Origin of the sequence: Streptomyces sp. NPDC050856 (assembly GCF_040653855.1) — a bacterium.
GTDB lineage: Bacteria > Actinomycetota > Actinomycetes > Streptomycetales > Streptomycetaceae > Streptomyces.
Map to the genome: position 1 here is coordinate 1 of NZ_JBFAGV010000040.1, position 47,572 is coordinate 47,572.

Below are 47,572 nucleotides of genomic sequence, written 5' to 3' on the forward strand. Positions count from 1 at the left end.
CCCCCCCCCCCCCCGGGGGCCCCCCCCCCCGGGGCCCGCCCGGCCCCCGGGCCGCGTCCCGTCCCTCCCCGCCGCGCGCCGGAGCCCCGTGCGGCACACGGCGCACAGCAGCCGGTGGCGAACCCGGGAATCTTTTTTGATTGGCAGGTATGAGGGTGTGGAAGCTGGGTAGGCGCGGCCCATCGGCTTGTCGGGGGACAAAGACGAAGGTCGACGGGTATGGGAGGGAAGAAGCATGACGGTGATGACGACGGCCCAGCAGGCGGCGACCACTGAGAGCCGGACCACGGCCCTGCCCGAGGTGGCCGATCCTCGGCAGGTCGCCCCGAAGGACGCCCGTGCTCTGTCGAAGGTGTTCTTCGACCAGCTGGCCGTGCTCGAGGAGGGCACCGCCGAATACCAGGGCGTCCGCAACACGCTGATCGAGATGAACATGTCCCTCGTCCGCTACGCGGCCGGCCGGTTCCGGAGCCGGGGCGCGGACGAGATGGAGGACATCGTCCAGGTCGGCATGATCGGGCTGATCAAGGCGATCGACCGCTTCGAGCTGACGCGCGAGGTGGAGTTCACCACCTTCGCCGTGCCGTACATCGTCGGGGAGATCAAGCGGTTCTTCCGCGACACCTCCTGGGCCGTGCACGTCCCGCGACGCCTCCAGGAGGCACGCGTCGAGCTGGCCCGCGCCACCGAGGAGCTCCGCACCCGCCTGGGCCGCACCCCCACGGTCAAGGAGCTGGCCACGCTGATGAACCTCACCGAGGAAGAGGTCATCGAGGCCCGCCTCGCCTCCAACGGCTACAACTCCAGCTCGCTGGACGCCACCATCAACAGCGACAGCGACGACGGCGAGGCCGCCCTCGCCAACTTCATCGGCGCCGAGGACCCGGCCATGGAACTGGTCGAGGACTTCCACGCGCTGGCCCCGCTGATCGCCGAGCTGGACGAGCGCGACCGGCAGATCATCCACCTGCGGTTCGTCGAGGAGCTCACCCAGTCGCAGATCGGTGAGCGCCTCGGCTGCTCGCAGATGCACGTCTCGCGGCTCCTGTCCCGCACCCTGAAGCGCCTGCGGGAAGGCATGCTCACCACCCGCTGAGCCGCCCGGCACCGACGAGGCCCTGGAGACCACTCTCCGGGGCCTCCTGCCATGTCCCGGGCGCACCGGGCACGGCGGCGGCCGGGTGCCGGGTGTCGGGTATGGACATCGGCGTGCGCCGCGTTGCCACCGGTGTGGCCGACCACCCCGGCGGGGGAGGTGCCCGCCCGGCGCGCCCGCGGGGCCGGCCCCGGGCCCGGGAAGAAAACCCCACACCATATGGTTGCTGAATACATATACAAGAGGCTCGTGTCCCGTCCCGGGTGCGAGCGATCAGCCCCGTCCGAGGAGTCCCGGTGCCGTCCACCGCCGAAAAGCCCGCCGAAGTCGTCGCCCGGCTGCGCGCCACCTTCCGTTCCGGCCGCACCAGGCCGACCGCCTGGCGCACCGGGCAACTGCGCCGGCTGCGCGCCATGCTCACCGAGCACGGCCAGGAGCTCGCCGCCGCGCTCCGTGCCGACCTCGGCAAGAGCGAGCGGGAGGCCTTCCGCACCGAGATCGACTTCACCGTGCGCGAGATCGACCACACCCTGGAGCGGCTGGCGGACTGGCTGCGGCCCGAGCCCGTCGACGTCCCGGCGCACCTCACCGGGGCGTCCGCGTGGACGGTGCAGGACCCACTGGGAGTGGTCCTGGTGATCGCGCCCTGGAACTACCCGGCGCAGCTTCTCCTCGCCCCGGTGGTGGGCGCGCTCGCCGCGGGCAACTGCGTCGTCGCCAAGCCCAGCGAGCTGGCCCCGGCCACCTCCCGGGCCATCGCGGACCTGCTGCCCCGGTACCTCGACAGTGACGCGGTGGCCGTGGTGGAAGGTGCCGTACCGGAGACCACCGCCCTGCTGGAGCAGCGCTTCGACCACATCTTCTACACGGGAAACGGCACCGTCGGCCGGATCGTGATGCGCGCCGCCGCCGAACACCTCACACCGGTGACGCTGGAGCTGGGCGGCAAGTCGCCGGCGTTCGTCGACCGGGGCACCGACCTGCGCACCGTGGCCGCCCGGCTGGTGTCCGCCAAGTTCCTCAACGCGGGCCAGACCTGCGTCGCCCCCGACTACGTCCTCACCGACCCGCAGACCGCGCGCGAGCTGGCGGAAGCCCTGGAGAAGGCGGTGCGGGAGGCCTACGGCGACGACGCCGCGGCCTCCCCCGAGTACGGCAGGATCGTCAACGAGCGGCACTTCGACCGGCTCACCGGCCTCCTCGGCTCCGGCCGCGCGGTCGTCGGCGGCGACCACGACCGCGCGGACCGCTACCTGGCTCCCACCGTGCTCACCGGCGTGTCCCCGGACTCCCCGGTCATGGCCGAGGAGATCTTCGGCCCCATCCTGCCCGTCGTCGAGGTGGACGACCTGGACGCGGCCATCGCGTTCATCAACGACCGGGACAAGCCGCTGGCGCTGTACGCGTTCACGGAGTCCGCCACGACCCGCGACCGGCTGCTGGCGGAAACCTCCTCCGGTGGCGTCGGCATCGGGCTGCCGGTTGCCCACCTCACCGTCTCCGACCTGCCCTTCGGCGGTGTGGGCGAAAGCGGCATGGGCAGCTACCACGGCCGCTACTCGCTGGAGACGTTCAGTCACCGCAAGGCCGTGCTGGACAAGCCGCTGTCCGACTGACCGCCCCGCCCCGCCGTCCGGACGGGCGGCGGGGCTACGACGGTACGGCGGCCACCTCGGTCCGCGCGGAGGCCATCACCTCCGGCAGCGGCAGGGCGAGAGCGGCCGCGAGCTCAACGAGTTCCTGCTCGGTCGGCCGGACCGGCCCCGTGGCACCGTCCTCGGCGAAGGCCCGGATGCGCGGGGTGCGGATACCGGTCCGGTCGGCGAGTGCCTGGGGCGTCAGACGGCGGCGGCGCATGGACTGCTGCATCAACTGCGAGAGATCGGCCATGTGATGCTGGTGCCCCCGCCCCGCGCCCTCACGCCGGTCGACACCCCGACGTGACACGGCCACCGGGCCGTGCGCCGGCCCGTGGGGACCCCGGACCCCGCCGGCCCGTGGGGACCCCGGACCCCGCCGGCCCGTGGGGACCCCGGACCCCGCCGGCCGTGGGAGGCCGTCCGGGCGGTTCCGGGGTTCCGGGTGGTCGGCCCGGGATGCGGCGGGACGGGGACGCTGTTTCGCTGGTGGCCCTGTCCACGTCACCCGAGGGGCGAAGCCATGAGCGTTGCCGACGAACCAGGCGGCCGGATCCGGCAGCTGCGCGAGAAGGCGCTGGAGCTGGACCGGGCGGCCGAGCACTCCGCCGAGCCCGAGGAGCGCCAGCGGTTGCGGGACCGGGCGCGCAGGCTCAGGGAGCAGAGCGAACGGGAGAGCAGCAGGGCCAGCGGGGACATCGACCCCATGGTGTAGCGGCATTGTGCAGGGGCCGCGACGGTCCGGGTGACGCGGCCTCAGGCCCGGGGCCGGGGACGGCCTCGGGCCCGGGGACGGACCAGGCCTCCGGCCCGGGGACGGACGCCGCGCCGCAGCCCCTCGTCCGCGGTGTTCCACCGTGCGCGGGGCCTGTGGGGGGCGAACCCGGGCGAACTCGCCTTTTGCGGGCCGGGCGAGAGCGCGTTTCACTGGTAGGTGGAACTGCACATTTCTCCTCGAAGGGGATGTTGGTATGTCAACTACCGAGCCTGTTCTCCGCGACCGCACGCGGTTGGGCAACGATGTCGAGGAAGCCCTCAACCCCGGTGAGCCGCTGGGCTTCTACCGGGACACCCGCGAGTGCGGCATCCTCGCGCTGGAAGCGGGCGCCGGCAAGCTGCTGCTGTCGCCGCCGACGCCGAGGCCGAAGAAGAGCTGACGCCGGCCGTCCATCCCGGCCCGCCGGGCGAACGGGGGTGAGGACGCGCCCCGGCGGGCACCGGCTCCCGCTCCGGAAAGCGGGAGCCACCGGCGGCGGCCACCGCGGCGGTACCCCCCTCCGTGCCACCTCCCGCACCCCGGCCCGGGGTGCGAACCGAGCTCCTGCCGGCGGCACCTCCGGTCGCTCCGGCGCCGCTCCGGCCGGTTCACGCCGTGTGCCGCTCGCCACCCCGGCCGGCGCCGGGCGTCCAGGGCCATGGGCGCCGACTCAGGCGCCGGGCCGCCGCGCCGGCCCGCACAACGCGGTGTCCACCAGGGCGAGCACGTGCCGGGCGGCCACCGCGCCCCGGCGCAGGGCCGTGGGCAGAGCCGTCACGGTGACGGTCACCGCGCGCCCGTCGTCGGTGGCACCGCTGCGGGTCTCGTAACCCGGGATGTCCCCGCCGTGACCCCACATCAGACCACCGCACGAGAGCGGCGTACTGATCAGCCCGGGACCGTAGCGGGCGCCGCGCCACAGGGCGGGGGCGGGGACGGTCCCGCGCAACTCCCGCCTCTGCTCGGGCGCCAGCAGGTGCCCGGCGAGTACGGCGACGAGGAAACGGTTGACGTCGTCGGGGGTGGCGATCATCGCGCCGGCCGCCCAGCCCCAGGACGGGTCCATCACGGTGATGTCGCGCAACGGCCCGCCGGGTGCGTTCGCGTGGTAGCCCCGGGCGTGCGGCCGGCGGATCCCCAGTTCGCCCGTGCCCGGGAAGTAGGTGTGCCGCAGGCCCAGCGGCCGGAGGATCCGGTGTGCCACCTCCCGCGCCAGCGGCCGGCCGGTGACCCTCTGCACCAGCAGGCCCAGGAGGATGTAGTTGGTGTTGCTGTAGCCCCACCCCGCCCCGGGTGCGAAGTCGGGCCCGTGCGCGAGGGCCACGTCGAGCAGCCGCTCCGGCCGGTGGTGGACGCGGCGCCGGCGGAAGACGTCCGCGTCCAGCAGCGGCTCGTAGTCGGGCAGACCGCTGGTGTGCCGCAACAGTTGACGCACCGTCACCCGACGTCCGTCGGTGCCCCGGCCGCGCGCGGCGCCCGGCAGATAGGTCCCGATCGGGGTGTCCAGGTCCACCCTGCCCTCGCCGGCCAGTTGCAGCACCACCACGGCCACGTATGTCTTCGTACCGCTGCCGATCCGGACGAAGCCGTCGGCCGGCACCGGGCCCCGTTCCACGAGGTCGGCCGTCCCGGCCGTGTACGTACGCACCGCGCCACCGGCGTCCCGCACAGCGGCCACGGCCGCCGGGAAACCGTCCTCCCGCACCAGCCGCCCCACGCCGCGACGCACGGCGTCGTCCGGGGGCACGGGCTGCGCGGCGCACCCCGGCGCCAGGGCGGCCAGGCAGGCCCAGGCCGCCGCGGCCGGCCTCGTACGCGGCACCGGTACCCGCCGGCCACGGCGGCGCGGCCGGCGGAGGCGGCGGAACAGCTCGGAACCCGGCACGGCCACGCCTCCGCGGGATCTTCGGACAGGTGCGCGCCCCAGCATGCCCGGCGCGTCCGCGCGCACGGCCGCCCACGCCCCGACAGCGCGAACGCGGCACCCGAACGGAAGCACGGGCGGAGCCGTACCCCGGCGCGGCACCGGCCGCCGCGTCCGTTGCCGGCATCACGCGCCGGGGAGCGCGGGGAGGCGCCGAGGGGAGAGGCGCCGGCCCGGCGGCGCACCCGTCGCATCGGTGCGGTCGGCCCACCCGATGTCACGCGCGCGACGGCACCGCCGCAGTGCGGACGGTGCCCCGGGAGCGCCGGGCACAATCGACCGCATGGCACGACGACCCGCTGACCAGCCCACCTTGGTGGACGACCCCCGGACCGGCTACCGCCACCGCTACTGCCGGCGCTGCGGCCGGGAACTGACCGACCCCGCGTCCCGGCTCAACGGCTACGGCCCCGGCTGCGACCCCGCCCGCCGGCCGCCCGCCGCGGCGGAACACCAGGTCGAACAGGACCCGCTGCCCGGAACGTGACCGGAAGCCCACCGGGACCCGATGGGGGCCTCTTCGAAGCCATGACACACTCTTCCCCTGCCCGTGCGCACCGACGGAGGAATGGCCGGCTGCGGCGAGGCACGTGGAGTGAGCGGCGGCCGAAGGACACGGCCGCGGAGGGGGTGGGCTGATGGAACCGGCGGTACGGCTGGATGAACAGGGACCGGTGACCTCGTCCGGCCCTCGGTCGCGGGCGGGCGCCGCGTACGAGGGCGGATCGGACAGCATCGCCGCCGCACGGCACTTCGCGGCCGACTTCCTGACCCGGGTGCACGGCCTGCCGCCCACGTCCCGGGCGGTCGAGTCGGTGCGGCTGGTGGTGAGCGAGCTGATCACCAACGCCTGCAAGTACGCCTTCGGGCCCTGCGCCCTGGAGCTGGAGGTGTTCGGGCGCACCCTGGAGATCACCGTCTGGGACAGCGCGCCGGTGCTGCCGGTCGCTCAGGGGGCCGACCCGGGCCGGGTCGGCCAGCACGGCATGGAAATCGTCCTCGCCCTGTGCGAGGACGTCGACGTGCGGCTCGAACCGGTCGGCAAACGGGTCATCGCGCGTATCGCCCTTCCGGAGCCCGAGGCGCGCCCGCGGGTCTGATCACCAGCGGAGGAAGACGTGCACGGTCTTCCCTCCGTTCTCCGGAACGGTGATCGTCTCCTCGGCCAGGGTGTTGATCAGGTGCCAGCCGATTCCGCCACGGCCCGCCAGGTCGACCGGTCGCGGTCGTGGCACCGAGGGGTTGGTGTCCCCCACGGCGACGTGCACCGTGTCGGCCACCGCCCGGAGGCGGAGGCTGAAGGGCCCGGGCGCGAAGGCGAAGGCGTTGGAGGCGAGCTCGGTCACCACGAGCAGTACGTCGTCGTGCGCGTCCGGCGCGGTCGGCGGCTGGGTGCGCGCCAAACCGTCCAGGAAGGCGGCGGCGCCCTCACGGGCCTCGGTGACGTTGCTCAGGGCACCGTCGAAATACCAGGTCTGTTCCACACTCAAGGTCTGCATCGGGCCGGTATGGCCCTGTGCGTGCAGGTGGTCGCGTTCGGCGGCCATGTCACTCTCCCTTCGTTCCTGCGGAACCGGAGGTCCGTATCGGCTTCCCGATCCCGGAGGGGACATGTCCGTCCTCACGTAATTCCCTGGCCGGCGGCCGCGACCGGGGCCCCGGCGGGGCAGTGCCTCAGGACCTCAGCAGGGCGAGTGCGGCACCGACGGTGGGCGCGACGGTGAGCGCCTGATCGGCGCCCGTGATGTCCAGCAGCCGGTTGACGCCCGCCGCCGGGTTCGCCAGCACGACACCTTCGGCGGGGCCGCTGCCGTTGTGCATCTGCAGGAAGCAGTTCAGCCCGCTGGAGTCGCAGAACAGCAGGCCGGCGCAGTCCAGCACGACGCGCTGCCTGCCGTGCCGGCGGGTCGCCGTGCTCACCGCGTCCACCAGGAGCGGCACCGTGGTCAGGTCCAGGTCCCCGCGCAGCTCCAGGACGGGGACGCCCTCCTCGGCGGCCGGTACGACGGTGAGGCGCGGTCTTGTGACGTGCGGGACGTGTTCCGCCCCGCCGTCTGTCTGGTTCTCCATCCCGCGAACAGTACAGACGCGGACCGTACGGCACCACGCCCCCCGGAGGCTTCCACGGGACCAGCAGGTGACCGGGAGGCAGCGCCGTGCCATCGCGGCGGGACCGCTCCCGCCCGCGGGGCGCTCGAACGGGCACCGGTGCGCGTGCGCGTGATCCGGCACACGGTACGGCCGACCGGGGGAGGCCCGGTACCGGCGGCGCCGGTACCGGATCCGGTCACCTGCCGGCGGTCGCGGTTGCGGCGGCGGACCGGGGTACCCGGCGGTACATGATGAAACGCGTGCTGTGGCAGGGACTGCTCGCCGGTGCGGCCGGCACGGCGGTGATGACCCTCGCGGAGAAGGCCGAGCAGCGGCTCACCGGACGGCCGGACTCCTTCGTGCCCGCCCAGGTGCTCCGGCGGCTGACGGGGGCGGGGGAGTGGCGGGGCGACCGCCCCGACCCCCTGAACCTGGTCATGCACTTCGGGCAGGGCACCGCCCTGGGCGTACTGCGGGCGGTGATGGCGCGGACAGGGCTCCGCGGACCGTGGTCCTCCGTGATGTTCGGAGCCGTACGGCTGACCAACGACCAGATCCTGGAGAACGGCACAGGCGTGGGCGCCCCGCCGCCCACGTGGCCGAGGCGGGAACTGGCCGTCGACCTTCTGCACAAGGCCGTGTACGCCCTCGCCACCGGCGCCGTCGCGGACGCCCTCGCCGCCCGTGACGGTCTCGGCCCGGGACAGCGGCACGCACGGATCCGCCCCGGCCGCCACTCCGACGTCGGCCCCCTGCCGCGTCACCGGCCCGCGGCGCACCGAGCCACCACGCCGGGAGGCAACGGATGATCGACAGCAAGCGCGTCCTCGCCGCGACCGCGATGACCGGGGCCACCGTGGCGCTCTGGCGCACGGTGCGCGACCGGGCCCGGAGCCAGGACGAGGCGGCCGGCCGGTGGCTGGTGGTCACCGTGAATCGCCCGCCCGAGGAACTCGGCACCGGGCAGGAACTGCCGGAGCCGCTCCGGCGCCACGCCGACACCATCGAGGTGCGCACCCGCCCCGCCCCCGGCGGCCGGGGCACGGAACTGGCGGCACGCCTCCGGCAGCCGCCGTCCCGCTCGTCGACCTCACCGGTGGCCCGCCTGAAGGGCGACGACCCGCGCCAGGACGTCCGGCGGGCGCTGCGCGACGCCAAGGCCCTCCTGGAGGCGGGCGAGGTGATGGCGCCGGACCACCCGCCCACGGCGCGCAAAACACCGGCCGGGCAGGTCATCGGGCTGATCACCCGCAGGTCGGGTGGGGAGGGAGTGCTGTGAAGGCGCTGTGCTGGGAAGGCGTGAACAAGCTGTCGGTGCAGGAGGTGCCCGATCCGGAGCTCCGCAACGACCAGGACATGATCGTGCGGCTCGTCGCCGGCACCACCTGCGGCTCCGACCTGCACCTGATCGGCGGATACATTCCCGCCATGCGGGCCGGTGACGTCATCGGCCACGAGTTCATCGGCGAGGTGGTGGAGACGGGTCCCGGGGTCCGCCGCCACAAGGCCGGCGACCGGGTCGTCGTCTGCTCGTTCGTGGGCTGCGGCAGGTGCTGGTACTGCGCCAACGACCTGTGGTCGCTCTGCGACAACACCAACACCAACCCCGGGATCGGCCAGGCCCTGTTCGGCTACGAGTCGGCCGGCATCTTCGGCTACTCGCACGCCATGGGCGGTTTGCGCGGCAGTCACGCCGAGTACGTGCGCGTGCCCTTCGCCGACTACGGGGCCTTCCCCGTGCCCGAGGCGGTGGACGACATCAGCGCCCTGTTCGCGTCGGACTCCGTGCCCACCGGCTGGATGGGTGCCGATCTGGCGGGCGTCAAACCGGGCGACACGGTGGCCGTCTGGGGATGCGGCGCCGTGGGTCAGATGGCGGCCAGGGCCGCGATCCTGCTCGGCGCCGAACGCGTCATCTCCATCGACCGGATCCCCGAGCGGCTGGCCATGACGGAGCGGTACGTCGGCTCGGAGACCATCGACTACACCACCACCGACGTCGCCGCCGAACTGCGGGAGCGCACCGGCGGCCGGGGCCCGGACGTCTGCATCGAAGCGGTGGGCATGGAGGCCCACGGCACCGGCCCCCTGCACCTCTACGACCAGGCCAAGCAGCAACTGCGCCTCCAGACGGACCGGCCCACCGCCGTGCGCGAGGCCATCCACGCGTGCCGCAAGGCGGGCACGGTGTTCATCCTGGGCGTCTTCGCCGGCGCGGTCGACAAGTTCCCCCTGGGCGCCGTGATCAACAAGGGGCTGACCGTACGCGGCGCCCAGCAGCACGGCCAGCGGTACATCCCGATGCTCCTGGAGCGCATGGCCGCCGGCGAGCTGTCCACCGCGCACCTGGCGACGCACACCATGCCCCTGACGGACGCCGTCAGGGGATACGACCTGTTCAAGCACAAGAAGGACGGCTGCGTGCGGGCGGTCTTCACCAACGGCGCCCCGTCCGCCCGGTGACCTTCCTCACCTGGCGGCGGGAGAACGGAAAAAGGTGGAATGACCCCGGTGGGCGCGGGCATACGTACGTCACTTCGGACCGTTGTTGGAGGGGCTGTAGCCGTGTTGAAGCCGGACCCGCAGTATGTGAGGACTCTGCTCGCCCGTTACGCGAGCGCGCGTATCGCTCTCGCGAACAACAGTGACGCGGAGCCGATGTGGGAGCGGGAGCTGGAGGACGTCACCTACACGCTGTGTGTGACGACCGGGACCCGCTCGATCGGCGACGCGCTCGCCGCCGCCGACGAGATCCTGGCCGCGCCCGCGCAGGGCGAAGTCGCCTCTCGGACGTCTGACGCGACGGACACGACGCTCGCGGCCTGAGTCCGCCACCCCGCCGCCGGTGCCCCCGTCACAGGGGGCGCCGGCGGCGGTCGCGCGTCGGGACCGCACCGGACGGTGCGGACCGGCCGGATCGGTGCGGGGACGGCCGGCGCGGTGGGCCGCGGTACGGACCGGTGCGGGGGCGGCCGGTCACCCGGTGGGGGAACTGCGCGGCGATCAGCCGGCGCACCAGGGACGCATCGGTGTGGGACTCGTCGGCGTGCGTCCCGCCGGCCAGCGCGCCGGGAAGCCGACCGTCGACGCCGATCTCACGCCGCGACGCGAGCGACGCCGCCGGGCCGGACGGGCCGGTTCAGGGGCCCGTGCGGCCCGTCCGGACGCGGCGGGGGACGGGCCACTCGGGCCGGCCGCCCCAGCGCACCGGGATGCACCCGGGTCCGCCCGGGCGCACGCTGTCCCCATGGCCATCCTGCCGCCCGTCGTCGTCCACGCCCCCTCACCCACGGGCGGCCGACTGGTGCACATCGACAGCAAGATCATGGGGCGCGCGTACTCGCTCCGCGACCTGGCGGAGTTCCTCCGTACGGCCGGGCTGGATCCGGACGTGCTGGACTTCGCGTCCACGGAGCTGATCGACTGGCGGGGAGGCGGCCCCGACGTGTGGGGCGCACCGCCTCCCTAGCTCACCAGCCGTGGCCCTCCGTCCCCGGCTCACCGCTCGCGGCCCTCCGCCGGGCACTGCCGCCGACGGGCGGGCGGCCGCCGGTCCGGTTACGTTGCGAACGTCGCGTCGCGTCGCGCGCGGGCCGGTCGGGCGCCGTCCCGGGCGCGCCCCCCCGCCGGTGTTGGAGGAGCTGTGAACCGTCAGCCGGACCTCGCCCCCCTGCCGCCGGCCGGACGCACCTTCGTGGCCGGCTTCGAGAGCACCTACCTGCCGATGTGGCGCGTCGACGAACTCGACACCACCGGCCATGCCGCCCACCCGCAGCGGGACATCGACGAGGTCCTGGCCGCCGGGGTGCGCCACCTGAGGTATCCGCTGCGCTGGCAGCTCATCAACCCCGCCCCCGGCGGGTTCGACTGGGCGGAGACGGACCGGGCGCTGGGACACCTGCGCGAGCGCGGAGCGGTGCCGGTGGTGGACCTGGTCCACCACACCACGTACCCCGACTGGCTGACCGACGGCTTCCGGGACCGCCGCTTCGCCGGGGCCTACACGGCCTACGCCGAGGCCGTCGCGCAGCGCTACCCGTGGCTGCCCGCGTACACGCTGTTCAACGAGCCGTTCGCCACCCTGTTCCTGGCCGGCCACGAGGCGCTGTGGCCGCCGTACGACCGGGGCGTGGCGGGCTTCACCAGGCTGCTGCGCTCGGTGCTGCCGGCCGTCACCGAGGCGGCCCGGTGCTGGGAGGAACTGCTGCCCGGCGCCCGGCACGTGTGGGTGGACACCGGGGAGCACCACAGCGGTACGGGCCCGGGGGAGGCACACGCCCGGATGGCCAACGACCGGCGCCATGTGGTCCTGGACCTGGTGCTCGGCCACGACCTGGACCCATGCCGGCCCTTCCTGTCCCAGTTGATCGCCGCGGGCGGCGAGCCGCTGCTGGACCTGCCGCCGGTACGGGTGGACGTACTCGGTCTGGACTACTACTGCCACTCGGAGTGGTTCTACGACGAGACCGGCGCCCGGGCCCCCTCCCCGCGGCCGGTGGGCCTGGCCGCGATCCTCCAGCAGTACGGCGACCGCTACGGCCTTCCCATGCTGCTGACCGAGACCAACATCCGGGGCCTGCCCTCGGACCGGGCGTCGTGGTTGCGCTACACATTGGAGCAGTGCGAGTTGGCACTGGCACGGGGTGTGCCCTTGCATGGGTACTGCTGGTTCCCGCAGGTCGACTCGTGCGACTGGGACTCGCTGCTGGCCCGCCCGGCCGGGCGGGTCGACCCGGTGGGCGTCGCCGGTCACGGCCGTGGCGGATCCCGCCGGGAGTCGACCTTCACCCGGGTGTGGCGGGCGGCAGCGGCGGGAGCACCGGTGCGGGACCTGCCCGCCTACCGGTTCCAGGACCCCTGCCGGGACCAGTTGGCCGGTTTCGCACCCGCCATGGCGCACTGGCCGTGGCAGGAACCGCCACCGGAGGACCGCGTGCCGTCGGTGCACGTGGCGCTGGAGACGAAGGAGCCTGTGGTGATCGATGTGCCCGCGGACCCGGATCTGGTCGTGCTGTCGCACCTGCGCTGGGTGTGGGTGTGGCAGCGCCCGCAGCAACTGGTGTCCCGCCTGGCGCGGGCCCGCGCCGAGCGGGGGGCGAGGACCTGGTTCGTGGAGGAGCCCGTCTCGGGCGATGTGCCGGCCCCGCGGCTGCGCCGCGAGGACCACGGAGACGTCGTACGGGTGTGGCTGGTGGTACCACGGGCCGAGGGCCGGCCGGAGTTCCTGTGCTTCGACGACCCTGCCGCCGACGACTACGGCCGCCTGCTCGCCGACATGCTCGCCGGTGAGGGGCGCCCGGCGGCACCGGACGTGTGGCTGTACACCCCCATGGCCGTCGAGGCGGCGCGGGCTCTGCGCCCCGGCCGGGTGATCTACGACGTGATGGACGACCTGTCCTCCTTCGTGGGGGCCTCGGCCGGGATGCGGCGGCGCCAGGGCGAGCTGCTGCGGACCGCCGACATCGTCTTCACCGGCGGACGCTCCCTGCACCAGTCGGTGGCCGGCCGGCGCACCCACGAGGTCCACTGCTTTCCCAGCGGGGTGGACACCGCCCATTTCACCCGGGCCCGGGGCGCGCGCCGGCGGCACGAGCGCCCGGTGGCCGGGTACGTCGGGGTCATCGACGAACGGCTCGACCTGGAGCTGCTGCGCGGGCTCAGCCGTGAGCTGCCGGACTGGACGATCAGGATGGTCGGGCCCGTCACCAAGATCGACCCGGACAGCGTGCCGCGCGCGGCCAACCTGGACTACGCGGGTCTGACCCGCTACGACGACCTGCCCGGCGAACTGGCGGGCTTCGACGTGGCCCTGATGCCCTTCGCCCTCAACGAGGCCACCCGTTCGATCAGCCCCACCAAGACCCTGGAATACCTGGTGGCCGGGCTGCCGGTGGTGTCCACCCGGGTTCCGGACGTGGTGGCGGACTACGGCGACGTCGTGCACTTCGCCGACACTCCGGCCGAGTTCGCCGAGGCCTGCCGCCAGGTGGTGCTGCACAGCCAGGCCGACCGCGACCGGAACCTGCGCCCCATCCGGCACCGCCAGGAGTGGGACGTGATCGCCGGCTCGATGGCCGCCCTCATCGACAAGATCGAACCGGTGCCGCAGTCCGCCCCCGCCGGGGAAAGCACCGGATGAGCCGGACGGACCACCCGCTCCCGGCCTGCCTCGCGGACGACTTCGAGCACGCGCACCGACAGAGCGTCCTGGCCGCCGCCGCGGGCCTGCGGGACGCCGCCCTCGGCCCGGTCCGGCTCACCGGGACCGCCGTGCCCGTGCTGGCCGAGGCCGCCGTGTGCTCGGCCACCCCCTTCCTGCGCGCCCCACTGCTCGGCCGGATCTCCGCCGCGCTGCTCCTGCACGCCCCCGGTCCGGACGGACAGTGCGTCCAGTGCGCCGTTCCGGCTCCCTGCCCGACCACCCGCACCCTGCGCACCTGACCCGCGTGGACGGACGACGGAAGGCCGCTCATGTCCCTCGACTCCCTCGACTCCTTCGACTCCTTCGACTCCTTCGACCTGGTCGTGGTCGGATCGGGCTTCTTCGGCCTCACCGTCGCCGAGCAGGCCGCCTCCCGGCTCGGCGCGCGGGTACTGGTGCTGGAGCGGCGCGCCCACCTGGGCGGCAACGCCTACTCCGAGCCCGACCCGGCCACCGGCATCGAAGTCCATGCCTACGGCTCCCACCTGTTCCACACCTCCAACGCCCGGGTGTGGGAGTACGCCAACCGGTTCACCACCTTCACCGGCTACCAGCACCGCGTGCACACGGTCGTCGGTGGCCGGGTGTTCCCCATGCCCATCAACCTGGGCACCATCTGCGCCTACTTCGGGCGGCACATGGGGCCCGACGAGGCCCGCGCGCTCGTCGCCGAACAGGCCCGGGAGGCGACCCGTGGCCGGGCCGCCAACCTGGAGCAGAAGGCGATCTCCCTCATCGGACGCCCGCTGTACGAGGCGTTCGTCCGGGGGTACACCCACAAGCAGTGGCAGACCGACCCCACCGAACTGGCCGCCGAGATCATCACCCGGCTGCCCGTCCGCTACACCTTCGACAACCGCTACTTCAACGACACCTACGAGGGGCTGCCCACCGACGGGTACACCGCCTGGCTGCGGCGCATGGCCGACCACCCGCGCGTCGCCCTGTGCCTGAACACCGATTACTTCCGGGTCCGGCACGCCCTCCCGAAGGACACGCCCGTCGTCTACACCGGACCGCTCGACCGCTACTTCGAGTACTCCGAGGGCGAACTGGGCTGGCGCACCCTCGACTTCGAGCGGGAGGTCCTGCCCACCGGTGACTTCCAGGGCGCGGCGGTGATCAACTACGCGGACGCCGACGTGCCCTGGACCCGCATCCACGAGTTCCGCCACTTCCACCCCGAACGGGACTACCCCGCTGATCGTACGGTCATCACGCGCGAGTACTCCCGCCGCGCCGGGCGCCACGACGAGCCCTACTACCCGGTGAACACTCCCGGGGACAGGAGCGTCCTGGACCGGTACCGCAAGCGCGCGGCGCAGGAACGGGGAGTGTTCTTCGGCGGACGCCTGGGCACGTACCAGTACCTCGACATGCACATGGCCATCGCCTCGGCCCTGACCCTGGTCGACAACCGGCTGGAACACCACCTGCGCCACCGGCGCGCCGTCGGCGCGGGCGGCCGGGGGTGACCACCCGCGGACGGCGACCGGCCTCGCCGTGCGGACGCCGGCGGGGCGTCGGCGGCGTTTGACGGGACCGGCGCCGGGTACCCGGCTGGCCGCCCGGCCCGCGGCCCCGTCCGTCCCGCCCCGCCGGCCCGCCGGACACGACGGGCCGGAGCCGTGGCCGGCCGCCGGGCGGCCGTGCCGCCGGCCACCGCGCGACACGACAAGGAACGGTGAACGCATGACCCAACTGCCCGGCAGCTACGAGTCCTACTGGATGGAGTCGGCGGCAGGCACCGCCCATCCCGCCCTGGCCGGCGACATCGAAGTGGACGTGGCCGTGGTCGGCGGCGGCATCGCCGGCATCTGCGCCGCCTGGGAGCTGGCCCGCGCCGGACGCAGCGTCACCGTCCTGGAAGCCGACCGCGTCGCCGCCGGGGTGACGGGCTACACCACCGCGAAGCTCTCCTCGCAGCACGGGCTGATCTACGCGAAGCTGCGGAAGTCGTTCGGCGCGGACGGCGCGCGGCTGTACGCGCGTTCGCAGCAGGACGCGGTGGAGTACGTCGCCGAGGTGGCGGCCGAGCTGGGGATCGACTGCGAGCTGGAGCGCCTCCCGTCGTACGCGTACGTGGAGTCCTCCGAGCAGGTCGCCCAGGTCGAGGCCGAGGCCGAGGCCGCGCTGGAGGCCGGCCTGCCGGCCTCGTTCGTCACCGCGACCGGCCTGCCGTTCCCCGTCGCGGGCGCGGTCCGCTTCGAGGACCAGGCGCAGTTCCACCCCCGCAAGTACCTGCTGGCGCTCGCCGCGGACCTGATCGGCCGCGGCGGACGGATCCATGAGCGCACCCGGGTGGTCTCACTCCACGAGGGCGAGCCGTGCCGGCTCACCACCGAGGCCGGGGCGACGGTCACCGCCCGCGACGTCGTCGTCGCCACCCACTATCCGGTGTTCGACCGGGCGATGCTGTTCACCCGGCTGGAACCGAGCCGTGAACTCGTGGTCGCCGCGACGATCCCCGCCGGCAGTGACCCGCGGGGCACCTACCTCACGCAGGAGCAGAACACCCGGTCCGTGCGGACCGCGCCGTACGACGCCGACCGGCGGCTGCTCATCGTCACCGGGGAGAAGTTCAAGCCGGGCACCGGCGAGGTGACCGAGCGGTACGAGCGGCTCGCCGCGTGGACGACGGAGCGCTTCCCCGACGCCACGATCACCCACCGGTGGGCGGCCCAGGACAACACGACCACCGACGGGGTGCCCTACGTCGGTCGGTTCCACCCCGGTACCGAACACGTGTACGTCGCGACCGGGTTCGGCGCGTGGGGAATGAGCAACGGCGTCATGTCCGGCCGGCTCATCGCCGCTCACATCGCCGGCGAGGAACTGCCGTGGAGCGGGCTGTACGACCCGCGGCGCCTGCATCCGCTGCGGGACGCCCCCTCGATGCTCAAGTTGCAGGGCTCGGTCGTCAAGCACTTCGTCGGCGACCGGCTCCCCACTTCCCACGCCGACAGCGTCGACGACATCGCTCCCGGCACCGGCGCCGTCGTACGCGTCGACGGCCGGCGCTGCGCGGTGTACCGCGCCGAGGACGGCTCGGTTCAGGCGGTGTCCGCCCGGTGCACCCACCTCGGTTGCCTGGTGCACTTCAACGACGCCGAGCGGGCCTGGGAGTGCCCCTGCCACGGCTCCCGGTTCGCCACCGACGGCAGCGTGGTCCAGGGCCCCGCCGTCCGGCCCCTGGAGCCCCGCCCCCTGGCCGGGGACGGTGGCGAGGGCGGCGCCCACCCCGCGTGACACCCCGCATGACGACGCACCCCGGCCGGTACCGGAAGCAGCGGTACCGGCCGGGGCCGTGCCCGGCTCGACGGCGGCGGAGCGCCCCGCGCGCGGCCGTGTCCGCGGGTTCCCGCGGCCGGCCGGCGGTCCGGAGCGCGCGCGGCGGGCTCCGGACCGCGTGCCGCGTACGGCGGCCCGGTCAGCCCGTCGAGCGGGGCTGGGCCGGATTCTCCGGTGTGCCGTGCGACGGCGGGTTCATCGCGGGACCGGTCGTCTCGGGCGACACGGATGAGCCACCCCGGGCAGGGGGCGCTTGCTCGGGGGCGTACGCGCCCGGCGAGCCGCCGGACGGCTCGGCTCCGTCCTTCAGCTCCCGCAGCCGGGCCCGCATCGCCTCCACGACGGGAAGCCGGTTGCCGTGCGCTTCCTCGTACGCCAGCACGGTGGACAGCTCGCCCTGGGTCAGGGTGCGGATGCGGTGCTGGAGGCTCCCCAGCGGAAGGTGGTCGTAGTCCGGGAGCGGCAGCTCGTCGTGGCTCACCGCGGGCGCGTTCGCGCCGTGCTCGTCAGGCATGGGTGTTCCCTCCGGATGTTCGGTCGTCGGTGTCCGGGGAGAGCGGCGCGGTCTCCCCGGCGCTGTGGTACGTCGTGCCGTCAACGGGCGGGCTCCCCGGCGCGGTCAGGGCGGCGTCCGGGGCGCGCCGGCCCCTCAGGCCCTCCAGCAGGGACCGCCGGTCGGCGGGGAACACCGTACGGTCCAGGCGCCGGGCCGGTTCGAGCCGCGGGGCGTCGGCGCCGGTACGTTCCGGAACCCTGGCCCGCTCCTGTCCCGGGGAGGGCACCGGCCCACCGCGAACCGCCCGGATGCCGGCGCCGGCCGGGGGCCCGGGGCCGTGGGCTCTCTCCGCGCGGGCGGGCCGCTCCGGCCGGGGACCCGACCGGAGGGCCCTCGTGGTCTCCGCGTCCCCGTGAGGACCGACCGGCTCGGTACCTGGCTCCACCGCACACACCTCCTGACCGGCCGCTCTCACCCCGTTGTCCGGAACGCTGCTCCTCGACGGCTACCCATACGTGGCGAAGCGACACAGAAGGGACGGGTGCGAGGTGTCCGGCGGCTCCACGGGACCGTAGCGCGGCGGGTGCGGCGGGTGCGGCGGGTGCGGCGGGCGCGGAGGCCGCCGGGGCGCGGCCGGGCCTGTGTGCGGGCGCGCTCCGGACGGTCCCACCGGCACCGCCCGGTACCGGGGGCGCCATCGGGCACGCGCCGCGCGCCACTGGCTCCGGGGAGCACCACCGGGTCGGCCGGAGCGCGCCACCGGCCCGGCGCACCCGGCCCCCGGGCCGCACCACCGGCCCCGTGAGGGCGCGGAACCACACCCTCACGGGGCCGTCAGGTGCCCTCATTGCCGCGCAACTCCTCCACGGCCTCGCGAGCCGCCGCCCCGATGACGGCGTCGGCGCGTGGCAGCGTCTTGTCCGCGCGAGCGGCCTGGGTGAACACCACGGCGGTGTAGGCGCTGCCGTCGGCGAGCTCGACGACCCCCGCCTCGTGCCGCATCGCACCGAAGGTGCCGGTCTTGCCGTACACGGCGACATCGTCGTACGGAAATCCGGACGCGAGCCTGTGGGTCCACGGCTGCTTGCCCATGACGTCCCGCATGAAGGAGCAGTACTCGGAGGAGGCGGCCCGGCCGGTCCAGATGGCCCGCAGGAGCCGAGCCATGTCGGCGGGGGTGGTGGACGCCTGTGACACGGGGTCGTAGACACCCGGGGGCACGATGTCGTCGTTGTCCGAGATGCGTGCCATGGCGGCGCTCAGTGACGGGGTGCCCGTCTCGGCGACCAGCCGGGCGAAGGTACTGACGACCCCGCCGTGGATGCGGGTGTCGGGCATGCCCAGGTCGTCGCAGACGGCGTCGACCGCGTCGGTGCCGACCACGCGCAGGACCGCGTGGGCCGCCGTGTTGTCGGAGATGCTCATCATGAGCACCACCAGGTCGCGCAGCGACATGGTGACGGGGTCCCGCAGGAGGGAGAGGCCGGTGGGCCCGGCCACCCGGTCCGAGGGTTCCAGCGTCAGAGGCATGCGGGGGTCGACGAGGCCGGCGTCCGCCAGCCGGCAGAAGGCGACCATGAGCGGCACCTTGTAGACCGAGCCCATCGGTACGGGTTCCCCGGGGTCGACGGCGACGTGGGCGGAGGGCCGGTGCAGTTCCGCCACGTGGAGCCAGCCGCGGACGCCCGCGTCGTCGAACATCTCGCGGATGGCGCGCTCCACACGGCTGCGGCGCCGCGTCGCGCTCATCCCGCCCCGCCCGTGCGGGAAAGGGTCTCCGCGAGCAGCCGGGCCGTCTCGGCGGTCTCCACCGCGCCCCGCCGCCGCGGGTCCCATGCCACCCGCAGCCGCAGGGGCAGCGGCGGATCGGTCGTCTCCCGGCGCTCGACTCCGGTGGCGATCAGGGTGTGGTCCGCGGTCACCAGCACCGCCTGTCCCGCCGCCACCAGAGCGAGCCCGGCCCGCTCGTCGGAGACCACCACGGTCCTCACCCGCCGCCCCCGGCTGGCCAGGGTGTCGACGAAGAGGTCATGGGCGGCCGGGGCTTCGTCACGCGGACGCACCGCGACGGGGAGCTCCGGCGGAACCCCGGCGCCGGTGCGCTCCCGGTGACCGGCGGGGGAGAGGAGCCAGGTCGGCAGGCGTACCACCTGCCCCGCCGCCAGGCCGTGCAGCACGGCCGGATGCCGGATGACCGCGAGGTCGAGGCGGCCGGCCGCGATGTCGGAGAGAAGCGTCGCGGTCGATGCCGTCGCCACACCGATCCTGACCGGCGCCCCCGCCCGGACCGGCGCCGCCGCCACGTCGGCGGCGAGCCACGCGGGGACCTCGGGCGTCAGCCCCAGCCTGAGCCGGCGCCCGTCGGCGTGCTCGCGGGCACCGGTCTCCCGCAGCTCCGCCAGCGCGGCGAGCGCCCTGCGGGCGTGCGGCAGCAGGGACGCGCCCTCCTCGGTGAGGGAGACCCCTCGCTCACGCTCGAACAGGCGCACCCCGAGCAGCCCTTCCAGCCTGCGCAGTCCCTGCGACAGGGGCGGCTGCGTGATGCCCACGCGCTGCGCGGCGGCCCCGAAGTGCTCCTCCTCCGCCAGCGCGACGAAGATTTCCAGGTGCCGTTCCGTCAGCACTCCGCCCCCTGGCGTGCGGTGATACGCCCTCTGAATGAGGACGATGCCGAGATCGTATTCGACATGCGGGGAACCGCGGGTTTGACTCCTCCCCGTGGACGCCGGTCCGGGCACGCCCGGTCCGTGACCGCCGGTCCGGTACGGACGTTCCGCCCCCAACCGGTGCCCGGACGGGCCGTCGGCCGGGGACGGCCGGCGACCAGCGGACCGGACCGCGCCCGTGGCCCCGGCGGACCGGGACCGACGGGCGCTCCGGCGGCACGGACACGGGGCCGGCGGTGGACCGGCCCCCCGACACCCGACACCCACACCCGACAGCGGACAGCAGGAGGACTGCCATGACGCGCTTACCCCGCCACGACGGAGGTGCCGGCCACCCGTCCCGGCGCCGCTTCGGCCGGCTCGCCGCCCTCGGCCTGGCCGTCGGAGCCGGCTCGCTCGCTCAGGCTCCACCGGTGACGGCCGCCGGAGCGGACGCGCGAACGCACTACGACCGTGCCCGGAGGCTGGCCGGAAACGACCCGGTGCTCCTCGCCCTCGTCAGGGCGCTGACCCCGGGAGCCACCGTTCCCCACCCGCCCGCGCCGGAGCCGGTGCGGATCTTCGACGACCTCGCCGTGCTCAGCACCGGTTGGGTCTCCGCCCTGGCGCTGCTGACCGAGGACGGGATCGTCCTGATCGACGCGCTCACCTCCCCGCAGGAGGCCGAGAACGTGCTGGTCGCAGGGCTGCGCCGACTGGGAGCCGATCCGGGGAGGATCCGGTACGTCGTCGTCACCCATGGCCACCAGGACCATTTCGGCGGCGCACGGTACCTCGTCGAGCGCTTCGGGGCACGCGTGCTCATGGCACCGGCCGACTGGGACCTCGTCGCCCGCACCCGCCCTGAGCACGCCCCCGGGCGGGACCTGGACATCAGGGACGGGCAACTGCTCACCCTCGGCGGCACGACCGTCCAGCTGCACCACACCCCGGGCCACACCCCGGGGACCGTCTCCGCCGTCTTCCCGGTGCGGGCCGGACGCGAGCGGCACACGGCCATGCTCTGGGGCGGCATGAACCCGCCCGCCACGACCACCGAACTGCGCACCCATCTGGCGTCCATCGCCTCGTTCCGGGCCGCGATGAGGCGGATGGAGGTGGAGGTGGAACTGTCCAACCACCCCAATGACCACGGTCTCGAACGCATCCAGCAGCTCAGGGACCGGCCCCGCGGTGCGAACCCGTTCGTGCTGGGCCGGCCACGGGCACAGCGGTTCATGGCGGTGATGGACGCGATGATCCGCGGAAGGCTCGCCGACACCCGGGGCGGCGGCGTACCGGGCGGGAGCGGTCTCGCGGCGACGCCCCCGTGCTGTTGACCGCCGCCCCGCCGCCCCGCCGCCCCGCCGCCCCGCCGGCCGCGTCTCCCGGACGTGCCGGCCGGCCCGCCGGAACGCCGACCGCCCGAGCGCCGCCCCGCCGCTGCCCGACCCGCTCGGCGACGACGAACCCGCTGCCCGGCGACCCCGGCGACCCGCGCCCCGGGCGCCGACCACCTGACGACCCGGCACCCCGCCCGGCGGACGACCACCCCTCGCCCCACCACCGACATGTCGCGGTGCGCCTGCCGCACCGCGGGAAGGAAGCCCATGTCCACCACCGGAACACACCCGTCGCGCCGCACCGCGCTCTCCCTCGGAGCCGGCACGGCGCTCGCCGCCGCCCTGTCCCTGGGCGGGCCGGCCCGCGCCATGTCCCGGGCCCGGGGTGACAGCGTCACGTCACGACTGAGGACGCTCGAACAGCGGCACGCCGCCCGGCTCGGTGTGTTCGCGCGCAACACGCGCACCGGCAGGACGGTGGCGTACCGCGCCGACGAACGCTTCCCCATGGCCTCGCTGTTCAAGACGATCGCCGTCGCGGCCGTCCTGCGCGATCTCGACCACAGCGGCGAGTTCCTGAGCAAGCGCGTCCGCTACACCGCGGACTACGTCCGCCAGTCGGGCCACTCCCCGATCACCGGCAGGGCGGAGAACGTCACCGGGGGGATGACGGTCGCCGAACTGTGTGACGCCACCATCCGCTACAGCGACAACACCGCCGGCAACCTGCTGCTCCACGAACTGGGCGGACCCGCCGCCGTCACCCGCTTCTGCCGCTCGATCGGGGACGACACGACCCGGCTCGACCGCTGGGAGCCGGAACTCAACTCGGCCGAACCGTGGCGCGTCACCGACACCACCACCCCTCGGGCCATCGGCCGGACCTACGAGACCCTCACGCTCGGCGACGCGCTCCGGCCCCGGGACCGGGACCGGCTCACCGGCTGGATGCTCGCCAACACCACCAGCGTGGAGGAGTTCCGCGCCGGACTGCCCGCCGACTGGATCCTCGCCGACAAGACCGGCGGCGGCAGGTACGGCGGCAGCAACGACGTGGGCGTCACCTGGCCGCCCGACGGCACACCAGTCGTCATGGCCGTGCTGACGACCCGGGCCGAGGAGGACGCGCCCGCCGACTCCGAACTGGTGGCGGAGACGGCCAGGTTGCTGGCGTCGGTACTCGTCTAGGCCGTCTTCCCGAACCGGGTCCGGGTCTCGCCCCATGCCGTGGTGTTCCCGGTGTGGGGCGAGGGGATCCGTCGGATGGCACGACCTCGACGACTCGGACGAGGCCTTCGTCGTCGTCCGGCCCGGTGAGGACGACCCGGCCCGGTTCACCTCAGCCGTTTTCGGTCGCCGCGCGCCTCCGGCATGGCCGGAATCACGGTGGTGACAGCCTCCCGGCGCGCTGACACCCTCATGCCTGGCGTGTCCCCGACAGGGAGTGAGGGCCGACCATGGCCGAGTCCGACGCGCACACGGAGACGGCGGCGCGCCGGCGCCCCCGGGGGGGGGGAGGCCGCCCGGTACGGCGGGGGAACCCGTCGAGCCCACACCGCGTCCGCACGTCACCGGCCACCGCTCCCGCACCGGCGTCCTGGAGGAAGTGCTCGCCCGCGTCACCGGCCACCGGGACGCCGGTACGCCACGCACGAGCAGGTGGCCGGCCACGTCGGCCGGCACGGGGGCGGGCCGGCACCGGGCCCCGCGGGCCCATGAGGTGAGGGCGGCGCGGTGGTCTCCGGCCACGGCGGACCGGGCGGTGGGACCGCCCCGCGACACGGAAGGCGGACCGCCGTGCTCCGGTGGACCGCCGCGCCCCCTGCCACCGAGGCACACGTCACCAGGATCGGCAGGCATACGAGCTGTGGAGGCACTCTGGTGTGGAACCCGGTCGGTCATGACGCTGCGCCGGAAACACCGGCCACCCATCAGGCACCTACCCCCGTCGTCCCCGTGCGGCTGAGAGTCGACGGCGTCCACCGCGTCCTGTGGCTCAAGCTGGAGGAGTACAACCCGTACGGATCCCTCAAGGGGCGCACGGCTCTGGCGCTCTGGCAGGACGTGGCCACACGCATCGACCCGCGCCTGGGCCTCATCGAGTCCACGTCCGGCAACCTCGGTCTGGCCCTGGCCGCCATCGCCGCCGCCCACCGCGTCCCCTTCACCGCCGTCGTGGACCCGCGGATCAGCGCGTCGCTGCTGCGGGACGTGCGGGCCCTGGGCGCCCGGGTGGTGACCGTGGACACCCCGGACGGGGCGGGGGGCTACCTGCTCAACCGGTTGACGTACATCGAGGAGCGATTACGGCACGAACCCGGACTCGTCTGGCCGAACCAGTACACCAACGACGCCAACCCCGGCGCCCACGCGAGCTGGACGGCGCCGGAACTGCACCGGCAGACCGGGGAAGGGCCCCTGAGCGTGCTGGTGGCCGTGTCCACCGGGGGCACGCTGGCCGGCTTCCGCAGGTTCGCCGCCGAGACCCGCGCCGACTGGGAACTGGTCGGTGTGGACGTGGTGGGGTCCGCCGCGCTCGGCGGCACCGTGGGGCGGCGGGTCCTCTCCGGTATCGGGGCCAGCCGCCCCTCCTCGTTCCTGCCGCACGGGCACCGGCCGACCCTGCACATCACCCCGCAGGAAGCGGTCAGCACCTGCCTGTGGCTGCACAGAGCCGCCGGGCTGAAGGTGGGGTCCAGCTCCGGAGCGCTCGTCGCGGCGGCGCTGCGCCTGTTCCGTACCAGCCGGGAGCGGACCAGCGCGGCCTGCCTGTGCCCGGACGGAGCGGGCCGGTACGCCGACACGGTCTACTCCGCCGCGTGGCGCCGGGCCCACGGGATCGCCGACATCGGCGTGGGCCGGGGCGTCGACGTGGTCGACCCCGAGGCCCGGCCGCGACCGGGCGCCGACCCCGCCGGCCCCGATGCCGGCCCCGGCCCCGCCGTCGGTGCCGGCGGCACGGACGCGCGGCAGGTGCCGTCATGAGCCCGGACGGCACCGAACGGGACTGGTACAGCCGGTCCGGTGTGCGCACCGGGCCCAGGCGCCTGCTGCGGGACGAACTGCGGTCCGGCCAGCTCTACTTCCCACCGGCCCTGATGCCCTACGCCGGTCACCCGCTGGTGCGCGGCCTGCCGGACGAGCGCCGCCAGGCACTCTTCGCCCGCCACCTGTTCCAGTACCTGGACTTCACGGCACAGTTCGAGACCCAGGTGGTGAACCGCGCCACCGAACGCATCGCGGGCGGCCGCAGCGGTGTCGCGGTGGACGAAGGGACCCGGCTCGACGCCTACCGCATCTACTGCGACGAGGGATACCACGCGCTCTACAGCCTGGACGTCGTCCAGCAGGTGTCCCGCGCCTGCGGAGTCGCCCCGATACCCTACGAGTTCGGGTCCTTCCGGGACCGTCTGGACGCCGTCGGCGAGGAGGCCCTGCCCGGCGAACCGGCACTCGCCCAGCTCCTCCAGGTCGTCGTGTTCGAGACCCTCGTCACCGCCATCCTCGCCGATGTGCCCAAGGACCGGCGCGTACTGACGGTCGTACGGGACATCGTGCGGGACCACGCCCGGGACGAGGGCTGGCACCACGCCTTCTTCTCGGAGTTCTTCCGCCGCCTGTGGACGCAGTTCCCGGCCTCCCTGCGCACCCGGGTCGCCCGTTGCCTGCCGGAGCTGATCCGCTCCAGTCTGCTGCCCGACCTGCGTCCGGTACGCGCCGCCCTGGTGGCCGCCGGGCTCACCCGTGGCGGGGCCGAGGAGGTCGTCCGGGACTGCTACCCGCGCGACGGGGTGGAAGCCGGTATCCGTGCCGCCGCCCGGCACTCGGTGCGGTTGTTCACGGAGACGGGGGTGCTCCAGGTGCCCGGGGGACACGAGGCGTTCGACGCGGCGGCGCTGCTGCCGGCGTCCACGGACCAGGCCGGCGACGGCGGAGAGGAGTACGGCGTATGAGTGAGGAACTGCTCTTCCTGGACCGCGCGGCGGTGCTGGAGTGCGCGGCCGAGGTGGACCCGTGCGAGGTCGTCGGCGACGTGCTGCGGCAGCACGCCGAAGGGGCCGTGACGATGCCCGCCGAGGGCTATCTGCCGTGGACCAACGACACCGGCGCCTACTGCCGGTCCCTCGCCATGCTGGGTGCCGTGGAGGGACCGGGCCGCCCGCCGGTGCGCGGCGTGAAACTCATCAACGCCGCCACCAGCAACCCGGCCCTGGGCAGGGAGCGCGCGGCGGGCGTGGGGGTGCTCTTCGACCACCACACGGCACGCCCCCTGGTGATCGCCGAAGCCGGCTGGCTGAGCGCGGCCCGGACGGCGGCGTACACCATGGTGAGCCTGCGGCACCTCGGCCCGCCGGAGTGGGACGCGCTGGCCGTCGTCGGCTGCGGCACCCTGGCCCGCGTCCACCTCGAACTGCTCGTCCGGTCCTTCCCCGGGGCGAAGGCGGTCCACCTCCACGACCGGGATCCGGCCCGGGCCGCCGACCTCGCCGAGTGGACCGGACGGCACTGCCCCGGACTCCAGGCGCACATCGCGGACAGCGCACGCGCGGCGGTCCAAGCCGCCTCCGTCGTGGTCACCACCACGACCACGGACACCGGCTACCTGCCCGCCGCGTGGCTGCGGCCGGGCACCTTCGTCGCCCATGTGTCACTGGCCGACCTGCTGCCGGACGCCTTCCTCACGGCCGAGGCCCTGTACGTGGACGACCTCACCCTGGTGGCCGACAACCCGCGCCGGGTCATGGGGGCCCTCATCCGGGACGGACGGCTGGCGGCCCCCGCCCCGGCGGGAAGGGCGGGCGGCGGGGCTGGAAGCGGGGAACGGGACCGGGCACCGGCCCGGGAGATCACCGGGACGCTCGGCCAGGTGCTCACCGGCCGCGTACCGGCGGTGCGGCCCGGCACCGGCCATGTCATCAGCAACCCCTTCGGCATGGCGGTGCTGGACGTGGCCCTTCTCGACGCCGTCCACGCCGTCGCCGCGCGCCGCGGGATCGGCCGGCGCCTGCGCCTGTACTGAGGCGCGGGCCGGGCGGCCGTACCGCGTCCTACCACCGTTTCCAGCAGCGGCCGACGACGGCCGGTACCGAAGGGGATGCGATGACCGTACGGAAGGGAACGCGATGACCGCACTGCGAGGGGTTCCGGCGACCGGGGTCCACGGCCGGCCCGCACCCGTGCCGGAGCGGGGGCTGTTCTCCCTCGCGGACGTGGCGCCGGCGGACCTGACCGGCCTGGCCGAGAGGTCCGTGGAGCTGTTCCACGACCGGCGCGCCCACGACCGCCCCCTGCGCGACCGGGTGGTCGGCGTGCTCTTCACCCGAACCTCCACCCGCACCCGCACCGCCTTCCACGTCGGCACCGTACGACTCGGCGGCACCCCGATCGGCTACGGTCCGCACGACCTCCAGCTCAACACCGGGGAATCGCTGGGGGACACCGGCCGGGTCTTCGGGGCGATGCTGGATCTGCTGGTGGCCCGTACCGCGGGCCCGCTGGAGGAGCTGCGCCGGCTGTCCCGGGAAGGCGGCCTTCCGGTGATCAACGCGATGGCGACGGAGGAGCACCCGACGCAGGGGCTGTGCGATCTCGCCACGCTCACCCTCGCCCACGGCGACCTCAGCGGTGTCCAGGTGCTGTACATCGGGGAGGGCAACAACACCGCCACCGCCCTGGCGCACGGCATGGCGGCGGTGCCCGGGGCCCGGGTCACCTTCGTGACCCCGCCGGGTTACGGGCTGCCGGACGCCGCGCTGGCCACCGCCCGGGAACGGGCACGCGCCACGGGGGCCTCGCTCGCCCAGGTCCACGACCTCGCGGACGCGCCGGGCGAGGTGGACGCCGTGTACACCACCCGCTGGGAGACCACGGGCACCCGGAAACCCGACGCCGCGTGGCGGGAGGTCTTCCGGCCCTTCCACGTGGACGCCGCCCTGATGCGCCGCTGGCCGCGGGCGTCGTTCCTGCACGACCTGCCGGCCCACCGGGGCGACGAGGTCGCCGGTGAGGTGCTCGACGGGCCCCGCTCCCTGGCCTGGACCCAGGCCGCGATGAAGCTGCCCAGCGCCATGGCCGTCCTGGAGAGGACCGTCCACCGTCTCCCGCCGGACGGCCGCTGACGCTCGGCGCGTACCGCCCTCGACCAGGAAGGGAAGCAGCATGCCCGACATCTCCCGTGTCACCGACTACGTGCACCTGACCCCGGACGACCTGGTGCCACCCGGCGCACGAGAGGTCTTCTTCGAGCCGGCCGACACCGAGATCGGCGTCTGGGTGGTCGGCGACCTGTTGCCGCCGAGCGGCGGCGGCGTACTGGACCTGGGCTCGGGGAGCGGCGCGGCCGCCGCCGCCATGGCACGTGCCGGAGCGGCCCGGGTGCACGGCATCGACTCGGGGGAGGAGACCCTCGCCTGGGCCCGCGAGCACCATGCCCGCCCGGACGGGAAGCCCCGGGTCACCTTCGCCCACGGCGACTTCGCCCGGTTGTCCACCGAAGAGCTCCTCGCCACCGCCGGTGACACCATGCCGCGTCCGCTGGTGGTCACCAGCAACCCCCCGTACGTGCCGATGGCCCCGGACGCCGACGCCCTGCGGCCGTCGATCAGCGGCGGTCCCGACGGCCTGAAATGGGCAGGAGCGATCATCGGACACGGCCGGGCGCTCGGCAGCGACCTGGGCCTCACCTTCGGCAGCTACTCCAGCCCCCGCCGCGCGGTGACCCTGCTGGAGGCCGCCGGCTACCGGATCGCGGCCGTCACCCTCTCCCCGCTCCCGCTGGGCGACTTCACGCTGGCCCACCCGGAGCGGGTGTCGGCCCTGGAGAAGCGGGGCGAGGCCGTGCTGTGGAGGCCGGACCGGGACACGACGGCGTACTTCGTCGTCGGCCTCGCCTGCCGCCGTGCCGAGGAACCGGCCGGCCGCGCCGGGGGACCGGCCGGTCACCCCGCCGGAGCGGGTGGGGCGCTGATGGAACTGCTGCGCACGGCGGCGTGCTCGCGCACCACCGCGCTGGAAGCCCTCGACGGGCTCTCCGGGGCGTCCCTGCCCTGGCCGGTGCGGGTGGTCGACCTGCCGCCGGCGGCCGTGCGCCACCACTGGTGACCCCGCCGCCCGCGAGGGGGTCATCCGGCCGCGGACAGCGGGCAGTGTCGGTGTCGCGGGCCGGACACATGCCCGGGCCCCGGCGCGCCGCCGCCCCGGCGCGCCGGGGCGGCGCACGCGTCCTCAGCGGTAGGCGTCGAGTACCGAACGCAGGGGCCGGTAGGAGTCGTCCGGGTGGTGCACGCCTCGGACGCCGCGCCGGATCGCCGAGGTCAGCTCGGTGTGCGGGCCGACCCTCCGGCCTACGCGGGCCACCGTCAGCGAATCGAGCCGGTCGAGGGTGACGTCCAGGCCCGCGCGCATCGGCATCCACCGTGCCCGCCGGGTGCGGCGGATCGTCTCCCCGAGGTACCAGATGGCGCAGTGGAAGACGGGGTCCTCGAAGAGACCGGACGTGCCGTCGCCCCGGGCGGCGAACCGCGAGCGCAGCACCTCCTCCAGGACGTCCAGGGAGCCGGCGGTGAAGTCGAGCTCCGAGGGGCGTCCGGTGGCCTCGGCCCAGTGGGGGAAGACCTCCTCCTGCCCGGTGAGCCACTCGGCCAGGCTCCCACCGACCGGGCCGGGGTCCAGCGGACCGGGGGCGTCCGGCAGGGGGCGGCTTCCCGGGCTCTGCGGGGGCCGGCGGCGGGCCCGCGCGACGGCCCGGTCGACGGCCGTCTGCCAGGTCGCGTACTGGTGCAGGAACGAGGACAGATGGCCGGTGTACTCGGGGCGCGCCGCCGAGACGACGGCCTCGGAGGGGTTGCAGCGGGGGAAGTCGTCCTCGTACAGCTCCTCCTTCTCCCGGAGCTCCTCCAGCTCCCAGTCCTCCAGCACCTCCTTCGGCAGCGTGACGACGGGTTCGGTGCGCGCGTAGGCGCCCGGACCAGGCTGCGGGGCGCACCGCCAGACGGCGCCGTAGTTGCGCACGTGGACCTCACCCACGTACCAGGCGGACACGGTCAGGAAGGCGTCGTCCTGGGCCGCCTCCGCCTCGTCGTGGGAGGAGTAGCGCCGCTTGATCTCCTGTTCGAGCCGGTCCAGGGAACCCGTGCCGAAGTCCCAGCCGCCACCCGCCCGTTCGGCCCACGGGGGAAAGGCGGCCGCCCGGGCGTGCAGCCAGTGGTTCAGGCGCGGGTTGTCGGTCCACTCCGGGTCGTCGATGTCGCTCATGGGCCGTGAGCCTAGGGGCTTCGGCGGCCGTACGTAACAATCCGGTGTGCGGGGCGAGTTGTCCGCCGCCACACCTCGCATACGGGGCGACGCCGGCCCAACTGGCCCTCTACTGTGGGGCCGTTGTGCGGCGCCGGACGACCACGGGGGCCCTTGGCACCGCACACGCACACCCACCCCTTGTGGGCTCCCTGGAGAGAACCAGACGTGAAGTACCCCATACGACAGCGACCACGCATGTGGGCGCGGGCGGCGGTCGCGCTCGCCTGCGCCGGTGTCATGGCGCTGACCGGACTGCCCGGCCCGGACGGCAGGGCCGAGGCCGCGCCCAAGCCCGGCAAGCGGTGCGACGAGCTGTTCAAGGACCTGATCGACGGACTGAACGACGTCGAACCGGCGAAGCCCGGAACCCTGCCCTGGGACCGGAACGTGGACATGCGCCCCGAGAGCGACTGGGACGAGTACACGTACTGGAACCAGCGCCAGGCCATGGACGCCCTGACCCTCCCGGACGACCCGGCCGAGCGGGACGAGATCCTCAAGAAGTACGACCAGAAGCCCGAGTCCTACAAGGAGGGCACTCCGGGACACGTCTACTCCCGGTTCAAGCGGTACCTGGACGGCAAGAACGGCACCAACGAGTACGGCTCCTTCAAGGCGTGGCTGAACGACGCCTACATCGAGGTCTACGGCCGCAACCCGCGCGGGAAGATGTTCCACGCCAAGGTCGTCCGCGACCTCGGCCTGGTCGGCCCCGACTGGATCTGCGAGGAGACCATCGAGGTCACCGACCCGGAGACCAAGGAGAAGTACAACCGAAGAGTCGACGCGATCAACAAGAAGACCAAGGACATCGTCGAGGTCAAGTCCGGCGGGAACGACGACACCAAGCAGCGCAAGCCGGACCGCGCCCTGGTGACGGACCCCAAGTGGAAGGAGTACCGCTTCCGCGGAGTCTTCGGCCAGGACATCGAGAAGGAAGCCCGCTCCCACTACAACAAGCTGATCGAGTCCGCCGGCAAGGACAAGGACGGCCAGCCGCGGGTGAAGACCTATGTGCACAAGGCCTTCCACAAGGTGGACTTCACGCCCGGGCAGTACACCAGCCGCGACACCACCATGAGCCTCGGTGACGGCAGGTCCACCGGCTCCAGGGGCTCCGCGAACAACATGGCCAAGCAGTCGCCTCCGACGCCCGCCGACCTGAAGCGGCAACTGGACGCCATCCGCCGGAACGACCCCAACGGCATGCGCGTCCGCGGCCCGGGCGGGGTGGACTTCTCCACCCTCGAACTCCGCTACGTCGGCACGCCGGTCAAGGGCAGGGGCCTGGACTACTCCTTCTCCGCGAAGAAGGCCGACGAGGACTCGCTGAAGGGCTACGGCGGCGAGGCCAAGGCGGAGCTCGTCTCCGACGCCTTCTTCACCTGGCTGGCGCTCACCCCGGACAAGTTCTGGGTGAACCTCAACCCGGACACCCCGGACAAGATCATGGATGCCCGGTTCGGCAAGACCGACGCCGGGCGCGTTCTGCTCGAAGCCGACCTGGAGATGAAGCGCGACTACGCCGACGCCATGAACCCCACCAAGAGGGAGGAGGCGGACCGGTTCTGGAAGTCGATGCCCCGCGACTCCCGGGGGGTCCCGTGCTGGTTCCAGGTCAGGAACTGGATCGAGCCGACGACCGCGGTGGTCCGCGAGCAGGACGGCGGCCTGTACATCCTGGACGCACCGCTGAAGGTGAAGTCCGAATACCTCAAGATCGACAACATGCCGCCGGGCGCCTACCTGTGCGACTTCGACGAGACCCGGAAGAAGTGGGCGGAGCGCCAGGTCAACACGCTGATCATCCCCGAGGTCGAGAAGCGGATCAACAGCGACCCGAAGTACGCCGACCTGCGCCGCGTCTACAAGTCCCGCGTGGCCGCGGAGTGGATCCGCCAGCAGGACGCCAAGAAGCCCACCGACTACCGCAAGGTCATCAACAGCAACGACGTGACCCGGTGGCCGCTGCGCGGGGAGAACAAGGACTGGACCCGGGAGTCCACCTACCAGGCGTACCTGAAGTCCCTGAAGGACGGCGAGGCCGACTGGGAACACGACGCCGGCGGCGGTCCGTACACCTACAGTGTCGGCGGCGTGGACTTCTCCAAGGCACCCAAGCGCAACATGCCCGGCGTGCGCTTCAAGGCCGAGCACCAGCACCTGCCCCGTACCACGAAGGTCTCGGTCCGGGCGGACGCCGACGACGCCGAGGACAAGAGCCTGCTCGCCCTGGGCGGCAACTCGGCCGGTGAGAACACCGGCGGTGGCGGCGGCCAGAAGCCCACTCCGGTCCCGACGCCCACTCCGACGCCCACCCCGGTGCCGGGCACCCCGGCACCGAGCGCCCCCGGCCCGACGGACCAGCCGTCCACCCCGGCCCCGCAGCCGTCCGCTCCGGGCGGAGGCGGCGGAGACCGGGGCACCAGGCCGAACGACCCGGGCGGCGACCTCGCCGACACCGGCTCCGACGCACCGGTCGCGCTGATCGCGGGCACCGCGGCGGCGCTCGCCGCCGCCGGCGCGGCCCTGGTGTGGTGGATGCGCCGCCGGCGGGCGACCCCGAGCTGACGCGTGGACCGCTCTCCCCCCTCCGGGGGCGGAGCGGCGGCCCGTGACGGAGGCGGAGGCGGCGTCACCGCCTCGCGTCGGCCCCGTACCGCGCACCTCGCGGTACGGGGCCGTGCGCTGCCCCGGCGCGCCCCGGCCCGGGCCCGCCCGGCTGCGAAGCCACGCAACCGCCCGGCGCCCCCGTTGCGGCCGGCCCCGGACCACGCCTCCGGCGTGCGGTACCGGCCCGACCGTCCCGTGGGCACCCGACGGGCTGCCTTCCGGCGCCACGGTGCGGCGGAACGGCCGCCCGAGACGGCCGAGCTGGGCCGGGACCTCGATCGGGACGACCCTCAGCGCACGCGCCCGCTTTCGCCCGCTGCCCGTCACCGCCCGATCGGGTCAGGCCGTCCGACCGCCCTGGCGCCGTGTTCCGGCGGCCGCCCTCGGCGCTGCCCGACGCGGCTCCACGCGACCCCCGGCCCTCCCCCGCAGCGTGTGCCGGCAGGTGGGACGACGCCGGAAGTGAGCTTCGCAACACCGTCCTTGACGTCCTGTGCACAAGCGAGGGGTCCCGGTACTCGCCGCACCGGCCGAGGAACTGATGGTGAGTCAGATCACAGGGGCGTCGAGTACTGCCTTGTCGACCATGTAGGGATTCGACGGAACTGTCCCTCCGCTACTGCTCGGTATCTTCACAAATGCGTTGCAAGAGTGACGCGGAATGACACAAGAGACCGAGAAATCATGACAATGCATATACCCGCGCCAGACGAGCGCGGGTGGCTCTGGACCGGGAGAAGTCTCCGCTGGATAGCGGGAGGCCTGTCTCTCGCCCTGGCCGTGACCCTGGTCGAGGGGGTCGCGACGGCAGCCCCGCCGAACGGCCCTGTCCAGCAGCCGAAAGCGGCGGTCACGGCGGCCGCGAACATCGCCTCCGCACGTGTTGCGGCGCGCTTGTCCGGCAAGCGGGTGGAGGCCCTGTCGGAGCGTACGGAGACGTCGACGACGTGGGTGAACAAGGACGGTTCGCTCACCACCGAGATCGCCGCGGGACCTGTCCGGTTCACCGATGCGGCCACGGGTGCGTGGCGGGACGTCGACCTGGACCTGGTTGCCGGTCCGGACGGATCCGTCACACCGAACGCGCACCCGGAGGGGCTGCGGCTCGCCGGCAAGTCCGGTGGCGTTCCCGCGAGGTCGCTGGCCGCCACCCGGCAGGGGAAGCCCGTCGACCTGGTCACCCTCGGAGACGGGGACCAGCAGATCACGCTGCAGTGGAAGGGCGGCCTGCCGGCTCCCGAGCTGAACGGCACGCGCGCCGAGTACGTCAACGCGGTCCCCGGCGCGGACGTGGTGGTGGAAGCCACCCGTGTGGGCTTCGAGCAGTTCGTCGAGATCAAGCGGAAGCCGGCCGCCGGGGGCTACACCTACACGCTTCCGCTGAAGGCCAAGGGCCTGAAGGCGGTTCAGCAGGCGGACGGCGGTGTGCTGTTCACCGACCGGAAGAACACCAAGCGGGCCCTGATGCCGGCGCCGGTGATGTGGGACGCCACCGTGGACCCGGTGTCGGGTGAGCACACCCGCAAGGTGCCGGTGGAGATGAAGGTCGTCCAGCGGGGATCGACGATCGACCTGGTCGTCACCCCGGACGCCGGGTTCCTCGCCGACCCGGCCACCAAGTACCCGGTCACCGTGGACCCGTCGACCTCGTCGCTCAGCAACCTGTTCGACACCTATGTACAGCAGGGCGTCACCACGGACACGTCGGCCGAGACCGAGCTGGACTTCGGTAACCCCGGTACGAAGAACGCCGACGGGACGCCTCGTACCGCCCAGTCCTACATCACGTGGCGGACGGCGCCCATCGCCGACGCCATGGTCTCGAAGGCGACACTGTCGCTGTGGAACTTCCACTCGGGCAACTACACCGGCACGACATGTCCCGCGCAGCCGTGGGAAGTGTGGGCGGCGAACAACGCCTCCACCTCCTCCCGGTGGACGAACCGTCCGGCGATGACCACCAAGTACGCCACGTCCAGTGAGACGCGTGGCAACGCGAGCTGCTCGACGCAGCCGGACGGCTGGATCAACGCCGACGTCACCAACCTCGCCCAGCACTGGGCGAACAACAAGTGGTCGCAGTCCGGCATGGGCATCCGTGCCGTGGACGAGGCGGTGACGGGGCAGTGGAAGCGGGTCAACTCCGCGAACGCCGCGGCGAACCCGCCCAAGCTGGTCGTGACCTACAACTACCGGCCGCGCACCGGCACCAAGCAGGAGGCCGGCCCGCCGTACTTCTCCTACGGTGGCGCGTACGTGGTCAACACGGTCACCCCGACCCTGCGCGACACGTTCGTCGACGCCAACGGGGACAAGGTCAACGGCACCTTCCAGATCTTCGACAACGCCACCAACACCCAGGTCGGTGACGTTCTGGTGTCCCCGTGGGTCGCCTCGGGCCAAGTCGCCTCGGTGACTGTCCCGGCCGGTGTCCTGAGCAACGGCAAGACGTACAGGTTCCGCACGTCGCCGTACGACGGCGCCCACTACAACCTGGGCTGGTCGGAGTGGAAGACGTTCACCGTCGACACCACCACCCCCTCAGCCGCGGCGAGGATCGCCTCCACCGACTACCCGACGACCGCCTGGGTCAAGGGCACGGGCCAGCCGGGAACCTTCACGGTCACCCCGAACGGCACCGACCACCAATGGCTCGAGTGGTCCCTGGACGGTGCGAGCTGGAACAAGGTCGCCACCGGCGGCTCCACCGCCGCCAAGGCCATCAGCGTCACCCCGGCGAGGGACGGCACCCACACCCTCCAGGTCCGGCAGGTCGACAAGGCCGACAACAAGTCCGAGGCCGTCGACTACACCTTCCACGCCGGCCCCGGCGGCTTCATCCAGCCGACCGACGGTGAACGCACCGCCCGCCGGCTGCCCCTCGCCGCCGAGGCGGAGGCCGGCAAGTACGACGCGGTGTCCTTCTCCTGGCGCCGCGCCGAGGCCGACCCCTGGGTCAGGATCCCCGCCAGTGACGTCACGTCCGGTGGCAACCCGCTCACCGCGTGGCCCGTCCCGCTCACCAACGGCAAGAACGCCCCGCTGGTCTGGAACGCCACCGACACCGTCGACCCCGACGGCGCCGTCCAGATCAAGGCCGACTTCGCCGGTCCCGACAACGCCACCGGCAGCACCCTGCCGCTGACGGTCATCGTGGACCGCACCGCCTCCGGCGCCGCCACCAGCGAGGTGGGCCCCGGATCGGTCAACCTGCTGACGGGCGACTACACCCTGTCCGCGACCGACGCCTCCGGTTTCGACCTGTCGGTGTCCCGCACCGCCTCCTCGCGCACGCCCGACAAGGGCGCCAAGCAGGACGGCCAGGCGGCCATCTTCGGCAAGGAGTGGGTCGCCGGCACCGCCGCCCAGGCCACCGAGTCGGACTACTCCCATGTCCGCAAGGTCTCGGATACGGCCGTCGCCCTCGTCGACGCCGAAGGGGAAGAGACGCACTTCACCGCGAACGCGGCGAAGAACGGGTGGATTCCCGAGCCCGGTGCCGAGGTCCTCACCCTGAAGGGCGGCACCACGGGCTCCTTCACGCTGTCGGACACCGAGGGCACCGTCACCGAGTTCACCAAGCCCGACGCGGCGGCCACCACGTGGCAGGTCTCCAGCACCCTGCTGGACGGCCTGGCCAACTCCACCACCACCGTGGTGTCCGAGGCGGTGACCGCGGACGGCAAGAAGCTGGCCCGCCCCAAGCGGGTCATCGCGGCGACCTCGGCGGCCACCGCTGCCGCGTGCACGGCCGACCCGGCCACCAAGGGCTGCCGCGCGATGGAGTACGTCTACGCCGCGACCACCACGGCGACCGCCGTCTCCTACGGCGACTTCGCCGGACAGGTCAAGGAAATCCGCATGTGGTCCACCGCCCCGGGTGCGGCCACCGCCACCGCCAAGGCGGTGCAGACGTACGCCTACGACAGCACCGGGCGCCTGCGGCAGACGTGGAACCCGCAGATCACTCCGGCCCTGAAGACGGAGTACGCCTACGACAGCGCCGGTCACGTCACCCAGCTGACCCCTCCCGGCGAACTGCCGTGGACCTTCACCTACGGCAAGGCCGGCAACGCCGCGACCGCCGGTGACGGCATGCTCCTCAAGGCGTCCCGCCCGGCACTGCAGCAGGGGACGACGGGCACGGAGTCCGGCGCCGCCGCCACCAGCGTTGTCTACGACGTCCCCCTGACCGGCACCGCCGCCCCGCACAAGCTGGGCGCCGCGGACGTGAAGAGCTGGGGCCAGTCGGACGTCCCGACGGACGCCACCGCGGTGTTCCCCGCGGACGCTGTCCCCGCCTCCCACTCGGGCAGTGCCCTCGCGGCGGCCGACTACGGTCGAGCGGAGATCAGCTACCTGGGTGTGTCGGGTCATGAGGTGAACGAGGCCGTCCCCGGCGGTCACGTCTCGACCACGGAGTACGACCGCTTCGGCAACACCGTCCGCCAGCTCACCGCCGCCAACCGGGCCATCGCGCTCGGCCTGTCCGCCGACGACAGGGCCACCCAGGCCGGCCTCGGCATCGGCCGGCTCACGGCGGCGGAACGCGCCGACCTGCTCGCCACCAAGTCCGTCTACGACGAGAACGGCGTCCGGGAGCTGGAGGAGTTCGGCCCGCTGCGCCGTGTCGAACTCACCCAGGACCTGAAGTCCGGCACCACTGTCCTGGTGCCGGCCGGCACGTCCGTGACGGCGCGCTCCTGGACGGTGAACGAGTACGACTCAGGGCGTCCCACCGACGGCACGGCGAAGGTGAAGGACCAGATCACCAAGACGTCCAGCGGGGCGGAGGTGCGCGAGCACCCCGCTGTCATGGGCGAAGTCCGTGTGGTGGAGACGGCCTACGACTGGGCCAAGGGAGTACCCAGCAAGACGATCAAGGACCCGGGTGGCCTGGCGATCACGGGTACCACCGAGTACGACGACCAGGGCCGCGTCACCAGGCAACTGCTGCCGGGCGCCACCGGGGCCGACGCCGCGACGCGTGTGACGACGTACTGGTCCGCCACCGGCACCGGCGCCTGCCAGGGCCGTCCGGAGTGGGCCGACATGGTCTGCTCCACCGGGCCCGCCGGCACGATCACCGGTGGGGGCACCAACCCCGCACAGCTGCCGACCACCACCACCGAGTACGACTGGTGGGGCAACCCGACCAAGGTCACGGAGACCGCCAACGGCGTCGCCCGCACCACCACGACCACGTATGACGACGCGGGACGCGCCACCAAGGTGACCGTCACCGGCGGGGTCGGCCAGGCCGTCCCCGAGTCGACGACCGAGTACGACCCGGCCACCGGCCAGGCCGGCAAGAGCGTCTCGCCGACCGGCGGGACCGTCACCAAGGCGTACGACAAGCTCGGCCGCCTGGTGTCCTACACGGACGCCGACGGCGGCACGACCACCACCGAGTACGACCTGCTCAACCGCCCGGTCAAGGTCACCGACACGGCGCCGTCCACCGTGACGTACACCTACGACCACACGGTCGAGCCGCGCGGCATGGCCACGAAGACCACGGACTCCGTCGCCGGTGTCTTCGAGACGGCCTATGACGCCGACGGTTCCGTGATGAGTGAGAAGCTCCCCGGCGGTTACACCGTCAAGCAGACCGAGGACACCACCGGATCGGCCGTCGACCGCACCTACACCCGTGACAGCGACGGGACGGTCGTCTACTCCGACACGGTCACCGAGTCCGTGCACAGCCAGGTCACCAGCCACGCCGGCTGGACGGACCAGAAGTTCCGTTACGACAACACCGGTCGTCTGGTCACCGTCGAGGACACGTACGACACGGTCTGCACCAAGCGCACCTACACCTTCGACAACCGCAGCAACCGCAAGTCCCTCACCAGCGCGGCCGGCGCGCCCGGTGCGGACTGCCCGTCCACCGGAGGCACGACCACCAGCCACACCTACGACAGCGCCGACCGGCTCGTCGACGCCGGCCACACCTATGACGCGTTCGGGCGCACCACCGCCGCTCCGAACAGCGACAGCATCGCCTACTACGCCAATGACCTGGCGTACCAGCAGACGGCTGACGGCAAGCGCCAGACCTGGCAGCTCGACGCCGCCCACCGCTTCCGCTCCTGGAAGGTCGAGACCGGCAGTGGCACGAGCTGGACGCAGACCGCGTCCAAGCTCAACCACTACGACGGCGACGGCGACAAGCCGCGCTGGATCATCGAGGACACCGGCACAGGCGCGCTGACCCGCAACGTCGAGTCGGCGTCCGGCGACCTCGTGGCGACGACCGCCAAGACCGGCGGTACCGTGCTGCAGATGACCACCATCCACGGTGACGTCGCCCTCCAGCTCCCGCTCACCGCGGGTCAGCCGCCCGTCGTCCTGGACAGCGACGAGTACGGCAATCCGCGTGCGGGTCAGCCGGCCACCCGTTACAACTGGCTGGGCGGAAAGCAGCGCTCCGCTGAAACCCTCACCGGTCTCACCCTCATGGGTGTCCGTCTCTACAGTCCGGTCACGGGTCGGTTCCTGTCCCTCGACCCCGTCTACGGCGGCAGCGCCAACGCGTACGACTACGTCAACGCGGACCCGCTGAACAGCTTCGACCTGGACGGCAAATGGAGCTGTGGCTGGTGCAAGAAGAAGTGGAACAGCTTCAAGAAGAGCAGCGTCGGCCGGCACATCAAGCGGCACCGCAAGATCTACGGCTGGGCCGCGGGTGTCGGGATCGGCGTGGCGGCGGCGGCCTGTGTCGCGGCCACGGCCGGCATCTGTGCGGGAGCCGGCGGACTCCTCATCGGCGGCGCGCTCGGTGCCGCGGGTGGAGCGGCGAAATACCGCATCAGTGAGAGTCGGCGTACGCGCTCCGGATACCGCCAGAACATGATCTACGGCGCGGCCGCGGTCGTCGGACCCGGCATCTTCTCCCGATGGCGACTCCGTGGCGCGCCCCAGAGCTCGAAGCGCTGGCTCGACGGCTTCCGCCGGGAGAAGTCCTGGGGCAAGCACCGTCGCAAGGTGAATGTGCACTGGGGTTTCCGGACCCGCTGGATCAGGTGAACCACCCGATGACGTGCCTGAAGTGAGCCACTGAGGGCGCACCATCGGCGAGCGGGGGGCCGACCGGCCGATCCCTGGCGGGTCGGCCCCTCCTCGCCACACCATCGCTCAGGCAACACGGCCAAGTTCTTTCGAAAGGCAACCATGACCGAGGAATCGCCGCGTTCTCCCTCCGGCCCTTCGCGCTGGGTCCTGAGGGCCGACGCCGTCACATCGTCACGCGTCGGGATCATGGTCATGATCCTGATCCTGCTGGGCCTGGTGTTCACCGGCTCATCCGTGGGATACGCGGCCGCGGCCGTTCTCTTCCTCGCCTGGGTCTGCGTCGGAGTCGTCGGGAAGAGGCACGCGACGATGAGCGGGCGGACCTCAGCGACAAAGGACCGGTGAACGAACCCGCCCGGGCCCGGCGACGGTTCCGCGGCGGCGCTCGTCCCCGCATTCCGGCGGGGCACCAACGCCCCTGGCTGTTCCAGGTTCGGTGCCCCGTCCCGCCGACCGTCGGCCGGCCCCCGCGCCGACGATCCGGGCCGATGGCTCACGGGCAGGCCGGCCGGGGGCCGGGGCCTGCCAAGGCGCGACGCGGGGTGCCTGGCACCCGCGCCCCCTCGGCGTCCCGCCCGGCCGATTGGGCCGGTCAGGGGGGCCTTCAGTTCTCAGGCAACTGGATCGTTCCACGCACGCGGGCGAACACGTCCTCCTGTGCCGCCATGCGCTCCGGCAGGGCGAAGAAGACCATGTGCGCTGTGCCGCTCGGCACGCTGAGCAGGAAGTAGCTGTAAGCGATCCGGCTGGGTGGGTCCTTCGCGTTGGGGTTGCCCAGTGTCCCGTCCAGACGCCAGCCTTCGACACCGTCCACGCTGGCGGGTACCGGGGTGCCCAGGGGTGCCCGACGGAATGCGGGGATGGCGCGGATCGCGTCGGCCGCTTCGGCGGACGTGCCCAGGCTCAACTGTTCCTGGGTATGGCGGAGCATGATGCCGACGAGTTTGTCGGGGGAATCGTCGACGACCCTTCCCGCACGCCGCCACTGTTCCTTGTCGCCGTCGGTGAAGATGCCGACCAGGTGGTCGGGAGTGTCCGCGTACATCGCCGCCCCGGTAGCCGGGTGGTAGGACCAGTTCGGCGGGTGCTCGAGCCGGAAGGGAGCAGCCTGGTCACCGGTGTGGACCCAGGAACCGTCAGACCGGAGGGTGAACAGTGCGGTGGCCACGCCGGCCACGAGGACGAGCAGCACGCCGAGCAGCACGAGGACGTGCCGACGGCGGGGGGTGGAGGGTGCGTGCGGCTGCCCCGGTCGTCGTGGGGGAGGCCGCTTCCCGGCTTCGGCTTCGGCTTCAGCTCCGGCTTCGGCTCCGGTCCCGGCTTCGGATACAGCCCCGGCTCCGGCTTCGGCTCCGGTCCCTTGTTCCGGCAGGGGCTGTCCCACCGTTGGACGGCGGCCCGGGGCTGTCGGCGGCGGTGTACGCGGTTCGCTGACGCCCGTCCCGGGGCTCGTGACCGGCGGCGTGGCACGAAGTACCCGCCGCAGCTCCTCGATGACCGCTCGGCAGGACGGCTGGCGTTCGTCCGGGTCCGTCGCCATCGCGCGGTTCAGCACGCTGTCCACCGCTTCGGGGAGGTCGTCCCGGTAGTCGGACACCCTCGGTCTGGACGCGGACATGTGCGCCCACAGGGTGGCGGCGTCGTCGTCGCAGGCGAAGGGCACTTCGCCGGTGAGCACCTGGAACATGACGCAGCCCAGCGAGTAGATGTCCGCCCGCCCGTCGAGGGCGCGGTCGGCGATCTGTTCCGGGGAGACATAGGCGATCGTTCCGAGGAAGTGACCGGTGGTGGTGAAGCCGGACAGGCTCGCCGACCGCTTGGTCAGGCCGAAGTCCGCCAGGTAGACGTGGCGTGCCGTGACCGGCTTGTCGGCGCCGGCGAGAAGAATGTTGCCGGGTTTGACGTCCCGGTGCACCAGCCCCACTCCGTGCGCGGCGTCCAGCGCGCCGGCGGCCTGGGTGAACACGGACATCACTTCGGCCACTGTCAGCCGGCCGTCGCCCTCGGACCGCCGGTCCAGGAGCTGGCCGAGATCCTCCCCGTCGACGTACCGCATCGCGATGTAGAGCACGCCGTCGGCCTCGCCCGCGCTGTAGATCGGCAGGATGTTGGGGTGCTCCACCGAGGCCGCCAGCTCCGACTCCCGTACGAAACGGGCCCGGAAGTTCGCGTGGGAGGTGAGTTCGGGGGCGAGCAGTTTCAGGGCGACCCGCCGTCCCAGGGACAGGTCCCGGGCCAGGTACACCATCGCCATGCCGCCGCGGGCGATGAACGACTCGATACGGTAACCGGCCAGCTCCTCACCGGGTTCCAGGGTGATGCGCGGTTGAGGCATCGCGGTCGGGTCCTCAAGATCCGTGGGAGGCGGCGCCGCAGGAGAAGCAGAAGCGGTCGCCGGGAGACAGAAGGGCACCACAACTGGCGCAGAAGGCGCTCTGCGGGGCCCGCGGGCTGTCCGCGTCCTCCTCACGGCGCTCCGCTCGGTCGGTGACCTGGCCGTCGCGCTGGTCGGAGGGCGGAGGTGCCGCCGGCTCCGTGCGCGGTGGGTGTTGCGCGGCTGGGGGCCGCCCGGGCCAGGTGGCGACCGAGGCGTTCGCGTCCCGGTCGGGCCCAGGTCCGTCCATGTCCGGCCCGCCGGCGAGGGCCGGTCGGCGGCGCTTTCGGACGAACAGCGCCGCACCCGCCGCGGCCAGCACCGTCAGCCCGATGAGCGGCCCGACGAGTGCCCAGTTGGTGCCGCCGCCGGACGCAGCGTGGCCGGTGTGGGCGTCGGCCTCGTCGCTCATGTCGTTGGGCTTGTCGGTGTTGGCGTGCGCGGCCTTGTGGTAGCGGACGGCCATCGCTCCCTGCCCGGTGTCGTCCGCCGCGCTGTGCAGCCATGGTGCGGCGTGCCGGTACTCGTGTTTCGCGTACAGCGCCAGTCCGTTGGCCTTGCTGGAGTCGCCGGGGCCGCGCTCGGCCTGTACCCCGCTCCTGTCGAGCGCCGCGGTGATCCGGGCGGGTGGCAGTACGTCCACCCGGTTGCCGGTGGGGTTCAGCATGCCGGTGAGGGCGCCGTGCTCGTCGACGAGGACTGAGCCCGGCAATCCGGTCCCCAGTTGTTCGCGCAGCTTGCCGATGTCCTGCTCGGCGACCGCGCCCTGGCGGTCGTAGCGGCCTTGGGCAGTGGCCGGTCCGGTCGTCCGACTGGGTGTGGTGGGCCAGCCGACCGACGTCCAGGGCTTCTCACCCCGCTGATCCGGTGCGAGCGCGATCGTGGCCGTCTTGCCCGGGGCGGCGGCGGAGAGCACAGCCACTCCGCCCAATGTGGACATGACGGTGGCCTTCAGGGCTTTCGGCTTCTCGGCCGCGGTGTAGGGATGGACCCTGATCTCCGGGGTGATGAAGACGGCGCAGTCGGCCTTCGGGTTGTCCGGCTGGTAGCAGCTGTTGACGGCCGCGTCGAGTTCCGGATCGTCGGGCAGGCGCACGCGTTCGTACGGGTTGTCGGGCAGCGGCACCCCCTCAGCCCGGTGCCACGCCTGGTTCACCGCGTAGACGGTGACCCGTTCCCGGTCCAGTACGACGGACTCGGCGGAAGTGACGAGCACACCGCTGGGATTGACGAAAACGCCCGTACCACCCGCGGTCGTGTCGATGACCGACTTGAAGTGGTACTGGCGCATCGTGTCCCAGTGCACGGCGACATCGACGTGCGCCGCGACCTCGACACGGGCGACGGCATCGGCGGCGTAGTCCTGTGGCGGGATCCTGTCGGCCCGCATGGTGGCGTGCCCGCCGGGCGTGTGCGGGGCGGGTGACCGTGCCGGGTCGCCGGGGGACTCGTGGGGCAGGGGCTCCGTGCGCTGATCGGGATCCGGCAGACCGGGTGGCATCGGATGGTCCTCGGTAGCGGGCGGAGGGCTCGGGTCACCGGCGGGGTCCGCTGCCCAGGCCGCGCCCGCGTACGTGTTGCCGGCCAGGAGCAGCAGGATGCCGACAAGCATCTGAGCCAGACGGCAGCGGCTCTGCTGGCGGTCGAGTGGCGCGGTGGTCATGGCGGACTCCGCTCGTGCGCTTCTCTCGTCCGGTCACGCCTTGGAGGTCGTACACATCCACGCTGGACCCGGATGCGACCAAGGTCAAGTCGGCGCCGGCGTGACGGTCCGTTACGGCGCATGGCCTCGGGCCCGTGCCGTCCGGGCAACCCGAGGGCGGTGACCCCGCGAGCGAATGCCGCCAGTGCCGAGATCGCGGCGTGGATCCACCACCGGAAGGCCGTCTGCTCCCGGGAGTCCGGGTCCGGGAGACACGTACACGCAGCGTGACGGCCCGGGCGCTCGGTCACGTCATCGGCCAGCCGTTCCTCCGGCCGGCCCTCGGACGGAGCGGGAGCCCCCGGAAGAGGGCCGCTGACCGCGCGGATCAGCGGGAGCGCGCCTGCCGGTGGTGTCTCTCCGGTGGCCCCGGCGCGGCCGGCCGTCGATCGGAGCGGCCACCGGTCGCGACTGGTGGCCCCGTCGACCCACCCGCGGTGGCCCCTGACACATAACCCAACGGGTCGTCCCGTATGGTTACCCGGGTGACGCTTCCCGACGCCCCGCGTGGGCGTCCCCGAGACAGCCGTGCCCACAGGGCGATCCTGACGGCCGCAGCCGAGCTGGTGACCGAACTCGGTTACGCCGCCACCTCCATCGGAGCGGTGGCCGCCCGGGCCGGAGTCGGCAAGGACACCGTGTACCGCCGTTGGTCGGGCAAGGCCGAATTGGTGTACGAGGCGGTCTTCACCGAAGCCGAGGCGGCCCCGGTACCGGACACCGGCAGCCTGAGCGGCGATCTGACGGCGCTGCTGGAGGCCCTGATCCAGGAGTTCTCCACTCCCGCCGCGGCCGCCGCTCTGCCCGGCCTGCTGGCCGACTTCGCCGCCCGGGCGGATTCGCGGGCCCGTATCCGCTCCCAGTTCCTGGCCCCGGCCAAGGAGAGCCTGGTGGTCGTGTTCGAGCGAGCCGCCCGGCGCGGGGAGGCCGATCCGGGCCTACCGGTCGATCTGGTCCTGGACACCCTGGCCGGGGCCGTCTTCTTCCACGTCGGCCTGGTGGGCGGGCAGCCCGGCCCACAGCTCGCCACGCGCTTGGCGGCCATCGTCGGCCGCGGACTGGAGTCCCGATGAACGCCTGGTTCCTCACCGCCGGAACAGCCGCCGGCGTGGTCGCCGCCCTTCACGTCATCGCGGGGGGCCGGGATGTCGTCCGGCCACTGCTGACCGGCGACCTCCCCGACGAGCCCCGCCGCGTCCTGCACGCGGTCTGGCACATGGTCACGGCCGACCTCGTGCTGGCCGCCGCCGCCATGATCTGGCTCGCCCTGGGCGACCGCCCCGGCGGTGACACCGTCGCCTGGCTCCTGGCGGCCCACTTCGTGGTCTACTCCGGCGTCTTTCTCACCGTGTCCCTGGCGGCCGGCTGGTCGAAGCCGCTGCTGCGCCTGCCACAGTGGATGCTGCTGTTGCCGGTGGCGGTACTGGCCGGTGCCGGCGCTGCCTGAAGTCACCTGCGAGGGGTGCGCGGGGGCACCGGGCCACATTCCGGGACCATGGTCACCGGAGCCGGCGGGCCTGCGCCGCTTGGGAGACATGCGGCGGCGGCCGTCCTGGGTCCCCTCGGCCCGGAAGCCCACCTGACTGCTCCCCGCTCCCGACGGCGCCGGTTCGCGGTCGTGCGAGCGCGATCCGTCAGCGACACCGGCGGGCGTTGAGCCGGGCGGCCTGGCGCGTCAGGTGGTCGCGCTCGGCGAGGTTGGGTGCCTTGTGCGCCGCCTCGGCGTACAGCCGTGCCGCTGTCGCCAGGTCACCGTCGCGCTCGTGGAGGTACGCCGCCACCGCGGCGTGCCGGGGCAGTGAGGCGTCCAGGGCCGCGAGCGCCGCCAGGCCCGCGCGGGGCCCGTCGGCCTCCCCGACGGCGACCGCGCGGTTGAGCCGGACGACCGGGCTGTCGGTCAGGCGAGTGAGCTCGTCGTACCACTCGACGATCTGCGCCCAGTCGGTCTCCCCGGCGGTGGGCGCGTCAGCGTGGAGCGCCGCGACGGCGGCCTGGGCCTGGAACTCGCCCAGCCGGTCGCGGGCGAGGGCCGCCTGCAGGATCCCGACGCCCTCGGCGATCAACGCGGTGTCCCACCGGCCGCGGTCCTGCTCGGCGAGCGGCACCAGGCTGCCGTCGGGCGCGGTCCGGGCGGCACGCCGGGCGTGGTGGAGCAGCATGAGGGCGAGCAGCCCGGCCACCTCGGGGTGGTCGACGCGGGCCGCGAGCTGCCGGGTGAGCCGGATGGCCTCGGCGGCGAGGTCGACGTCACCGGAGTAGCCCTCGTTGAAGACGAGGTAGAGGACGCGCAGCACGGTGGCGAGGTCACCGGGCCGGTCGAAGCGCACGCCCGAGACGGTGCGCTTGGCCCGGCTGATGCTCCCCCAGAGGGGGCACCCCCTGCGCCATGGTCGCCTCGGGCACCAGGTACGCCTCGGCGATCTGGCGGGTGGTCAGCCCGCCGACGGCGCGCAGCGTGAGCGCGACCGCCGATGCCGGGGTCAGTGACGGGTGGGCGCACAGGAAGCAGAGCTGGAGCGTGTCGTCCACCGCGGGCGCCGGCCCGGGCGCCGGCTCCTCCTCGACGCGGTACTCGCGTCGACGGCGGGCGGCGTCGGCGCGCGTCGCGTCGAGGAACTTGCGCCAGGCCACGGTGACCAGCCAGCCCTTGGCATCCCGCGGCGGATCGGCCGGCCAGACCCGCAGCGCCTCGACCAGAGCCTCCTGCACGGCGTCCTCGTCCGCCGCGAATTCGGCTCCGCGGCGGACGAGGACGCTGAGCACGCTCGGCGTGAGGCTCCTGAGCAGGACCTCGTCCATCGGTGAGGTCACTCTGTGATGGTGGGCGGCGCGGTCAGGAACGGGCGCACCTCCAGCCACTCGTGGATCGGCCTGCCGCCCGCCCCGGGAGCGGCCGACAGTTCCCCGGCCAGCTCGACGGCGCGCTGGTAGCTGTCGACATCGATGATCATCCAGCCGGCGATGAGGTCCTTGGTCTCCGCGAACGGTCCGTCGGTGACCGGCGGACGTCCCTCACCGTCGTAGCGGACCCACGCTCCCCCGGGGGCCAGCGCCTGACCGTCGACGAACTCGCCGGTTTTCTCCAGCCGGGCCGCGAAGTCGTTCATGTACCGCACATGCGCCGAGATCTCCTCCGGGCTCCACTGGTCCATCGGCACGTCGTTGACCGGAGCCGGGGCGCCGCGGTAGTGCTTCAGCAGCAGGTACTTGGCCATCGTGGTTCTCCTCGGTTCGTGCGACCCATTGTGGGCGCGTTCACCCCGGGGACGGAGCCGGACGCGGGTTCTCGACATCGCCGTCCGATTTCTTCGCGTGCCGAGGGGCGGGCTGTCTCCCTTCCGCATCCGCCGGCCGCCGACGGCCGCCCCATGGTCCATGCTCCTGTTCGCTGCGTGCGCGGGGGCGGGGTGTGCTGATCGCTGTCGAGCCACCGGCCTCCGGAAGCCCGACCGGCGTTGCCCGTCTGCCAGGAACCGACGGTGTCGAGGTAGTACGCGTGGGCGCCGCCCCGGGTGTCGCCCAGCCGGGTGATCGTGGTGCTGATCGGGAGGGTGGCGATCCTCACGGGTGAGGGCGGTGGCCTTGAGGTACCGCCCCGTCAGCAGTTGGCCGGGGAGGCGAAGGACCTTCACCCGGATACCCGCCCAGGTGGTGCGGAGCGGCCGGTGCGTTGACGGTGTTGTTGTCGCGCTGCGGATCCATGAGCCGAGACAAGTCGGCTGACGTGAGTCGCGATGGAAGGAAATCCCCATGCGTTCTGCTCGCATTGTGCTTGCCTCAGCCACCGTTTCGGCGGCTCTCGCGATCACGGCCCCGGCCGCGTACGCCTTCGCCGCCGGTGACCGGGACAAGGACGATTCCTCGTACAGCAGCCAGGACCACGAGAAGAAGGACGGGTACGACAAGCCGCGTGGTGGTGTGCACACCGGTGGCGGTCTGCTGGCCTCGACCACGGGTGACGACCACGGCAAGGACGACGGGTCGAAGAAGGACGACGGGTCCAAGAGGGACCACGAGTCGAAGGACCAC

Annotated in this window: 39 protein-coding genes and 2 pseudogenes; 28 read left to right on the forward strand and 13 right to left on the reverse strand. The window is 73.1% G+C overall.

The window, feature by feature from the left end:
• The first annotated feature begins 244 nt into the window (after window positions 1–244).
• Both AB0H53_RS26350 and AB0H53_RS26355 read left to right on the forward strand, forming a co-directional pair.
• Window positions 245–1,096, forward strand: a complete 852-nt coding sequence (locus tag AB0H53_RS26350) for an RNA polymerase sigma factor SigF (RefSeq protein WP_362118322.1) — start codon at window positions 245–247, stop codon at window positions 1,094–1,096.
• A gap of 296 nt (window positions 1,097–1,392) precedes the next feature.
• Complete coding sequence (locus tag AB0H53_RS26355; RefSeq protein ID WP_362118218.1) at window positions 1,393–2,712, forward strand: aldehyde dehydrogenase family protein; 1,320 nt, start codon at window positions 1,393–1,395, stop codon at window positions 2,710–2,712.
• A gap of 34 nt (window positions 2,713–2,746) precedes the next feature.
• On the opposite strand, the gene AB0H53_RS26360 is transcribed toward AB0H53_RS26355, so the two are convergent.
• Entirely contained in the window at window positions 2,747–2,986 is a 240-nt protein-coding gene (locus tag AB0H53_RS26360; protein WP_362118221.1) for an XRE family transcriptional regulator, read from the reverse strand.
• Window positions 2,987–3,256: 270 nt separating this feature from the next.
• On the opposite strand from AB0H53_RS26360, the gene AB0H53_RS26365 reads away from it, so the two are divergent.
• Window positions 3,257–3,448 carry a DUF6381 family protein gene (locus AB0H53_RS26365; RefSeq protein WP_362118224.1) on the forward strand — a complete coding sequence of 64 codons (192 nt, stop codon included), beginning with the start codon at window positions 3,257–3,259 and terminating at the stop codon, window positions 3,446–3,448.
• Window positions 3,449–3,704: 256 nt separating this feature from the next.
• Window positions 3,705–3,890 (forward strand): hypothetical protein, encoded by a 186-nt coding sequence (locus AB0H53_RS26370; protein WP_362118226.1) that lies wholly within the window; start codon window positions 3,705–3,707, stop codon window positions 3,888–3,890.
• A 270-nt stretch (window positions 3,891–4,160) separates the two neighbouring features.
• Here the strand turns inward: AB0H53_RS26370 and AB0H53_RS26375 are convergent, their stop codons facing one another.
• Complete coding sequence (locus AB0H53_RS26375; protein ID WP_362118228.1) at window positions 4,161–5,312, reverse strand: serine hydrolase domain-containing protein; 1,152 nt, start codon at window positions 5,310–5,312, stop codon at window positions 4,161–4,163.
• 385 nt (window positions 5,313–5,697) lie between these two features.
• Here AB0H53_RS26375 and AB0H53_RS26380 point away from each other — a divergent pair, with 385 nt between their 5' ends.
• On the forward strand, window positions 5,698–5,901 hold the full coding sequence (locus tag AB0H53_RS26380; protein WP_362118230.1) for a DUF6011 domain-containing protein: 204 nt from the start codon (window positions 5,698–5,700) through the stop codon (window positions 5,899–5,901).
• Between the two features lie 151 nt (window positions 5,902–6,052).
• Complete coding sequence (locus tag AB0H53_RS26385; RefSeq protein WP_362118232.1) at window positions 6,053–6,514, forward strand: ATP-binding protein; 462 nt, start codon at window positions 6,053–6,055, stop codon at window positions 6,512–6,514.
• Here the strand turns inward: AB0H53_RS26385 and AB0H53_RS26390 are convergent, their stop codons facing one another.
• Together AB0H53_RS26390 and AB0H53_RS26395 are read right to left on the reverse strand one after the other, a co-directional pair.
• Window positions 6,515–6,961 carry an ATP-binding protein gene (locus AB0H53_RS26390; RefSeq protein WP_362118234.1) on the reverse strand — a complete coding sequence of 149 codons (447 nt, stop codon included), beginning with the start codon at window positions 6,959–6,961 and terminating at the stop codon, window positions 6,515–6,517.
• A gap of 127 nt (window positions 6,962–7,088) precedes the next feature.
• Window positions 7,089–7,484, reverse strand: a complete 396-nt coding sequence (locus AB0H53_RS26395; RefSeq protein ID WP_362118237.1) for an STAS domain-containing protein — start codon at window positions 7,482–7,484, stop codon at window positions 7,089–7,091.
• Between the two features lie 269 nt (window positions 7,485–7,753).
• Here AB0H53_RS26395 and AB0H53_RS26400 point away from each other — a divergent pair, with 269 nt between their 5' ends.
• From AB0H53_RS26400 to AB0H53_RS26440, 9 genes are all read left to right on the forward strand, one after another.
• Window positions 7,754–8,314, forward strand: a complete 561-nt coding sequence (locus AB0H53_RS26400) for a hypothetical protein (protein ID WP_362118240.1) — start codon at window positions 7,754–7,756, stop codon at window positions 8,312–8,314.
• Complete coding sequence (locus AB0H53_RS26405) at window positions 8,311–8,784, forward strand: hypothetical protein (protein WP_362118243.1); 474 nt, start codon at window positions 8,311–8,313, stop codon at window positions 8,782–8,784. Before AB0H53_RS26400 ends, AB0H53_RS26405 begins: the two co-directional genes overlap by 4 nt.
• Complete coding sequence (locus tag AB0H53_RS26410) at window positions 8,781–9,968, forward strand: zinc-dependent alcohol dehydrogenase (RefSeq protein WP_362118246.1); 1,188 nt, start codon at window positions 8,781–8,783, stop codon at window positions 9,966–9,968. Before AB0H53_RS26405 ends, AB0H53_RS26410 begins: the two co-directional genes overlap by 4 nt.
• A 102-nt stretch (window positions 9,969–10,070) precedes the next feature.
• Complete coding sequence (locus AB0H53_RS26415; RefSeq protein WP_362118249.1) at window positions 10,071–10,331, forward strand: DUF5133 domain-containing protein; 261 nt, start codon at window positions 10,071–10,073, stop codon at window positions 10,329–10,331.
• Window positions 10,332–10,752: 421 nt separating this feature from the next.
• On the forward strand, window positions 10,753–10,974 hold the full coding sequence (locus AB0H53_RS26420) for a hypothetical protein (protein ID WP_362118252.1): 222 nt from the start codon (window positions 10,753–10,755) through the stop codon (window positions 10,972–10,974).
• A 174-nt stretch (window positions 10,975–11,148) separates the two neighbouring features.
• Complete coding sequence (locus tag AB0H53_RS26425) at window positions 11,149–13,644, forward strand: family 1 glycosylhydrolase (RefSeq protein WP_362118255.1); 2,496 nt, start codon at window positions 11,149–11,151, stop codon at window positions 13,642–13,644.
• Window positions 13,641–13,946, forward strand: coding sequence for a hypothetical protein (locus AB0H53_RS26430; protein ID WP_362118258.1), 306 nt, complete (start codon window positions 13,641–13,643; stop codon window positions 13,944–13,946). Before AB0H53_RS26425 ends, AB0H53_RS26430 begins: the two co-directional genes overlap by 4 nt.
• Before the next feature lie 30 nt (window positions 13,947–13,976).
• Window positions 13,977–15,182, forward strand: coding sequence for a UDP-galactopyranose mutase (gene glf, locus AB0H53_RS26435; RefSeq protein WP_362118261.1), 1,206 nt, complete (start codon window positions 13,977–13,979; stop codon window positions 15,180–15,182).
• A gap of 217 nt (window positions 15,183–15,399) precedes the next feature.
• Window positions 15,400–16,956: an FAD-dependent oxidoreductase gene (locus tag AB0H53_RS26440; protein ID WP_362118264.1), complete on the forward strand. Its 1,557-nt coding sequence runs from the start codon at window positions 15,400–15,402 to the stop codon at window positions 16,954–16,956.
• A 181-nt stretch (window positions 16,957–17,137) separates the two neighbouring features.
• Here AB0H53_RS26440 and AB0H53_RS26445 read toward each other — a convergent pair whose 3' ends face one another.
• From AB0H53_RS26445 to AB0H53_RS26460, 4 genes are all read right to left on the reverse strand, one after another.
• Window positions 17,138–17,512, reverse strand: coding sequence for a hypothetical protein (locus tag AB0H53_RS26445; protein WP_362118267.1), 375 nt, complete (start codon window positions 17,510–17,512; stop codon window positions 17,138–17,140).
• Entirely contained in the window at window positions 17,505–17,780 is a 276-nt protein-coding gene (locus tag AB0H53_RS26450; RefSeq protein ID WP_362118270.1) for a hypothetical protein, read from the reverse strand. The genes AB0H53_RS26445 and AB0H53_RS26450 overlap by 8 nt, the downstream gene beginning before the upstream one ends.
• Before the next feature lie 548 nt (window positions 17,781–18,328).
• Window positions 18,329–19,243, reverse strand: a complete 915-nt coding sequence (locus tag AB0H53_RS26455) for a serine hydrolase (RefSeq protein ID WP_362118273.1) — start codon at window positions 19,241–19,243, stop codon at window positions 18,329–18,331.
• Entirely contained in the window at window positions 19,240–20,118 is an 879-nt protein-coding gene (locus AB0H53_RS26460) for a LysR family transcriptional regulator (RefSeq protein WP_362118276.1), read from the reverse strand. Before AB0H53_RS26460 ends, AB0H53_RS26455 begins: the two co-directional genes overlap by 4 nt.
• A 338-nt stretch (window positions 20,119–20,456) precedes the next feature.
• Between AB0H53_RS26460 and AB0H53_RS26465 the strand changes: the two genes are divergently transcribed.
• The 7 genes from AB0H53_RS26465 to AB0H53_RS26495 all read left to right on the forward strand — a co-directional run bounded on the left by AB0H53_RS26465 (window position 20,457) and on the right by AB0H53_RS26495 (window position 28,583).
• Window positions 20,457–21,479, forward strand: coding sequence for an MBL fold metallo-hydrolase (locus AB0H53_RS26465; protein ID WP_362118279.1), 1,023 nt, complete (start codon window positions 20,457–20,459; stop codon window positions 21,477–21,479).
• A 270-nt stretch (window positions 21,480–21,749) separates the two neighbouring features.
• The gene (bla, locus tag AB0H53_RS26470; RefSeq protein WP_362118282.1) at window positions 21,750–22,670 is read left to right on the forward strand and encodes a class A beta-lactamase; all 921 of its coding nucleotides are present in this window, start codon (window positions 21,750–21,752) and stop codon (window positions 22,668–22,670) included.
• A gap of 693 nt (window positions 22,671–23,363) precedes the next feature.
• Window positions 23,364–24,467: a pyridoxal-phosphate dependent enzyme gene (locus AB0H53_RS26475; RefSeq protein ID WP_362118325.1), complete on the forward strand. Its 1,104-nt coding sequence runs from the start codon at window positions 23,364–23,366 to the stop codon at window positions 24,465–24,467.
• Window positions 24,464–25,435 (forward strand): diiron oxygenase, encoded by a 972-nt coding sequence (locus tag AB0H53_RS26480; protein ID WP_362118285.1) that lies wholly within the window; start codon window positions 24,464–24,466, stop codon window positions 25,433–25,435. Before AB0H53_RS26475 ends, AB0H53_RS26480 begins: the two co-directional genes overlap by 4 nt.
• The gene (locus tag AB0H53_RS26485) at window positions 25,432–26,502 is read left to right on the forward strand and encodes a Gfo/Idh/MocA family oxidoreductase (protein ID WP_362118287.1); all 1,071 of its coding nucleotides are present in this window, start codon (window positions 25,432–25,434) and stop codon (window positions 26,500–26,502) included. Before AB0H53_RS26480 ends, AB0H53_RS26485 begins: the two co-directional genes overlap by 4 nt.
• A 103-nt stretch (window positions 26,503–26,605) precedes the next feature.
• Window positions 26,606–27,601, forward strand: coding sequence for an ornithine carbamoyltransferase (locus tag AB0H53_RS26490; RefSeq protein ID WP_362118290.1), 996 nt, complete (start codon window positions 26,606–26,608; stop codon window positions 27,599–27,601).
• Window positions 27,602–27,641: 40 nt separating this feature from the next.
• Window positions 27,642–28,583, forward strand: a complete 942-nt coding sequence (locus AB0H53_RS26495; RefSeq protein ID WP_362118293.1) for a methyltransferase domain-containing protein — start codon at window positions 27,642–27,644, stop codon at window positions 28,581–28,583.
• Window positions 28,584–28,706: 123 nt separating this feature from the next.
• Here AB0H53_RS26495 and AB0H53_RS26500 read toward each other — a convergent pair whose 3' ends face one another.
• Complete coding sequence (locus AB0H53_RS26500; RefSeq protein ID WP_362118296.1) at window positions 28,707–29,735, reverse strand: hypothetical protein; 1,029 nt, start codon at window positions 29,733–29,735, stop codon at window positions 28,707–28,709.
• A gap of 207 nt (window positions 29,736–29,942) precedes the next feature.
• Between AB0H53_RS26500 and AB0H53_RS26505 the strand changes: the two genes are divergently transcribed.
• The 3 genes from AB0H53_RS26505 to AB0H53_RS26515 all read left to right on the forward strand — a co-directional run bounded on the left by AB0H53_RS26505 (window position 29,943) and on the right by AB0H53_RS26515 (window position 39,812).
• Window positions 29,943–32,348, forward strand: a complete 2,406-nt coding sequence (locus tag AB0H53_RS26505) for a hypothetical protein (protein ID WP_362118299.1) — start codon at window positions 29,943–29,945, stop codon at window positions 32,346–32,348.
• Window positions 32,349–33,164: 816 nt separating this feature from the next.
• A complete protein-coding gene (locus AB0H53_RS26510; RefSeq protein ID WP_362118328.1) occupies window positions 33,165–39,422 on the forward strand; it encodes an RHS repeat-associated core domain-containing protein in 6,258 nt (2,085 codons plus the stop codon).
• A 237-nt stretch (window positions 39,423–39,659) separates the two neighbouring features.
• Complete coding sequence (locus tag AB0H53_RS26515; protein WP_362118302.1) at window positions 39,660–39,812, forward strand: hypothetical protein; 153 nt, start codon at window positions 39,660–39,662, stop codon at window positions 39,810–39,812.
• A 259-nt stretch (window positions 39,813–40,071) separates the two neighbouring features.
• Here AB0H53_RS26515 and AB0H53_RS26520 read toward each other — a convergent pair whose 3' ends face one another.
• Window positions 40,072–41,802, reverse strand: a complete 1,731-nt coding sequence (locus AB0H53_RS26520; protein WP_362118305.1) for a serine/threonine-protein kinase — start codon at window positions 41,800–41,802, stop codon at window positions 40,072–40,074.
• A 13-nt stretch (window positions 41,803–41,815) separates the two neighbouring features.
• Window positions 41,816–43,504: a zinc ribbon domain-containing protein gene (locus tag AB0H53_RS26525; protein WP_362118308.1), complete on the reverse strand. Its 1,689-nt coding sequence runs from the start codon at window positions 43,502–43,504 to the stop codon at window positions 41,816–41,818.
• Between the two features lie 524 nt (window positions 43,505–44,028).
• Here AB0H53_RS26525 and AB0H53_RS26530 point away from each other — a divergent pair.
• Both AB0H53_RS26530 and AB0H53_RS26535 read left to right on the forward strand, forming a co-directional pair.
• Window positions 44,029–44,616: a TetR/AcrR family transcriptional regulator gene (locus AB0H53_RS26530; protein ID WP_362118311.1), complete on the forward strand. Its 588-nt coding sequence runs from the start codon at window positions 44,029–44,031 to the stop codon at window positions 44,614–44,616.
• Window positions 44,613–44,990 (forward strand): hypothetical protein, encoded by a 378-nt coding sequence (locus AB0H53_RS26535; protein ID WP_362118314.1) that lies wholly within the window; start codon window positions 44,613–44,615, stop codon window positions 44,988–44,990. The genes AB0H53_RS26530 and AB0H53_RS26535 overlap by 4 nt, the downstream gene beginning before the upstream one ends.
• Window positions 44,991–45,177: 187 nt before the next feature.
• Here the strand turns inward: AB0H53_RS26535 and AB0H53_RS26540 are convergent.
• Together AB0H53_RS26540 and AB0H53_RS26545 are read right to left on the reverse strand one after the other, a co-directional pair.
• A pseudogene (locus AB0H53_RS26540) lies at window positions 45,178–46,342 on the reverse strand (DUF6596 domain-containing protein).
• Window positions 46,343–46,350: 8 nt separating this feature from the next.
• Window positions 46,351–46,758, reverse strand: a complete 408-nt coding sequence (locus tag AB0H53_RS26545) for a YciI family protein (RefSeq protein WP_362118316.1) — start codon at window positions 46,756–46,758, stop codon at window positions 46,351–46,353.
• Between the two features lie 535 nt (window positions 46,759–47,293).
• Between AB0H53_RS26545 and AB0H53_RS26550 the strand changes: the two are divergent.
• A pseudogene (locus tag AB0H53_RS26550) lies at window positions 47,294–47,572 on the forward strand (hypothetical protein); the annotation flags it as partial.

Coding starts and splice junctions, on each gene's coding strand:
- AB0H53_RS26365 (WP_362118224.1), top strand. CDS start 3,257: ATGAGCGTTGCCGACGAACCAGGCGGCCGGATCCGGCAGCTGCGCGAG.
- AB0H53_RS26405 (WP_362118243.1), top strand. CDS start 8,311: ATGATCGACAGCAAGCGCGTCCTCGCCGCGACCGCGATGACCGGGGCC.
- AB0H53_RS26525 (WP_362118308.1), bottom strand. CDS start 43,504: ATGACCACCGCGCCACTCGACCGCCAGCAGAGCCGCTGCCGTCTGGCT.
- AB0H53_RS26495 (WP_362118293.1), top strand. CDS start 27,642: ATGCCCGACATCTCCCGTGTCACCGACTACGTGCACCTGACCCCGGAC.
- AB0H53_RS26370 (WP_362118226.1), top strand. CDS start 3,705: ATGTCAACTACCGAGCCTGTTCTCCGCGACCGCACGCGGTTGGGCAAC.
- AB0H53_RS26420 (WP_362118252.1), top strand. CDS start 10,753: ATGGCCATCCTGCCGCCCGTCGTCGTCCACGCCCCCTCACCCACGGGC.
- AB0H53_RS26535 (WP_362118314.1), top strand. CDS start 44,613: ATGAACGCCTGGTTCCTCACCGCCGGAACAGCCGCCGGCGTGGTCGCC.
- AB0H53_RS26490 (WP_362118290.1), top strand. CDS start 26,606: ATGACCGCACTGCGAGGGGTTCCGGCGACCGGGGTCCACGGCCGGCCC.
- AB0H53_RS26520 (WP_362118305.1), bottom strand. CDS start 41,802: ATGCCTCAACCGCGCATCACCCTGGAACCCGGTGAGGAGCTGGCCGGT.
- AB0H53_RS26430 (WP_362118258.1), top strand. CDS start 13,641: ATGAGCCGGACGGACCACCCGCTCCCGGCCTGCCTCGCGGACGACTTC.
- AB0H53_RS26500 (WP_362118296.1), bottom strand. CDS start 29,735: ATGAGCGACATCGACGACCCGGAGTGGACCGACAACCCGCGCCTGAAC.
- AB0H53_RS26380 (WP_362118230.1), top strand. CDS start 5,698: ATGGCACGACGACCCGCTGACCAGCCCACCTTGGTGGACGACCCCCGG.
- AB0H53_RS26400 (WP_362118240.1), top strand. CDS start 7,754: ATGATGAAACGCGTGCTGTGGCAGGGACTGCTCGCCGGTGCGGCCGGC.
- AB0H53_RS26440 (WP_362118264.1), top strand. CDS start 15,400: ATGACCCAACTGCCCGGCAGCTACGAGTCCTACTGGATGGAGTCGGCG.
- AB0H53_RS26445 (WP_362118267.1), bottom strand. CDS start 17,512: ATGCCTGACGAGCACGGCGCGAACGCGCCCGCGGTGAGCCACGACGAG.
- AB0H53_RS26545 (WP_362118316.1), bottom strand. CDS start 46,758: ATGGCCAAGTACCTGCTGCTGAAGCACTACCGCGGCGCCCCGGCTCCG.
- AB0H53_RS26515 (WP_362118302.1), top strand. CDS start 39,660: ATGATCCTGATCCTGCTGGGCCTGGTGTTCACCGGCTCATCCGTGGGA.
- glf (WP_362118261.1), top strand. CDS start 13,977: ATGTCCCTCGACTCCCTCGACTCCTTCGACTCCTTCGACTCCTTCGAC.
- AB0H53_RS26465 (WP_362118279.1), top strand. CDS start 20,457: ATGACGCGCTTACCCCGCCACGACGGAGGTGCCGGCCACCCGTCCCGG.
- AB0H53_RS26480 (WP_362118285.1), top strand. CDS start 24,464: ATGAGCCCGGACGGCACCGAACGGGACTGGTACAGCCGGTCCGGTGTG.
- bla (WP_362118282.1), top strand. CDS start 21,750: ATGTCCACCACCGGAACACACCCGTCGCGCCGCACCGCGCTCTCCCTC.
- AB0H53_RS26385 (WP_362118232.1), top strand. CDS start 6,053: ATGGAACCGGCGGTACGGCTGGATGAACAGGGACCGGTGACCTCGTCC.
- AB0H53_RS26360 (WP_362118221.1), bottom strand. CDS start 2,986: ATGGCCGATCTCTCGCAGTTGATGCAGCAGTCCATGCGCCGCCGCCGT.
- AB0H53_RS26350 (WP_362118322.1), top strand. CDS start 245: ATGACGACGGCCCAGCAGGCGGCGACCACTGAGAGCCGGACCACGGCC.
- AB0H53_RS26395 (WP_362118237.1), bottom strand. CDS start 7,484: ATGGAGAACCAGACAGACGGCGGGGCGGAACACGTCCCGCACGTCACA.
- AB0H53_RS26485 (WP_362118287.1), top strand. CDS start 25,432: ATGAGTGAGGAACTGCTCTTCCTGGACCGCGCGGCGGTGCTGGAGTGC.
- AB0H53_RS26390 (WP_362118234.1), bottom strand. CDS start 6,961: ATGGCCGCCGAACGCGACCACCTGCACGCACAGGGCCATACCGGCCCG.
- AB0H53_RS26455 (WP_362118273.1), bottom strand. CDS start 19,243: ATGAGCGCGACGCGGCGCCGCAGCCGTGTGGAGCGCGCCATCCGCGAG.